This window comes from Kutzneria sp. NPDC051319, assembly GCF_040682195.1.
Classification (GTDB): domain Bacteria; phylum Actinomycetota; class Actinomycetes; order Mycobacteriales; family Pseudonocardiaceae; genus Kutzneria.
In genome coordinates this window covers 172,232-227,483 of sequence record NZ_JBFBAM010000005.1, presented here as the reverse complement: position 1 = coordinate 227,483, position 55,252 = coordinate 172,232, and the positions used below count along the sequence as shown (strand labels likewise).

At 68.0% G+C, this 55,252-nt stretch carries 57 protein-coding genes and 1 tRNA gene (2 of these 58 cut by a window edge); 25 read left to right on the top strand and 33 right to left on the bottom strand.

Translation table 11 applies throughout. The annotated features are described in order from the left end of the window. The 3 genes from AB0M73_RS07145 to AB0M73_RS07135 form a co-directional block, all read right to left on the bottom strand. A protein-coding gene (locus tag AB0M73_RS07145) for an RICIN domain-containing protein (RefSeq protein WP_363887939.1) crosses the window boundary here: on the bottom strand, window positions 1-35 show its 5' portion. It extends 505 nt beyond the left edge of the window; 35 of the gene's 540 nt are visible here — the first part of the coding sequence; it begins with the start codon at window positions 33-35; the stop codon falls past the left edge of the window. Between the two features lie 10 nt (window positions 36-45). Continuing rightward, entirely contained in the window at window positions 46-582 is a 537-nt protein-coding gene (locus tag AB0M73_RS07140) for a tetratricopeptide repeat protein (RefSeq protein WP_363888041.1), read from the bottom strand. 70 nt (window positions 583-652) lie between these two features. After that, on the bottom strand, window positions 653-1,741 hold the full coding sequence (locus tag AB0M73_RS07135) for a lactonase family protein (RefSeq protein WP_363887936.1): 1,089 nt from the start codon (window positions 1,739-1,741) through the stop codon (window positions 653-655). 277 nt (window positions 1,742-2,018) lie between these two features. Here AB0M73_RS07135 and rocD point away from each other — a divergent pair, with 277 nt between their 5' ends. After that, the gene (rocD, locus tag AB0M73_RS07130) at window positions 2,019-3,242 is read left to right on the top strand and encodes an ornithine--oxo-acid transaminase (protein ID WP_363887933.1); all 1,224 of its coding nucleotides are present in this window, start codon (window positions 2,019-2,021) and stop codon (window positions 3,240-3,242) included. 43 nt (window positions 3,243-3,285) lie between these two features. Then, on the top strand, window positions 3,286-4,113 hold the full coding sequence (locus tag AB0M73_RS07125; protein WP_363887930.1) for a GNAT family N-acetyltransferase: 828 nt from the start codon (window positions 3,286-3,288) through the stop codon (window positions 4,111-4,113). Here AB0M73_RS07125 and AB0M73_RS07120 read toward each other — a convergent pair. Next, on the bottom strand, window positions 4,110-4,829 hold the full coding sequence (locus AB0M73_RS07120) for an SDR family oxidoreductase (protein ID WP_363887927.1): 720 nt from the start codon (window positions 4,827-4,829) through the stop codon (window positions 4,110-4,112). The two genes, AB0M73_RS07125 and AB0M73_RS07120, sit on opposite strands and share 4 nt — an antisense overlap. A 63-nt stretch (window positions 4,830-4,892) precedes the next feature. On the opposite strand from AB0M73_RS07120, the gene AB0M73_RS07115 reads away from it, so the two are divergent. Both AB0M73_RS07115 and AB0M73_RS07110 read left to right on the top strand, forming a co-directional pair. Further along, window positions 4,893-5,219, top strand: coding sequence for a helix-turn-helix domain-containing protein (locus AB0M73_RS07115; RefSeq protein WP_363887924.1), 327 nt, complete (start codon window positions 4,893-4,895; stop codon window positions 5,217-5,219). Between the two features lie 139 nt (window positions 5,220-5,358). After that, a complete protein-coding gene (locus tag AB0M73_RS07110; RefSeq protein ID WP_363887920.1) occupies window positions 5,359-6,843 on the top strand; it encodes a glycoside hydrolase family 30 beta sandwich domain-containing protein in 1,485 nt (494 codons plus the stop codon). An 81-nt stretch (window positions 6,844-6,924) separates the two neighbouring features. On the opposite strand, the gene AB0M73_RS07105 is transcribed toward AB0M73_RS07110, so the two are convergent. From AB0M73_RS07105 to AB0M73_RS07095, 3 genes are all read right to left on the bottom strand, one after another. Further along, window positions 6,925-7,767, bottom strand: a complete 843-nt coding sequence (locus AB0M73_RS07105; RefSeq protein ID WP_363887918.1) for a glutamate ABC transporter substrate-binding protein — start codon at window positions 7,765-7,767, stop codon at window positions 6,925-6,927. A 118-nt stretch (window positions 7,768-7,885) separates the two neighbouring features. Then, window positions 7,886-9,505 carry an ATP-binding cassette domain-containing protein gene (locus tag AB0M73_RS07100; RefSeq protein WP_363887915.1) on the bottom strand — a complete coding sequence of 540 codons (1,620 nt, stop codon included), beginning with the start codon at window positions 9,503-9,505 and terminating at the stop codon, window positions 7,886-7,888. A gap of 42 nt (window positions 9,506-9,547) precedes the next feature. After that, a complete protein-coding gene (locus tag AB0M73_RS07095; protein WP_363887912.1) occupies window positions 9,548-10,504 on the bottom strand; it encodes a zinc-binding dehydrogenase in 957 nt (318 codons plus the stop codon). A 51-nt stretch (window positions 10,505-10,555) separates the two neighbouring features. Here AB0M73_RS07095 and AB0M73_RS07090 point away from each other — a divergent pair, with 51 nt between their 5' ends. Both AB0M73_RS07090 and AB0M73_RS07085 read left to right on the top strand, forming a co-directional pair. Further along, a complete protein-coding gene (locus AB0M73_RS07090) occupies window positions 10,556-11,227 on the top strand; it encodes a TetR/AcrR family transcriptional regulator (RefSeq protein ID WP_363887909.1) in 672 nt (223 codons plus the stop codon). Beyond that, window positions 11,224-11,754 (top strand): PaaI family thioesterase, encoded by a 531-nt coding sequence (locus AB0M73_RS07085; RefSeq protein WP_363887906.1) that lies wholly within the window; start codon window positions 11,224-11,226, stop codon window positions 11,752-11,754. Before AB0M73_RS07090 ends, AB0M73_RS07085 begins: the two co-directional genes overlap by 4 nt. On the opposite strand, the gene zapE is transcribed toward AB0M73_RS07085, so the two are convergent. Beyond that, a complete protein-coding gene (zapE, locus tag AB0M73_RS07080) occupies window positions 11,744-12,766 on the bottom strand; it encodes a cell division protein ZapE (RefSeq protein WP_363887904.1) in 1,023 nt (340 codons plus the stop codon). The genes AB0M73_RS07085 and zapE overlap by 11 nt on opposite strands. 39 nt (window positions 12,767-12,805) lie before the next feature. On the opposite strand from zapE, the gene AB0M73_RS07075 reads away from it, so the two are divergent. Next, window positions 12,806-13,546 (top strand): pyrimidine reductase family protein, encoded by a 741-nt coding sequence (locus tag AB0M73_RS07075; RefSeq protein ID WP_363888039.1) that lies wholly within the window; start codon window positions 12,806-12,808, stop codon window positions 13,544-13,546. Here AB0M73_RS07075 and AB0M73_RS07070 read toward each other — a convergent pair. Further along, window positions 13,537-13,860, bottom strand: a complete 324-nt coding sequence (locus tag AB0M73_RS07070) for a transcriptional regulator (protein WP_363887901.1) — start codon at window positions 13,858-13,860, stop codon at window positions 13,537-13,539. The genes AB0M73_RS07075 and AB0M73_RS07070 overlap by 10 nt on opposite strands. Next, the gene (locus AB0M73_RS07065) at window positions 13,857-14,339 is read right to left on the bottom strand and encodes a hypothetical protein (protein ID WP_363887899.1); all 483 of its coding nucleotides are present in this window, start codon (window positions 14,337-14,339) and stop codon (window positions 13,857-13,859) included. Before AB0M73_RS07065 ends, AB0M73_RS07070 begins: the two co-directional genes overlap by 4 nt. Before the next feature lie 309 nt (window positions 14,340-14,648). Between AB0M73_RS07065 and AB0M73_RS07060 the strand changes: the two genes are divergently transcribed. Continuing rightward, window positions 14,649-15,161, top strand: a complete 513-nt coding sequence (locus tag AB0M73_RS07060) for an RDD family protein (RefSeq protein ID WP_363888036.1) — start codon at window positions 14,649-14,651, stop codon at window positions 15,159-15,161. Window positions 15,162-15,170: 9 nt separating this feature from the next. Here AB0M73_RS07060 and AB0M73_RS07055 read toward each other — a convergent pair whose 3' ends face one another. The 3 genes from AB0M73_RS07055 to uvrB form a co-directional block, all read right to left on the bottom strand. Continuing rightward, complete coding sequence (locus AB0M73_RS07055) at window positions 15,171-15,560, bottom strand: type II toxin-antitoxin system VapC family toxin (protein WP_363887896.1); 390 nt, start codon at window positions 15,558-15,560, stop codon at window positions 15,171-15,173. Further along, entirely contained in the window at window positions 15,557-15,829 is a 273-nt protein-coding gene (locus AB0M73_RS07050) for a type II toxin-antitoxin system VapB family antitoxin (protein WP_363887893.1), read from the bottom strand. Before AB0M73_RS07050 ends, AB0M73_RS07055 begins: the two co-directional genes overlap by 4 nt. Window positions 15,830-16,106: 277 nt before the next feature. Beyond that, complete coding sequence (gene uvrB, locus AB0M73_RS07045) at window positions 16,107-18,260, bottom strand: excinuclease ABC subunit UvrB (protein ID WP_363887890.1); 2,154 nt, start codon at window positions 18,258-18,260, stop codon at window positions 16,107-16,109. Window positions 18,261-18,628: 368 nt separating this feature from the next. Between uvrB and AB0M73_RS07040 the strand changes: the two genes are divergently transcribed. The 3 genes from AB0M73_RS07040 (at window position 18,629) to AB0M73_RS07030 (ending at window position 20,583) form a co-directional block, all read left to right on the top strand. Then, window positions 18,629-19,291: a DUF4232 domain-containing protein gene (locus tag AB0M73_RS07040; RefSeq protein ID WP_363887888.1), complete on the top strand. Its 663-nt coding sequence runs from the start codon at window positions 18,629-18,631 to the stop codon at window positions 19,289-19,291. 84 nt (window positions 19,292-19,375) lie between these two features. Further along, on the top strand, window positions 19,376-19,927 hold the full coding sequence (locus AB0M73_RS07035) for a DUF402 domain-containing protein (protein WP_363887885.1): 552 nt from the start codon (window positions 19,376-19,378) through the stop codon (window positions 19,925-19,927). 137 nt (window positions 19,928-20,064) lie between these two features. Then, on the top strand, window positions 20,065-20,583 hold the full coding sequence (locus tag AB0M73_RS07030; RefSeq protein WP_043717253.1) for a hypothetical protein: 519 nt from the start codon (window positions 20,065-20,067) through the stop codon (window positions 20,581-20,583). Between the two features lie 93 nt (window positions 20,584-20,676). Here the strand turns inward: AB0M73_RS07030 and coaE are convergent, their stop codons facing one another. Together coaE and rpsA are read right to left on the bottom strand one after the other, a co-directional pair. Further along, on the bottom strand, window positions 20,677-21,861 hold the full coding sequence (gene coaE / locus AB0M73_RS07025) for a dephospho-CoA kinase (protein ID WP_363888034.1): 1,185 nt from the start codon (window positions 21,859-21,861) through the stop codon (window positions 20,677-20,679). A gap of 166 nt (window positions 21,862-22,027) precedes the next feature. Then, window positions 22,028-23,497: a 30S ribosomal protein S1 gene (rpsA, locus tag AB0M73_RS07020; protein ID WP_043717255.1), complete on the bottom strand. Its 1,470-nt coding sequence runs from the start codon at window positions 23,495-23,497 to the stop codon at window positions 22,028-22,030. 227 nt (window positions 23,498-23,724) lie between these two features. On the opposite strand from rpsA, the gene AB0M73_RS07015 reads away from it, so the two are divergent. From AB0M73_RS07015 to AB0M73_RS06995, 5 genes are all read left to right on the top strand, one after another. After that, entirely contained in the window at window positions 23,725-24,528 is an 804-nt protein-coding gene (locus AB0M73_RS07015; RefSeq protein ID WP_363888031.1) for a class I SAM-dependent methyltransferase, read from the top strand. After that, entirely contained in the window at window positions 24,462-25,451 is a 990-nt protein-coding gene (locus AB0M73_RS07010; RefSeq protein ID WP_363887882.1) for a GNAT family N-acetyltransferase, read from the top strand. The genes AB0M73_RS07015 and AB0M73_RS07010 overlap by 67 nt, the downstream gene beginning before the upstream one ends. Before the next feature lie 94 nt (window positions 25,452-25,545). Continuing rightward, window positions 25,546-26,208, top strand: a complete 663-nt coding sequence (locus AB0M73_RS07005; RefSeq protein WP_363887881.1) for a hypothetical protein — start codon at window positions 25,546-25,548, stop codon at window positions 26,206-26,208. Beyond that, the gene (locus tag AB0M73_RS07000) at window positions 26,205-28,133 is read left to right on the top strand and encodes a YhgE/Pip domain-containing protein (RefSeq protein ID WP_363887879.1); all 1,929 of its coding nucleotides are present in this window, start codon (window positions 26,205-26,207) and stop codon (window positions 28,131-28,133) included. The genes AB0M73_RS07005 and AB0M73_RS07000 overlap by 4 nt, the downstream gene beginning before the upstream one ends. Continuing rightward, entirely contained in the window at window positions 28,130-28,720 is a 591-nt protein-coding gene (locus AB0M73_RS06995; protein ID WP_363887878.1) for a TetR/AcrR family transcriptional regulator, read from the top strand. Before AB0M73_RS07000 ends, AB0M73_RS06995 begins: the two co-directional genes overlap by 4 nt. A 41-nt stretch (window positions 28,721-28,761) precedes the next feature. Here AB0M73_RS06995 and AB0M73_RS06990 read toward each other — a convergent pair whose 3' ends face one another. Next, a complete protein-coding gene (locus AB0M73_RS06990; protein ID WP_363887876.1) occupies window positions 28,762-29,373 on the bottom strand; it encodes a DJ-1/PfpI family protein in 612 nt (203 codons plus the stop codon). 61 nt (window positions 29,374-29,434) lie between these two features. Here AB0M73_RS06990 and AB0M73_RS06985 point away from each other — a divergent pair, with 61 nt between their 5' ends. Beyond that, entirely contained in the window at window positions 29,435-30,739 is a 1,305-nt protein-coding gene (locus tag AB0M73_RS06985; RefSeq protein WP_363887874.1) for a PLP-dependent aminotransferase family protein, read from the top strand. A 159-nt stretch (window positions 30,740-30,898) separates the two neighbouring features. Here AB0M73_RS06985 and polA read toward each other — a convergent pair whose 3' ends face one another. Beyond that, window positions 30,899-33,601 (bottom strand): DNA polymerase I, encoded by a 2,703-nt coding sequence (gene polA, locus AB0M73_RS06980; RefSeq protein WP_363887872.1) that lies wholly within the window; start codon window positions 33,599-33,601, stop codon window positions 30,899-30,901. Between the two features lie 45 nt (window positions 33,602-33,646). On the opposite strand from polA, the gene AB0M73_RS06975 reads away from it, so the two are divergent. Beyond that, window positions 33,647-34,078 carry a hotdog fold thioesterase gene (locus AB0M73_RS06975; protein WP_043729299.1) on the top strand — a complete coding sequence of 144 codons (432 nt, stop codon included), beginning with the start codon at window positions 33,647-33,649 and terminating at the stop codon, window positions 34,076-34,078. 111 nt (window positions 34,079-34,189) lie between these two features. Here AB0M73_RS06975 and AB0M73_RS06970 read toward each other — a convergent pair whose 3' ends face one another. The 5 genes from AB0M73_RS06970 to AB0M73_RS06950 form a co-directional block, all read right to left on the bottom strand. Beyond that, entirely contained in the window at window positions 34,190-34,894 is a 705-nt protein-coding gene (locus AB0M73_RS06970; protein ID WP_043729300.1) for an ABC transporter ATP-binding protein, read from the bottom strand. 53 nt (window positions 34,895-34,947) lie between these two features. Then, window positions 34,948-35,760: an ABC transporter ATP-binding protein gene (locus tag AB0M73_RS06965; protein WP_043717265.1), complete on the bottom strand. Its 813-nt coding sequence runs from the start codon at window positions 35,758-35,760 to the stop codon at window positions 34,948-34,950. Continuing rightward, window positions 35,757-37,469: a branched-chain amino acid ABC transporter permease gene (locus tag AB0M73_RS06960; protein ID WP_363887869.1), complete on the bottom strand. Its 1,713-nt coding sequence runs from the start codon at window positions 37,467-37,469 to the stop codon at window positions 35,757-35,759. Before AB0M73_RS06960 ends, AB0M73_RS06965 begins: the two co-directional genes overlap by 4 nt. Further along, window positions 37,466-38,383: a branched-chain amino acid ABC transporter permease gene (locus AB0M73_RS06955; protein ID WP_363887866.1), complete on the bottom strand. Its 918-nt coding sequence runs from the start codon at window positions 38,381-38,383 to the stop codon at window positions 37,466-37,468. Before AB0M73_RS06955 ends, AB0M73_RS06960 begins: the two co-directional genes overlap by 4 nt. A gap of 81 nt (window positions 38,384-38,464) precedes the next feature. After that, window positions 38,465-39,691 (bottom strand): branched-chain amino acid ABC transporter substrate-binding protein, encoded by a 1,227-nt coding sequence (locus tag AB0M73_RS06950; RefSeq protein WP_363887864.1) that lies wholly within the window; start codon window positions 39,689-39,691, stop codon window positions 38,465-38,467. Window positions 39,692-40,316: 625 nt separating this feature from the next. Here AB0M73_RS06950 and AB0M73_RS06945 point away from each other — a divergent pair. After that, the gene (locus AB0M73_RS06945) at window positions 40,317-41,750 is read left to right on the top strand and encodes a hypothetical protein (protein WP_363887862.1); all 1,434 of its coding nucleotides are present in this window, start codon (window positions 40,317-40,319) and stop codon (window positions 41,748-41,750) included. On the opposite strand, the gene AB0M73_RS06940 is transcribed toward AB0M73_RS06945, so the two are convergent. Then, window positions 41,743-42,354 (bottom strand): response regulator, encoded by a 612-nt coding sequence (locus AB0M73_RS06940; RefSeq protein ID WP_043717271.1) that lies wholly within the window; start codon window positions 42,352-42,354, stop codon window positions 41,743-41,745. The genes AB0M73_RS06945 and AB0M73_RS06940 overlap by 8 nt on opposite strands. Before the next feature lie 176 nt (window positions 42,355-42,530). Here AB0M73_RS06940 and AB0M73_RS06935 point away from each other — a divergent pair. Together AB0M73_RS06935 and AB0M73_RS06930 are read left to right on the top strand one after the other, a co-directional pair. Next, window positions 42,531-42,603, top strand: a tRNA-Leu gene (locus tag AB0M73_RS06935). Window positions 42,604-42,689: 86 nt separating this feature from the next. Further along, window positions 42,690-44,000, top strand: coding sequence for a site-specific integrase (locus tag AB0M73_RS06930; protein WP_363887860.1), 1,311 nt, complete (start codon window positions 42,690-42,692; stop codon window positions 43,998-44,000). Here the strand turns inward: AB0M73_RS06930 and AB0M73_RS06925 are convergent. Then, the gene (locus tag AB0M73_RS06925) at window positions 43,997-45,133 is read right to left on the bottom strand and encodes a hypothetical protein (RefSeq protein ID WP_363887857.1); all 1,137 of its coding nucleotides are present in this window, start codon (window positions 45,131-45,133) and stop codon (window positions 43,997-43,999) included. The two genes, AB0M73_RS06930 and AB0M73_RS06925, sit on opposite strands and share 4 nt — an antisense overlap. Before the next feature lie 139 nt (window positions 45,134-45,272). Between AB0M73_RS06925 and AB0M73_RS06920 the strand changes: the two genes are divergently transcribed. Further along, entirely contained in the window at window positions 45,273-45,704 is a 432-nt protein-coding gene (locus AB0M73_RS06920; RefSeq protein WP_363887854.1) for a hypothetical protein, read from the top strand. A gap of 268 nt (window positions 45,705-45,972) precedes the next feature. On the opposite strand, the gene AB0M73_RS06915 is transcribed toward AB0M73_RS06920, so the two are convergent. From AB0M73_RS06915 to AB0M73_RS06890, 6 genes are all read right to left on the bottom strand, one after another. After that, window positions 45,973-46,281, bottom strand: a complete 309-nt coding sequence (locus AB0M73_RS06915; protein ID WP_363887852.1) for a hypothetical protein — start codon at window positions 46,279-46,281, stop codon at window positions 45,973-45,975. A gap of 607 nt (window positions 46,282-46,888) precedes the next feature. Continuing rightward, a complete protein-coding gene (locus AB0M73_RS06910) occupies window positions 46,889-49,006 on the bottom strand; it encodes a cell division protein FtsK (RefSeq protein WP_363887850.1) in 2,118 nt (705 codons plus the stop codon). A gap of 2 nt (window positions 49,007-49,008) precedes the next feature. Beyond that, complete coding sequence (locus AB0M73_RS06905; RefSeq protein WP_363887849.1) at window positions 49,009-49,857, bottom strand: hypothetical protein; 849 nt, start codon at window positions 49,855-49,857, stop codon at window positions 49,009-49,011. Continuing rightward, window positions 49,854-50,186: a hypothetical protein gene (locus AB0M73_RS06900; protein WP_363887846.1), complete on the bottom strand. Its 333-nt coding sequence runs from the start codon at window positions 50,184-50,186 to the stop codon at window positions 49,854-49,856. Before AB0M73_RS06900 ends, AB0M73_RS06905 begins: the two co-directional genes overlap by 4 nt. Continuing rightward, on the bottom strand, window positions 50,183-50,524 hold the full coding sequence (locus AB0M73_RS06895; RefSeq protein ID WP_363887844.1) for a WhiB family transcriptional regulator: 342 nt from the start codon (window positions 50,522-50,524) through the stop codon (window positions 50,183-50,185). The genes AB0M73_RS06900 and AB0M73_RS06895 overlap by 4 nt, the downstream gene beginning before the upstream one ends. Continuing rightward, window positions 50,521-50,808, bottom strand: coding sequence for a helix-turn-helix domain-containing protein (locus AB0M73_RS06890; RefSeq protein ID WP_363887842.1), 288 nt, complete (start codon window positions 50,806-50,808; stop codon window positions 50,521-50,523). Before AB0M73_RS06890 ends, AB0M73_RS06895 begins: the two co-directional genes overlap by 4 nt. 149 nt (window positions 50,809-50,957) lie before the next feature. Between AB0M73_RS06890 and AB0M73_RS06885 the strand changes: the two genes are divergently transcribed. After that, complete coding sequence (locus AB0M73_RS06885; protein WP_363887839.1) at window positions 50,958-51,353, top strand: hypothetical protein; 396 nt, start codon at window positions 50,958-50,960, stop codon at window positions 51,351-51,353. 633 nt (window positions 51,354-51,986) lie between these two features. Continuing rightward, complete coding sequence (locus AB0M73_RS06880) at window positions 51,987-52,664, top strand: hypothetical protein (protein WP_363887838.1); 678 nt, start codon at window positions 51,987-51,989, stop codon at window positions 52,662-52,664. Here AB0M73_RS06880 and AB0M73_RS06875 read toward each other — a convergent pair. After that, window positions 52,632-53,204, bottom strand: coding sequence for an NUDIX hydrolase (locus AB0M73_RS06875; RefSeq protein WP_363887836.1), 573 nt, complete (start codon window positions 53,202-53,204; stop codon window positions 52,632-52,634). The two genes, AB0M73_RS06880 and AB0M73_RS06875, sit on opposite strands and share 33 nt — an antisense overlap. Window positions 53,205-53,398: 194 nt before the next feature. Between AB0M73_RS06875 and AB0M73_RS06870 the strand changes: the two genes are divergently transcribed. Beyond that, window positions 53,399-54,091 (top strand): hypothetical protein, encoded by a 693-nt coding sequence (locus AB0M73_RS06870; RefSeq protein ID WP_363887833.1) that lies wholly within the window; start codon window positions 53,399-53,401, stop codon window positions 54,089-54,091. Window positions 54,092-54,338: 247 nt separating this feature from the next. On the opposite strand, the gene AB0M73_RS06865 is transcribed toward AB0M73_RS06870, so the two are convergent. After that, a complete protein-coding gene (locus tag AB0M73_RS06865; RefSeq protein WP_363887831.1) occupies window positions 54,339-54,983 on the bottom strand; it encodes a hypothetical protein in 645 nt (214 codons plus the stop codon). Further along, window positions 54,965-55,252 carry the 3' portion of a hypothetical protein gene (locus AB0M73_RS06860; protein ID WP_363887830.1) on the bottom strand. 309 nt of this gene lie beyond the right edge of the window, so 288 of the gene's 597 nt are visible here — the last part of the coding sequence; its start codon lies off the right edge, out of view; its stop codon occupies window positions 54,965-54,967. Before AB0M73_RS06860 ends, AB0M73_RS06865 begins: the two co-directional genes overlap by 19 nt.

Sequence of the window (55,252 nt, the reverse complement as noted above, 5' to 3'; positions counted from 1 at the left end):
CGGCTTCTCAGCAGTGAAGCGAGTTTTGTTGGCATCGTGGTCCTTTCACTGTCCTTGATGCCAAGCGTGTCCGCGCCCGGTACCCGTCAGGTACCCCGCCGGTACCCCATGGGTTTTCCTCAACCGGGCGCGCAGGACTTCGGCGTCGGGGTGGTGCAGGTCGTCGAGAATGGGCAGGGCCTGCCGCCACGTGTGGTGCGCGGCCGGCTCGTCGTCGGCGGCCCGGTTGGTGTCGCCGAGGCGGGTCGACGTGTCGGCCCGGGGATGGCGGCTGCCCAACTTCTCAAACAGGACAAGGGCATTCCGGTAGCACGCGACGGCCTGCTCGTGCTGGCCGAGGTTGTGGTGGCCTCTGCTTCGCCGGGGCGATGGCCGGCCGCGTGGAACAAGGCGTAGGCGGCCTTGCCGTGCTTCAACGCCTCCAGGTTGGCGCCCTGTGCGTAGGCCACGATGCCGAGGTGTTGCAGCTGCGGGCCTGCCCGACCGGATCGCCGTGCCGCTCGTCGAAGTCGAGCGCCCGGTACAGGCCGGCCCGGACGTCCTGATAGCGGCCGAGCCGGATGTAGGCCCGGCCCAGTTCACGTGAGTCACATGCGCTCCTCACTTGCCATCAGGTGACAAGTGAGGAGCACATGTGACGTCAAGCGAGGGCTCAGAGCGGCAGGGTCATCACCGGCATCGGGGACTTCAGCGGGGTGCCGACGGCCTTGAGCAGGCCGGTGGCCTTGTCGACGCTGTAACTGGTGACCGTGGCCGAATCCTGGTTGGAGGAGAACAGGAACGAGCCGGTCGGGTCGAGCCCGATGTGCCGGGGGTTCTTGCCGACGGGGGTGTTGGCCAGCAGCTTCAACGACGCCCCGCCGTCGCCGACGGCGAACACCGCCGCGTTGTCGGCGCCGCGGTTGGACAGGTACACGAACCGGCCGTCGGCGGAGACGATGATCTCGCCGGGGTAGTTGCGCACACCGGAGGGCGGCGGCGCGGTCAGGGTCGTCTGGGGCTTGCCCGGGGTCAGCAGACCCGAGGAAGCGTCATACGTGGCGACGATGACCGAGTTGCCGAGTTCGTTGGCGATGTAGGCGAACCGGCCGTTGGGGTGGAAGACCAGGTGCCGAGGCCCCTGGCCGGCCGGCACCTTGGCCTGGTGCACCAGCTTGAGCTTGCCGGCGCTGGACACCGTGTACGCGTACACGGTGTCGGTGCCGAGGTCGACGGAATGCACGTAGGCGCCGGTGCAGTCGGGCAGCACCTGGTGCGCGTGCGGCCCCTCCTGCCGGTCGGGGTCGGGTCCGGAACCCTTGTGCTGCGCGACATCGGTGGCCGCGCCGAGGCTGCCGTCGGCCTTGACGGGCAGCACGACCACGCTGCCGGAGTCGTAGTTGGCGGCCAGCACGTGCTTGCCGTCCGGGGTGACGCACAGGTGCGTGGGGCCGTCGCCCTTGCTGGACTGGCTGTTGAGCACCTTGAGCGCGCCGTTCGACACGGACAGGGCGGTGACCTTGCCACCGGCCTGCTCGTCGACGGCGTAGAGGAAGCGCTGCGAGGGGGCGAGCGCGAGGAAGGACGGGTTGGACACGGACACCACGGACTTGGCGGTGAGCGCACCGCTGGCGGCGTCCCACGTGCCGACACCGATGCCCTTGCCGGCGCCGCTGCCGTCCGTGTACGTGCCGATGAACAGCGGCCGGGTGGTGGCCTGTGGGCCGAACACCGGGCCGGCCTCGGCCACGCCACCGCTCATCAGAACCGCTCCTCCGACCCCGGCCCCGAGCACCCCCAGGAACCGCCGACGATCCAAACCAGGCACCACACGCCCCTTTCGGCCGAACAACGGCGGCGTGCCGCAACTGTGGCCTAGACCATCGCGTCAGGCAAGGCGTGCAATCAAGGTTGCATATTGCGCAACACCACCTGCATGCAACGAATCGCCGTCAGAATCTCGAACAGCGCAACAAACAGGTGCCATACGCAACGTCGGCCGGATGAAATCACCGCCAGCGGCCATCTAGCCTTGGGACATGACCGCCACCATCGACACCCCCGCCACAGCCGCCGGTTACGTCGACCTCGACGAGCGGTGGAGCACGCACAACTACCACCCGCTGCCGGTCGTCATCGCCGAGGGCGACGGCGCCTGGGTGACCGATGTCGACGGCAACCGGTACCTGGACTTCCTGGCCGGCTACTCGGCGCTGAACTTCGGGCACCGCCACCCGGCCCTGGTCGCCGCCGCCGTCGAGCAGCTGGGCCGCGTCACGCTGACCAGCCGCGCCTTCCACCACGACCAGTTCGGCCTGTTCTGCCGCGAGCTGGCCGAGCTCACCGGCACCGACCTGGTGCTGCCCATGAACTCCGGGGCCGAGGCCGTCGAGTCGGCGATCAAGGTGGCCCGCAAGTGGGCCTACCAGGTCAAGGGCCTGCCGGCCGGCGCCGCGCAGATCGTCGTGGCCGGCTCCAACTTCCACGGCCGCACCACCACGATCGTGTCGTTCTCCACCGACGACACGGCCCGCGCCGACTTCGGCCCGTTCACGCCGGGCTTCACCGTCGTCAAGTACGGCGACCTGGGCGCGATGGCCGACGCGATCACCGAGCACACCGCGGCCGTGCTGATCGAGCCGATCCAGGGCGAGGCCGGCGTGGTCGTGCCGCCGGCCGGCTACCTCGCGGGCATCCGCAAGCTGTGCGACGACAACAACGTGCTGATGATCGCCGACGAGATCCAGTCCGGCCTGGCCCGCACCGGCGAGCTGCTGGCCCTGGACCACGACGGCGTCCGCGCCGACCTGTACACGCTGGGCAAGGCCCTCGGCGGCGGCATCATGCCGGTGTCGGCCGTGGTCGGCCGGCGTGAGGTGCTCGGCGTGCTCAAGCCGGGTGAGCACGGCTCGACCTTCGGCGGCAACCCGCTGGCCTGCGCGGTCGGCCGCGCCGTGGTCAAGCTGCTGGCCACCGGCGAGTTCCAGCAGCGCTCCCGCGAGCTCGGCGCGTACCTGCACGGGCGGCTGGCCGAGCTGGTCGGCCACGGCGTCGCCGAGGTCCGCGGCCGCGGCCTGTGGGCCGGCGTGGAGATCGCCCCCGGCGGCCCGGCCGGCCGCGCGGCGTCCGAAGCCCTGGCCAAGCGGGGTGTGCTGTGCAAGGAGACCCACGACACCACGCTGCGCGTCGCGCCGCCGCTGGTGATCACCCGCGAGGAGATCGACCGTGGAGTTCAGGCGATTGCCAACGTTATAGGTAGGTAAAATGCCGTACCGCATGTGACCCACGTCATGAGACGTTGATCGTATGGACACGGCGTCAATCGCGCGGCTGGGCATCGACGACCTGGCCGCGTGTCTCGATCTCGCCGCCGACCGGCGGTGGCCGCGCTCCCGGCGGAAGTGGTCGTTCCTGCTCACCGTCGGCGAGGGCTTCGGCCTGCGAGAACAACAGCGGGACCTGGCCGGCTCGGTGATCCTGAGCCGGTTCGGCCCGCGCCTGGCCTGGATCGGCATGGTGCTGGTGGCCAGCCGGTGCAGCGGCCGAGGGCTGGGCGGCATGCTCATGCGGCACGCCATGGACAACGCCGGGGCCGACACCATCGCCCTGCACTCCACCGCCGAGGGCCTGCCCCTGTACGAGAAACTCGGCTTCCGCCCGACCGGCCCCGTGCACACCCTCCGCGGCCGCTTCGCCGAGCACCACCACGGCCCCAACCGCACCCGCCCCTTCACCTACGCCGACCTCGACGCCGTGCTGGCCCTCGACGCCGCCGTCACCGGCGCCGACCGTCGCGACCTGCTGGCCGACTACCTCCGCTTCGCCGGCCACATGCGGGTGTTGGAGGCCGACGGCGTGATCACCGGCTACGCCGGCTCCTGGCGTGACGGCGACATCGTCGTGATCGGCCCCGTGCTGGCCGCCGACCTGTCCGATGCCACCGACCTCATCGCCGCCGTCGCGTCCACTGTGGACGGAGACGTCCGCCTCGACACCGAGCACCCCGCCCTGGCCGCCTGGGCCGCCGCCCACGGCATCGTGCCCTGGTTCGAGTGCACCTCCATGATCCACGGCGAGGATCTGCCCGGCGACCGGTCGCGGCTGTTCACCCCGGTCATGCAGGCCCTGGGCTAGCGGAAGCCGCCCGAGGCGTGCACCACCTCGCCGGTGATCCAGCGCGCGTCGTCAGAGGCCAGAAACACCGCCACCGGCGCGATGTCCTCCGGCCGTCCGACCCGCCCGAGCGGGATCCGCGCCGCCAGCCCCGGCGCGTCCAGCACGCCCAGCCCGCGCGCCCCTTCGGTGTCCGTCGCGCCGGGGGCGATCGCGTTGACCCGGATGCCCCGCGCCCCGAACTCCTTGGCCGCTATGCGGGTCAGCGTGGTCAACGCCGCCTTCGTCGACGTGTAGAGCGCACCACCGGGGCTGTTGGTGGAGACGCCGGCTGTGGTGACGTTGATGATGCTGCCCCCGGTTTCCGGCGCCTGCTTGAGGAATTCCTGGGTGGTCAGCAGCGGCCCGAGCACATTGGTGTCGTACTGACGGCGGAACTCCCGTTCGGTGACGTCCTCGACGGGCTGGAAGGAGAAGGCGGCGGCGTTGTTCACGAGCACATCCACCGGTCCGGCCTCGGCGAACAGCCGGCGCACGTCGGCCGCCTTCGACACATCGGCCCGGATCGCGACGGCCGCACCGCCGAGCGCCTCGACGACGTTGTCGGCGGCGGGCCGGTCGCGGCCGTAGTTGACGACGACCCGGGCGCCGGCGGCCGCCATGGCGGTGGCGATGCCACGCCCGATTCCCTTGCTGCCACCGGTGATCAGCACGGTCCGGCCGTGCAGCGAGATCATGGTGCCGACCGTACGAATCGCTCTTTCCGTTGGGAAGTACGCACTTCCGGGTAAGCTCCGACCATGAGAGCTGATTGTCCAGGGCGTCCGGTTCTGGACACGGTCACGAGCCGTTGGGGCGTGCCGATCCTGACCGCGCTGGCCGAGCGACCCCATCGGTTCGCCGAGCTGCGTGACCGGATGGCGGGCGTCAGCGAGAAGATGCTGGCCCAGACGCTGCGCGGGCTGGCCGGCACCGGGTTCGTGCTCCGCACGGAGGCGCCGACGGTGCCACCGCAGGTGACCTACAGCCTGACGCCGCTCGGCCGTGACCTCATGCCGCGGCTGGCCGAGCTGGTGACCTGGATCGGCCACCACGCCGTGGACAAAGACGCTGATCACACGCGGTGAGGACGGTTGCTCCGTCGCGGTTGTCTTCGAGTTAAACCTTGTGTCGGACGAAGTCCTTTGATTGGGTTTCACCTGCCCTGAACCGGTAACACCGCAAAACCGCCGCCGTTCATCAGCGTGAACAAAGGACCATCGCCTGATGCGAACCCGCCTTCTGTTGAGCCTCGCTGTCGCGGCCGCCGCGGCAGTGCTGCCGGTGACGAACGCAGCAACCGCGGCTCCCGCCGCCGCGACCGCCCCACCCGCCAACCCGACCACCGTGCACGAGTGGCTGACCACGCCCGGCGTGGAAACGCCGACGGACGCGTCGCTTCCGCTCAACGGCACCGTCACCAAGACGCCCGTGACCGTGCACGTGGACCCGAACGTGAGATACCAGTCGGTTTCCGGCTTCGGGGCGGCGATAACGGACTCCTCGGCCAATGTCCTGTACGGCCTGACGCCGGAGAACCGGACCGAGGTGATGCGCAACCTGTTCGATCCCAGGACGGGCGCGGGCATCAACTTCCTGCGCCAGCCCATCGGCGCCTCGGACTTCGCCGTCGGCCAGGACTACAGCTACGACGACCTGCCGGCCGGCCAGACCGACTACCAGATGCGGCACTTCACCATCGCCCACGACGAGACGCAGATCCTGCCGCTGCTGCGGCAGGCCCTGAAGCTCAACCCCCGCATCCAGATCGTGGCCAGCCCGTGGAGCATGCCGGGCTGGATGAAGACCTCCGGCTCGATGATCGACGGCAAGCTGATCGACGACCCGAGGATCTACCGGGCCTACGCGCTGTACCTCGTCAAGTTCATCCAGGCCTACCAGCGGGCCGGCGTGCCGGTGGACTACCTCACCGTGCAGAACGAGCCGCAGGCGTTGGAGCGCAAGAACTATCCCGGCACCGACCTGCCCTGGGAGCAGGAGGCCAAGGTCATCGAGGCGCTCGGGCCGGCCATCCACGCCGCCGGGCTGCACACCAAGATCCTGGCCTTCGACCACAACTGGTCCGAGCACCCCGGCGACATCTCCTCGCACCAGCGCGCGAGCGAGGACCCGGAGCCGAACTACCCGTACGACCTGCTGGCCACCGACGCCTACCGCTGGGTCGCCGGCACCGCCTACCACTGCTACTTCGGCGACCCGACCGCGCAGACCGGGCTCAGGGCTTCCTTCCCCGGCAAGGACATCTTCATGACCGAGTGCGAGGGCGGCGACTCCTCCACGATCATCGGCGTGATGCAGAACTGGGGCCGCAGCTCCATCGACTGGAACATCGCGCTGGACGAGAACCACGGCCCGCACCTCGGCGGTTGCGGCTCCTGCAACGGCACGATCACCGTCAACTCGGTGACCAAGGCCGTGACCTACAACGACCAGTACCGCGACATCGAGCACTTCTCGAAGTTCGTTCCCAACGGCGCCACCCACATCGCCAGCACCGTCGACACCAACTCCAGCAAGGGCGCGCCGCTGACCACGGTCGCCTTCACCAACCCGGACCACTCCACATCGTTGGTGGCCCTCAACACCGGCGCCACGACGCAGACCTTCACCGTCGTCTACGGCACCCACTCCTTCGACGCCACCCTCCCCGCCGGCGCCACCGTTACCTACCAGTGGGCCGCGACCCACTGAGCCACCCGTTGATGCAGGGAAGGACGCCTTACCCGCGTTGAACGAGGGTAAGGCGTCCTTCCCTGCATGGGGGGAGAGAGGTCAGCGCTCGGTGACCTGGGGCGGGGAGGGGATCTTGTAGCCGGTGCCGCCGAAGTTGTGCTGGAGCGAGGAGTTCCAGGCGCCGGTGCTGATCATCTTGCTGATCGCGTCGTCGATCTTGGAGACCGACGCGGTGTCACCCTTCTTCACGCCGATGCCGTAGCGCTCCTGGGTGAAGGTCTTGCCCACCACCTGGAGCAGCTCGGGGTTCTGAGAGGCGTAACCGGCCAGGATGAGGTCGTCGGTGGTCACGGCGTCGACGATGCGGGCCAGCAGCGCGGTGATGCACTCGGAGAAGTGCGCGTACTCGACCAACTTGGTCTGCTGCGCGAACTTGTCCTTCACCTCCTGCGCGGAGGTGGTGCCGGCGACCGAGCACAGGCGCTTGCCGTTGAGCGACTCGGGCCCGGTGATGGAGGTGTCGCCCAGCCGCACCAACAGGTCCTGCCCGGCCACGAAGTACGGGCCGGCGAAGGAGATCACCTTTTTACGCTTGTCGGTGATGGAGTAGGTCTCCACCACCATGTCGGCGGATCCGTTCTCCAGCACGGTCTCCCGGTCGGCGCTGACGGTGGAGCGCCAGGTGATGCCGGACGGGTCGACGCCGAGCTCCTTGGCCACGAACTGGGCCACGTCGATGTCGAAGCCGCTGTAGTCCCCGTTGAGGCCCTTGAGGCTGCTGCCCGGCTGGTCCTCGGCGATCGCGATGGTCAGGTGCCCGCCGGAGGCCTTGCCGATCACGGTGTCGCTGCTGCCGCCGCTGCCGCAGGCCGCCGCGACGAGCGCGGCGGCCAGCACGACAGACACACGACGAGCGGCCGCGACCCACACCTTGGAGCTCATGCGTCCACCAAACAGTCGTCGGTCGTCAGGGATCAGGCGAACTTAGGGGTTCGCACGGTAGACCGTCCAGACCAACGACGTGAACAATTGTGTCCTGACCGATTCTTGTGAACGAAAGTCACCTCGCGCGGACCACGCGGCCCTCGTCCCACACCGGTTCCGGTACTTCGTGAACTATCCCGTTGGAGCCGAACAGCAGGAAGCGGTCGAAGGACCGGGAGAACCAGCGGTCGTGGGTCACGGCCACGACCGTGCCGGTGAACTCCTCCAGCGCGTCCTGCAACGCCTCGGCCGAGGTGAGGTCAAGGTTGTCGGTGGGCTCGTCCAACAACAGCAAGGTCGCGCCGGACAGTTCGAGCAGCAGGATCTGGAACCTCGCCTGCTGCCCGCCGGACAACGTCTCGAAGCGCTGGTCACCACTGGCGGCCAGGCCGTAGCGGCTCAGCACGGACATCGCGGCGCCGCGATCGAGGCCCTTGCGGCCGTCTTCCCCGTGCCACAACACATCCACGAGCGTGCGGCCGATCCACTCCGGATGCTCATGTGTCTGCGCGAACAGTCCCGGCACGACCCGCGCGCCCAACCGGCACGAACCGGTGTGCGCGACCTCCCCGCCGCCGAGCAGCCGCAGGAAGTGGCTCTTGCCGGAACCGTTGGAGCCCAACACCGCCACCCGGTCGCCGAAGAACACCTCGACGTCGAACGGCTTCATCAGGCCGGTCAGCTCCAGCTGCTCGCACGTGATCGCGCGGATGCCGGTGCGGGAACCGCGCAGCCGCGGCTTGACCTCGTGCTCCTGCGGCAGCTCCGGCGGCCGCGGGCTCTCCTCGTACTTGCGCAGGCGGGTCTGCATCGCGCGGTACCTCGAAGCCATGTCCGGGCTGCTCGCCGCCTGGCGCTGCAACTCCTTCACAAGCTCGATCAGCCGCACGTGCTCTTCGTCCCAGCGCTTGTGCAGTTCGGCGACGCGGGCCCAGCGCGCGGCGCGGGCCTCGTGCCAGGTGGCGAATCCGCCGCCGTGCACCCAGGTCGTGCGGGCCTCCAGCGCGATGATGTGCGTGGCGGCGTTGGCCAGCAGCTCACGGTCGTGGCTGACCAGCAGCACGGCCTTGTTCGTCTCGCGGAGCCGCTCCTCCAGCCAGCGCTTTCCCGGCACGTCAAGGTAGTTGTCCGGCTCGTCGAGCATCAGGACCTGATCGTTGCCGCGCAGCAGGGCTTCCAGCACGAGCCGCTTCTGCTCGCCGCCGGACATCGTTCGCACGCCCCGAAAACGGGCCCGGTCGTACGGGATGCCCAGCGCGGCAACGGTGACGACGTCCCACAGCACCTCGAGGTCGTAGCCGCCGAGCTCGCCCCACGCGGCCAGCGCGTCGGCATAGCGCATCTGCGTCGGCTCGTCGTCGACCTCCATCAACAGGAGTTCGACCTCGTCGAGTTCCTTCGCGGCGGCCCGCAACGCGGGCACGGCGACGGCGAGCAGCAGGTCGCGGACCGTCGACTCGTCACGCACCGAGCCGATGAACTGCGGCATCACGCCGAGGCCGCCCTGCACGACGACACCGCCGCCGGCCGGCGTCAGCTCGCCGGACAGGATGCGCAGCAGCGTCGTCTTGCCGGCGCCGTTCTCGCCGACGATCGCGGCCACGTGCCCCTGCGACACCCGGAAGGTGACGTCGCTGAACAGCTGCCGGCCGTCGGAGAGCTGATAAGCGAGCCCACCGGCCTCTAGGAACCCCATAAGGGCCCATGGTGACCTAACGGGCTCTGCCCACCAAATCCGTTATTTGCTGGGGTCGAGGACCAGCTTGCCCACGGTCTTGCGCGAGCGGATGTCGATGTGCGCCTGCGCGGCGTCGCTCAGCGCGTAGTCGCCGCCGAGCAGCGGCTTGAGCTTGGCGGTGGCCACCAGCCCGAACAGCTCGTTCATCGCGTCCTTCATCATGCCGGGACGGCGGAAGCAGTCCTGCAGCCAGAAGCCGATCACCGACTTGGAGTGCGCCATCAGCTTGTTCGGGGCCACGGGCGAGCCGGTGGTGCGGGAGGCGGCGCCGTAGGCGACGAGGCGGCCGAAGGAGTCCAGCGCGCTCAGCGAGGCGTCGAAAACGCCGCCGCCGGTCATCTCCAGCACGATGTCGACGCGCTTGCCGCCGTTGGCCTCGATCAGGCGCTCGGTCAGGGTGTCGGTCGGCTCGGCTTCGATGGCCACGTCCGCGCCGAGGTCCACGGCCAAGCCCCTTTTGCCGTCCGAAGAGGCAGTGCCGATGACCCGGCCCGCGCCCCACAGCTTGGCCAGCTGCACGGCGAGCGTGCCGACGCCGCCGGCCGCGGAGACCACCACGACCGACTCGCCGACCTGCATGTGCGAGGAGGTGCGGAGCAGGTGCCAGGCAGTGGTGCCCTGCACGATCAGGGCAAGGGCGGCCGCGTCGGAGACGCCGTCGGGCACCTCGAAGGCCAGGTTCTCGTGGGTGAGGGCGTACTCGGCGTAGCCGCCGCCGGCGCTCAGGGCCACGACTCGGCGGCCGTCCTCGGTGCGGCCGACGATCTCGCCGCCGGGGATGAAGGGCAGCGACTGCTGCGAGAGGTAGGAGTTCTCGGCCTGGTGGGTGTCGGCGTAGTTGATGCCGGCCCGATCCACCTTGACCAGCAGCTGGCCGGCCGCCGGCACCGGCTTGGGCAGCTCCACCACCTTGAGCACCTCGGGCCCACCGAACTCACTGACCTGCACCGCACGCACCGTGTGACTCCTTCGTCGCCGTTCCGTACGCCGTACGGTACAGTGTACGGCATGGAGACGACAGCCCGGACGAGGGTGCCCCGCAACACACTGAGCGCGGAGCTCATCGTCGCCGCCGCGCTGAACCTGCTCGACCAGGTCGGCGTCGAGGCCTTCAGCCTGCGTGCGCTGGCCAAGGACCTGGGTGTCGCGCCGATGACGCTCTACACCTACTTCCGCGGCAAGGACGAGCTCCTCGACGCCGTGCGCGACCACGCGCTGGGCGCCGCCGCGCTGACCACCGCGTACGGCGGCTGGCAGCACCAGATCCGCACCATCTGCCGGCGGCTGCGCGGCCAGATCCTGGAGCACCCGTGCCTGACGGGGTTGCTCCAGCAGCGGCCGCTGGCCGGGCACGAGTCCGCCGAGTCGGCCGAGTCGCTGCTCAAGGCCCTGGTCGAGGGCGGGTTCAACGCCGAGAACGCGGCCCGCGCCTACACCACCCTGCTGGGCTTCGTCGTGGGCGTGACCACGCTCGAAGTGCGTCTGCTGGAGGAGAACCGGGATCCGGAGCGGCGCGAGAAGGTGCGGCAGATAATGACCGGCCTGCCGCCCGAGCGTTATCCCACGCTGGTCGAGCACGCCGGGGCGCTGCGCCAGACCGTCGGCGGGGACAGCCAGTTCGAGTTCGGACTGGACCTGGTGATCGCCGGCATGGAGCAGCGTCTGATACTTGCCGGGTGAACAAGGTCGAGCTACCCGAGGGTGCCGTGCTGCCGCCGCGGCATCCCGACGCGCCCGCGCCCGGCGAGGAACTGCCGGTGCACTACTCGCAGTGCTTCGCCTGCGGCGACATCGAAAGCGGCCTGCACATGCGGGCCCGTGCCGGCGAAGGGCTGACCGTCGACGGCCGCTTCCACGTCACCGAGCACCACCAGGGCGCCCCGGGCCTGGCCCACGGCGGCCTGCTGGCGTGCGCGTTCGACGAGGTGCTCGGCATGCTGGGCATGCTCACCCACATTCCGGCCGTGACCGGACGGCTGGAGACCGACTTCCGGCGACCGGTGCCGGTGGGCTCCGTGCTGCACATCCGGGCCCAGGTCGACGGCGTGGTCGGCCGCAAGATCTACACGAGCGCCGTTGGACGGCTCAACGCCGCGGACGGGCCGGTGGCGCTGACCGCGCAGGGCCTGTTCATCGAGGTCGGCCTGGAGCACTTCAGCAAGCACGGCCGCGGGTTGGAAGGCCGGGACTTCGAGGTCAACCCGTGACGTCGGCTTCGCGTGACAGCGCGATCAGCCTCGACACCGCCCGCAGGTACTTCTTGCGGTAGCCGCCGCGCAGCATCTCGTCGGTGAACAGCTCCGACAGCGGCCGGCCCGACACCGCGACCGGGACCGCGCGGTCGTACAGGCGGTCGGCGAAGGCCACCAGCCGTAGCGCCACGTCCTGGTCCGGTGCTGCGTGCACGTTGCCCAGATGCACGGCCGTCACGTCGGTGACCAGCCGTCCGTAGCGGGACGGGTGGAGCTTGGCGAGGTGCGCGCACAGCTCGTCGAAGTCGTCGAGCGTGGCGCCCGGGGTGTTTTCGGCGTTGCGGACCAACTGCTCGTCGGTCATCGGGTCCGGCGCGTCCGGCAGGCCGCGGTGGCGGTAGTCGGGGCCGTCCACCCGCACGACGTCGAACCGCTGGGACAGGCTGCGGATCTCGCGCAGGAAGTCGTCCGCCGCGAACCGGCCCTCCCCCAGCTTCTCCGGCAGCGTGTTCGACGTCGCCGCCACGAACGTGCCCGCCGCGGTGAGCTCCTGGAGCAGCCGCGTGACCAGCGTCGTGTCGCCCGGGTCGTCCAGCTCGAACTCGTCGATCGCCAGCAGGCGGTGCTCGGACAGGCGCTTCACCGCCTCCATGAAGCCCAGCGCGCCCACCAGGTGCGTGAGCTCGACGAAGGTGCCGTAGGCCTTCGGGCCCGGGACCTCGTGCCACACCGACGCCAACAGGTGCGTCTTGCCGACGCCGAAGCCGCCGTCCAGGTACAGACCTCTTTTGCCCGCGTCCTTGGCGCCGAACAGGTTCCGCACCCAGGACTTCGACCGGTTGTCGGCGGCGACCCTGGCCGCGAAGGCCCGGCCCTGACGGACCGCTTCCGCCTGTCTGGGCTCGTCCGCGTTCGGGAGGTAGCTGTCGAAGCTGACGTCGCCGAAGCGGGGCGGCGGGACCATGGCCGCGACGATCTCGTCCCCGCTGATCGTGGGACTCCGGTCGATCAGGCGCGGGGTGGTCATGTGCGAATCGTAGTGTCGTGCTGGGATGAGGCCGTGCGCATGCTCCTGCCCCAGGCCCGTGACATCGACGACACCGAGCTCGAACGACTCTACGACTACCCGGCCGAGCTGTCGCGGCCGTGGGTGCAGGTCAACTTCGTCTCCAGCCCCGACGGCGCCGTCACGGTCGGCGGCAAGTCGCACGGCCTGTCCGGGCCGGCCGACAAGAAGGTCTTCATGCTCGGGCGGACCCTGGCCGACGTCGTCCTCGTCGGGGCCGGCACAGCCGCCATCGAGGGCTACGGCGGCGTCAAGTCCGGCGAGGTGCGCTCCGCCGTCCGCGCCCGCCTCGGCCTGCGCCCCGTTCCGCCCATCGCCGTCGTCACCCGGCGGGCCACCATCGCCCCCGACTCGTCGTTGGTCACCGACACCGTGGTTCCCACCATCGTCCTCACCTGCGCCTCGGCGCCCGAGGATCGATTGACGGCACTGTCCGACGCCGGCGCCGACGTCGTCATCACCGGCGACGCCGACGTCGATCTCTCGGTGGCCATGGCCGAGCTCGACAAGCGGGACCTCCGCCGCGTCAGTTGCGAGGGCGGGCCGCACCTGTTCGGCGGTCTCATCGAGGCCGGCCTCGTGGACCAGCTCTGCCTGTCCATCTCCCCTTTGCTGGCCGGTGGCGACGCCAGCCGCATCGCCTTCGGCCCTCCCCCCGTGGCCCCGCGGGAGTTGGAGCTGGCTTCGGTGTTGACCGACGAGAACTTCCTCATGCTCCGCTACCGCGCCCGTCACGCCTGACTCTCGGTCGGGATCACGGATCCACCGGCGCGGGCGACAATTTCCTGCAGGGCCGACACGTGCCGGTCGAATGCGGTGCGGCCGTCGGGGGTGAGCCGGGCCGAGGTGCGCGGCCGCTTGCCGACGAAGGCCTTGCGGATCTCGACGTAGCCGGCGTCGGCCAGCGTGGTGAGCTGCTTGGACAAGGCTGAATCGGACAGGCCGACGTTGTCCCGCAGGACCGAGAAGTCCGCCCATGACGTCGCGGCCAGGAAGGCGACCAGCGACAGCCGGGTCGGTGCGTGAATGAGCTCGTCGAACCGGGGCGTGGTCACCGGCGACTCCGCCGCAGCAGCATGGTGGCCTCCAACCGCACCAGCATCGGGCCGCCGGTCGCGAACAGCGCCGCGGCGACCGCGACGGCGATCGTGCCCGGGTACGGCGCCCCGGCCGCCTTCAGGCTGAGGCCTGCTACCAGCGCCACGCCGAGCAGGACCGCGATGAAGCTCACCAGTCCGATCAGCGTCCGGCGGGCGGCCCCCGGGCCGGCCAGGCCGCGGTGCGGCGCGGCGGCGCGGGCCCGGCGGGACACCGGCGCGTCGAGGATGAACGTGCCGACCATGAACACGGCGAGCCCGATCCCGAGGACCACGCCGCCCCCGTGCTCGATGGCCGCCACGAGCTCGATCATCAGGGCCGCGTGCGCCCACCAGTACCAGGCCGGGAAGACCTTCCGCCGGATCACCTGCTCACGCCGGCGGTCGATCTCTTCCAGCGCCCTCGCAGCCTCCGTCGCCTCGATGTCCTCGTTCATCTTTCCCCCTTGGGAGTACTTTCCTATCAGGAAAGTACTCCGGGGCGGGCCGGCTGACAAGCACGCGTTTCGCCACATGGGCTTCCCCTATGGCGCCTGATGCCACATGGGAAGCGCATGTGGCATCAGGCGGGGGCGTTCGGCTTACCGGGGGCGGAGGTTGGGCCGTTCGCGGGCTGACCTCGCAACCGGTTCGTGCCGATACGATTCGGCTCGACGAGCCCGGTCCGGTCGGCGGCGTGATCTAATGATCTTGTTGTCGGCTGAAGCAGTTCGGTCGGGGGTGAGCAGTTGCCGCGTCACGTCCAGGTGCGGGCCGGGTCAAGGGCCCGGACCGAAGCTTGCCTCGTGGACTGCCTCGTCGCGCTGACCTGGCTGCTGCTGATCGGCGGCGTGGCCATCGGGCTGCGGGCCTTAGGCCTCGAGCCCGGGTGGAGCGCCTCCAGCGAGCTGTCCGCCGACCTGGTCACCGTCGCCATCGGCCTGCTGCCCGTCGGCATCTACCTCGTGCTCACCGAAACCAGCCGCCGCCAGGGCAGCCTCGGCAAGCGCCGCGTGGGCCTGCGCGTGGTCCGCAACGACGGATCCCGGGCCACCGCCTGGCAGCTGGCCCTGCGCACCGCCATCAAGCTCAGCCCCTGGTTCCTCGCCCACCTCGGCCTCAGCCGCCTGTGGATGCACCTCGGCACCCAACAGACCGCCTGCTTCTGCCTCGGCTGCGTCTACGTCATCGTTCCCGTCAGCATCGGCCTGGCCCTCGTGCACCCCCAGCGCCGCGCCCTGCACGACTGGCTCACCGGCACCCGCGTCGTCGGCACCTAGAACGGCCGGTCACTCCGCCAGCTTGAGATCCGTCTTCGGAAAGTCGTTGCCCACGTAGAGCAACGGCTCACCGGAATGCGCGGCCACGGCGTACGTCAGGCAGTCCCCCATGTTCAGCCCCGCGGGGTGACGTCCCTCGCCGAAGCGGCCGAATGCATCCAAGGCCAACTCGATGTGCTGATCAGTGAACGGAACCGTCTTGATGTCGTTGTACTGAAGGAATCGCGCCAACAACGTCTGCCCGCGCGCACCGAACCTGCCTACCAGCACCATGCCGGCCTCGACCACGGTCGGACCACCGATCTTGGGCGCCGGATCGTCGAGCAGGTGCTGCTCAAGTCGCTCATGGCCAGGCTCGCGATTGATGATCGCGACGATGGCCGAGGTGTCGATGATCATACGCCGTCCGGTCCGAAGCCGAGGATGTCTTCCTCTTCCGCCTTGGTCAACGGCTTGCCCAGCTGCTCAGGGGGAATCTGGGCCCAGATCTCCTCCTCGAGAAACCTCCGGAGCCGTGCCGCCCGCTGCTTCGCGACATCGGGTCTGGCCAGTCGATCGCGCTCGGCCCGGAGCGCGGCGCGGATCGCCCCCGTCTTGGTCTGCCCGGTCAGGGCCGCGACCTCGGCGGCAAGCCGCTCCGTCTCGGGGTCCTTGATGTTCAACGCCATGGTGTAAGGCTACCAAACATGGTGTACTCCACCCAGGGTCGCTTGGTCTTCGGCAGTGTGGCGACGATGTCCTCGTACGAGCGGTCCAGCAGCATGAACTCCCCCTTGGTGTCGGCGAAGGCCCCACTCGCGCCGTCCAGAGCCGGCCCGCCGATCACAGCACGCCCGCCACGATCCGTGCCACTGCACGGATCGTCTCCCCTTCCGAGAGCTGGACGAGCGCGACGGCAACCGCGGACGCGGCGGCCTATCCCGTGTTCGGACAAAGCCGAAAGGTCTACTTCAGACCGGCGGCGTCCATGCCGCGCAGCTCCTTCTTGAGGTCGGCGATCTCGTCGCGGATGCGGCCGGCGAGCTCGAACTGGAGGTCGCGGGCGGCGGCCATCATCTGGTCGGTGAGCTGCTGCACGAGGTCGGCCAGCGCGGCCCGGGGCATGTTCTTGACGTCACGGTCCACCAGCACGCCGGCAGAGGCGGCCCGGCCGCCGTCGGCGCCGGTGGCCCGCTTGCCGCGGGAGGCGTTGCGGCCGGAGCCGCCGACCTTGACGCCGTCGGTGTCCTCGGCCTCGGCGTAGACCTTGTCGAGGATGTCGGCGATCTTCTTGCGCAGCGGCTGCGGGTCGATGCCGTGCTCGGTGTTGTAGGCGATCTGCTTGTCCCGCCTACGGTTGGTCTCCTCGATGGCGTACTCCATCGAGGCGGTGATCCGGTCGGCGTACATGTGCACCTCGCCCGACACGTTGCGGGCGGCGCGGCCGATGGTCTGGATCAGCGAGGTGCCGGAGCGCAGGAAGCCTTCCTTGTCGGCGTCGAGGATGGCCACCAGCGACACCTCGGGCAGGTCGAGGCCCTCCCGCAGCAGGTTGATGCCGACCAGCACGTCGTAGTCGCCCAGCCGGAGCTGCCGCAGCAGCTCGACGCGGCGCAGGGTGTCCACCTCGGAGTGCAGGTACCGCACCCGGATGCCCAGCTCCAGCAGGTAGTCGGTGAGGTCCTCGGCCATCTTCTTGGTCAGGGTGGTGACCAGCACCCGCTCGTCCCGCTCGGCCCGGGCCCGGATCTCGTGCACCAGGTCGTCGATCTGGCCCTCGGTCGGCTTGATCACCACCTGCGGGTCGACCAGGCCGGTCGGGCGGATCACCTGCTCCACGAACTCGCCGCCGGCCTGGCCCATCTCGTACGGTCCGGGCGTCGCCGACAGGTACAGGGTCTGTCCGATCCGGTCCTGGAACTCCTCCCAGGTCAGCGGCCGGTTGTCCAGCGCGCTGGGCAGCCGGAAGCCGTGCTCGACCAGGTTGCGCTTGCGCGAGGCGTCGCCCTCGTACATGCCGCCGATCTGCGGCACGGTGTTGTGCGACTCGTCGATGACGAGCAGGAAGTCCTCGGGGAAGTAGTCGATCAGCGTGGCCGGCGCGGTGCCGGCGCCGCGGCCGTCGATGTGCCGGGAGTAGTTCTCGATGCCCGAGCAGAAGCCGACCTGGCGCATCATCTCGATGTCGTACGTGGTGCGCATACGCAGCCGCTGCGCCTCCAGCAGCTTGCCCTGCTTCTCCATCCGGGCCAGCGACTCGGCCAGCTCGGCCTCGATGGCGGTGATCGCCCGCTCCATGCGCTCCGGCCCGGCCACGTAGTGGGTCGCCGGGAAGATGCGCAGCTCGTCGACCTCGCGCACGATCTCACCGGTCAGCAGGTGCAGGTAGTAGAGCCGGTCGATCTCGTCGCCGAAGAACTCGACCCGCACGGCCAGTTCCTCGTAGGCCGGGATGATCTCCACGGTGTCGCCCCGCACCCGGAACGTGCCGCGGGCGAAGGCGATGTCGTTGCGCGTGTACTGCACGTCCACCAGCGCGCGCAGGAAGAGGTCGCGCTCCACCTCGCCGCCGACCTTCAGCTGCACCGAGCGGTCCAGGTAGGACTGGGGCGTGCCGAGGCCGTAGATGCACGACACCGAGGCGACCACGATGGTGTCCCGCCGGGTCAGCAGGCTCATCGTCGCGGAGTGGCGCAGCCGCTCCACGTCCTCGTTGATCGAGGAGTCCTTCTCGATGTAGGTGTCCGTCTGCGGGATGTAGGCCTCGGGCTGGTAGTAGTCGTAGTAGCTGACGAAGTACTCGACCGCGTTGTCGGGGAAGAACCCCTTCAGCTCGTTGGCCAGCTGCGCCGCCAGCGTCTTGTTCGGCGCCATCACCAGCGTCGGCCGCTGCAGCTTCTCCACCAGCCACGCCGTGGTGGCCGACTTGCCGGTGCCGGTGGCGCCCAGCAGCACCACGTCCGGCTCGCCGCGCGTCAGCCGCTGCTCCAGCTCCGCGATGGCCTGCGGCTGGTCGCCCGACGGCTGGTAGTCGGCGACCACCCGGAACCGGCCGTCCGCACGCGGGATGTCACTGACGGGTCGGAACTCCGAGGAAGCAAGCACAGGTGAATCAGCCACACCCACAGAGTAGGAGACCACCCTGACAGTTTCATGGCGCCGCCTTCGGCAGCGCGGCTCGGCCGCTCGAACCCGGTGCCTTCGCTTGCCGGATTTAGCCCGCCGCATCGGCCTGAGTGGCGGGGCACGTCGGGTGGCGGCGGGCGAAATCCGCCAACCACTCCAGGCACCGGCGCGGCCTCGCGAGTCTGGTTGCCACCCCGTCCCCGCCCCCAACGCGGCTTCTCAGGGCCGGGTTCATCGCCTGTAATCCACATCACACCGCCTCAACCAAATGGCCACACAAACATCCTCTCTACATCAGATCCACCATGGCGAGGCGATTTAGGTCCACCATTCCGCCGCGCCGCACAGTCGGGGAGAACACCATGCGTTCCACTATTGCTGTCGGAGTGGCCTGCGTCGCCGGCGCCTTCGTGCTGAGCGCCTGCGGCGGTGCCCAGATCTCCGCCACCGTCACCCCCATTACCAGCGGAAACACCACCACCAGCGCCACGGCGACGACCACGTCCTCGCAGCCGGCCAACGCGGCGTCGGACGAAGGAACGGGCACGCGGCAAACGAGCGACAACGGGGCGCAGCCAGTGGTGTCGAGCAATCCGTCGAACTGCAAGTCGAGTGAGCTGAAACTGTCGTTCGGGCACGACTCCGACCACGCGATGCAGAAGACGTACACCTCGATCCAGTTCACCAATACGGGCCAACGCACCTGCACGCTCCAGGGTTTCCCGGGCGTCTCGTTCGTGACCGGCGACAACGGCCAGCAGGTCGGCCAGGCGGCCAACCGCAGCGGCAACCAGGGCCCGGCGATCACGCTGCGTCCCGGCTTCAGCACCAACGCCGGCCTGATCATCGTCAACGCGGACCCGTTCCCGGCCGACCAGTGCAAGCCGGTCGACGTGCGTGGCCTGCGGGTCTACCCGCCGAACGAGACCGCCGCGATGTTCCTGCCCAGCTCCGACCGGGGCTGCGCCGGCTCGGTCGGCCCGCTGCTCACGGTGAGCAGTGTCGGCACTTCCATCACAAGCTGACCGAACGCAGGCGCCCGACAGCGGTCGGAATTTGACCCTGCCGGAGGATGGCAGTGACGGCCCCGCAGGTCAGACGATGTCGGCATGACCGTGCACGTGCCAACCCAGGTCCGCGGCGAGGCCCATGTCCATCCGCCGAAGGTCGAGCTGTTCGACCTGAAGGCGATGACCAACACGGATCCCAAGCGCCAGGTGCGGACGGTCGACGAGTACCGCCTCACCGAGCACGGCCTGTACATGTCGCGGGCCGTGGTGGGCCATCCCCAGCTCAGCCACTTCGAGTCGTGGCTGCTGCCCACGCACGGACTGCGCGTCACCAAGCAGAGCTGGCACGCGGGACACGAGCGGGACTACGACTTCTATGTCGACATCGTCCATGTGCAGCCCGACGAGCAGGTCTGGCGGACCGTGGACCTCTACCTCGACCTGCTGGTGCGCACCGGCCGTGAGGTCGAGGTGCTGGACACCGACGAGCTGATGACCGCGGTGCGGCTGGGCGTGCTCGGCGCCCACGACGCCCAGGTGGCCCTGGAGGGCACCTACCGGGCGGTGGCCGGGATCGCGGCCCACGGTTACGACATCCAGCGGTGGCTGGCCGCCGAGGGCGTCGATCTGACCTGGGGCATTAGCCGATGACCGAAATCGGGGTCAAGAGCCGTTCGACTGACGGGAACGTCCGCAACCCATTCGGTATCCAAACGGCCACAATGCGTGATGTAACGAATCGACCCGGACGGTCACCGGGCGAACACCTAGGGCTACCCTCGGGTCGCGTGGGAACGGTCATCACTCCGCAGCTGGTCGACACCGTCGACACCTTCACCGGGGTCCGCAGCTACTCGTCCGGTGGCACGCGACACCTGACGACATGCGTGGTGGAACGGTGGGGGCTCCGGATGGAATGCCCGACACCGGAGGACCCGTTCTCCGAGTGCGAGGTCACCTGGCTGCTGCCCGATCTGGGCCTGCGCCTGACCCATCTGCGGTCCCGCTCCCGTCACGGCCGGCCGACGCCGAGCACGCTGACCGCGGTCCGGGTGCAGCGCGACACGCGGTCGTGGCGCACCACCGACCTGCTGCTGGGGCTGGCCGTGCCCGGCGGCACCACCGCCCGCATCGTGCGCTCCGAGGAGTTCGCCGCCGCCGTCGCCGGCCGCGTGCTGCGCCCCGGCGACGCCGACCTGGCGCTGCGCACCGTGCACCGCACGCTCGAGGAGATCAGCCACTTCCGCCACGACCTCAACGCGTGGCTGAGCCACCTGGACATCTTCGACGTCTGGCCGCCCCTGTAAGGACTTCCTCGCCCGGTAGCGCGTCCCGGGCGACGTCGCAGTGGTCGTTCCCCGCCCGGCCACGCCTGCGGCTCCGTCCGGCGGGGACCAACGTCAGGGCTTCCAGCCCACCTTCTCCGCCCAGGCCTCGGCCCGGGCGTCGGCCTGGTCGAACCAGGGGTTCTTGGCGTCGCCGTAGGACGGGATGTCGGTGAAACGCGGGGCCGCCTCACGTTTCACCGCCTCGTACTCGGCGCGGGCGTCGTCGTCGGCTCGCAGCCAGGCCGGGAACAGCAGTGCGTAGCGCCAGCCCGGCGAGCCGACGGCCCGGATGTGCAGGTTGGCCCAGCGGCCCGGGTCCGCGCTGGCGTGGGTGCGTTTGCGCCAGTGCTCGGGGTCCGGGTCCGTCGCCTTGGGAGTGTCCCGGGTGAACTCCGGCAACACCGGAAAACCGGCCCCGGTCAGGGTTTCCGCCAGGGCGTCGGCGTCGCCGAGGCTCTCGACCGTCAGCTGGAGATCGATCACGTCCTTGGCCGCCAGGCCGGGCACCGCCGTCGACCCGACGTGGTCGACCCGCAGGGCCTTGTCCCCCGCCGCCAGCGTCACGCGGGCGATCAGCCGGCGGCCCTGCCGGGCCCACTCCGGGTCCGGCTCGACGATCTTCGGGCCGCCCCGGCCCGGGTAGGTCCGCTGGCGGACGTTCTGCTCGAACGGCAGCAGCCGGTCGTGCCACAGCTGGTCCACCGCCGCCCGGATGTCGTCCTCAGCGCCGCTGTTGTCCAGCCACACGTCGGCCGCCTCGCGGCGCTGCTGCTCCGAGGCTTGTGCGGCGATTCGCGCCCGTACATCCTTTTCGTCCATGCCACGACTGGTGGTCAGCCGGTGCATGCGCAGTTCCACCTCGGCGTCGACCACCACGACCAGGTGAAAAGCCGGGGCCATGCCGTTCTCGACGAGCAGCGGGATGTCCTGCACCACGATGCCGTCAGCTGGGGCTTTGCCGGTCAGCTCGACGGCCCGGTCCCGCACCCTCGGGTGCACGATCGAGTTGAGCCGGGCCCGGTTCTCGTCGTTGCCGAACACCTTGGCCGCCAGCGCCGGCCGGTTCAGGCTGCCGTCCTCGGCCAGCACGTCGGCCCCGAAGGCCGTGACGATCTCCCGGAGACCGTCCGTGCCCGGCTCGACGACCTCGCGGGCGATCTTGTCGGAGTCGACGACCGTCGCGCCGAGCTCGGCCAGTCGCCGGGCGACGGTGGACTTGCCGGCGCCGATGCCTCCGGTCAACCCGATCTGCAGCATGAGCACCATCCAACCACCCGCCTGATGCAGGGAAGGACGCCTTACCCTCGCTCAACGCGGGTAAGGCGTCCTTCCCTGCATGAAGACCCTGCATGAAGACCCTGCAATGAAGAAGCCCCCGCTCCGGGGAGCGGGGGCTCTTCTGGCCTAGCTACTCAGCGGTCGCTCACGCGCCGCCGGACAGCTTCTCGCGGAGAGCGGCGAGCTGCTCGTCGCTGGCGAGGGAGCCGCCACCCTGAGCCGGAGCCTCGGTGCTGCCGGAGGAGTAGTTGGTCTCCCCCTGCGCCTCGGCGTCGGCCTCGGCGGCCTTGACGATCTGCTTCATGTGGGCCTCGTAGCGGGTGTGGGCCTCGGCGTACTGCCGCTCCCACTCCTCGCGCTGCTTGTCGAAGCCTTCCTGCCAGTCCTGGGTCTCCGGGTCGAAGCCCTCGGGGTAGATGTAGTTCCCCTCGGAGTCGTACTCGGCGGCCATGCCGTACTGGGTCGGGTCGAACTCGGTCTCCGTGGTGAAGCCCTCGTTCGCCTGCTTCAGCGACAGCGAGATCCGGCGACGGTCGAGGTCGATGTCGATGACCTTGACCATGACGTCGTCGTTGACCTGGACGACCTGCTCCGGGATCTCCACGTGGCGCTCGGCCAGCTCGGAGATGTGGACCAGGCCCTCGATGCCCTCGTCGACCCGCACGAACGCGCCGAACGGAACCAGCTTCGTGACCTTGCCGGGCACGATCTGGCCGATGGCGTGGGTGCGGGCGAACTGGCGCCACGGGTCTTCCTGGGTGGCCTTCAGCGACAGGGAGACGCGCTCGCGCTCCATGTCGACGTCCAGCACCTCGACGGTGACCTCCTGGCCGACCTCGACGACCTCGGAGGGGTGGTCGATGTGCTTCCAGGACAGCTCGGAGACGTGCACGAGGCCGTCCACGCCGCCAAGGTCGACGAAGGCGCCGAAGTTGACGATCGAGGAGACGACGCCCTTGCGGACCTGGCCCTTCTGCAGCTGGTTGAGGAACTCGCTGCGGACCTCGGACTGCGTCTGCTCCAGCCACGCACGGCGGGACAGGACCACGTTGTTGCGGTTCTTGTCCAGCTCGATGATCTTGGCTTCGAGCTCGCGCCCGACGTAGGGCAGCAGGTCGCGGACCCGGCGCATCTCGACCAGGGACGCCGGCAGGAAGCCACGCAGGCCGATGTCGAGGATGAGACCACCCTTGACCACCTCGATGACCGTGCCCTTGACCGGCTCGTCCTTCTCCTTGAGGGCCTCGATGGTGCCCCAGGCGCGCTCGTACTGAGCCCGCTTCTTGGAGAGGATCAGGCGGCCTTCCTTGTCCTCCTTCTGAAGGACAAGCGCCTCGACCTCGTCGCCGACCTTGACGACCTCGTTGGGGTCGACGTCGTGCTTGATCGACAACTCGCGCGAGGGGATGACGCCCTCGGTCTTGTAGCCGATGTCGAGCAGGACCTCGTCCCGGTCGACCTTGACGATGGTGCCCTCAACGATGTCGCCGTCGTTGAAGTACTTGATCGTCAGGTCGATAGCGGCGAGGAAGTCCTCCTCCGTGCCGATATCGTTGACGGCGATCTGCTGCTTCGGGGGCGTCGAAGCCGGGACAATGGTGGTGTCGGTGGACATTAGGTGGGTTGCTCCGGTACGGATTGGGTTTAGGGGCCTGAAGTTGTCGTGCTGCGTGCGCCGCCAGAACTCCAGGCCATGGTCAAGAAGCTTTGAGTCCAAAGTTGTGGGCAGCACAGAACCTACTACGCGGCCCATATCGTACGCGCGCCCGTGACGGCCGGGCAAACCCGGTCCCCAGAAGGAGCAGTGTGAGCACGCAGGAACGCTACGCAGGAGCCGAGGACATGCTCGGCACGGCGGGCGCGGCCAAGCGCGAGGTCGGCGGCGCGGAGTCCCGGACGGCGAGTATCGCCTGGTGGGACGCCGACGCGGACGACTACCAGTCCGAGCACGGGGCCTTCCTCGGCGACTCCGACTTCCGGTGGTGCCCGGAGGGGCTGCTGGAGGCCGACACCGGCTACCTCGGGGACGTGACCGGACAAAAGGTGCTGGAGGTCGGCTGCGGGGCGGCGTCCTGCGGCCGCTGGTTGGCGGCGCACGGGGCCCACGCGGTCAGCTTCGACATCTCGGCGGGCATGCTGCGCCACGCGATGGCCGGCAACGAGGCCACGGGCCTGCGCCCGGCGCTGGTCCGGGCCAGCGCCGACCAGCTGCCCTTCGCCGACGAGAGCTTCGACGCCGCCTGCTCGGCGTTCGGCGGAGTGCCCTTCGTGGCCGACGCCGGCGCGGTGTTCCGGGAGGTGGCCCGGGTGCTGCGGCCGGGCGGCCCGTGGGTGTTCTCGGTGACCCACCCGATGCGCTGGATCTTCCCCGACGACCCGGGCCCGACGGGCCTGACCGTCGTCCAGTCCTACTTCGACCGCACCCCGTACCTGGAGGTCGACGGGGACGGCAACGCCACGTACGTGGAGCACCACCGCACGCTCGGCGACTACGTGCGCCAGTTGGCCGGGGCCGGGCTGGTGCTGGAGGACCTGGTGGAGCCGGAGTGGCCGGCCGGGCACGACCGCGAGTGGGGCCAGTGGAGCCCGCTGCGCGGCCGGCTGTTCCCGGGCACGGCGATCTTCCGCTGCCGACGGCCGGCGTGACCGTGACGGCCGCCCTGCTGGCCGCCCAGGAGGACCGGTTCGCACGGCTGGACCGGGTGCTGCCGCCCGCGCCGTCGCCCGATCCGGGCGAGGTGATCAACGCCGCACTGCCGGACGGCACGAGGGTGGCGGCGGTCGTCACGCACCGGACCACCACGCCGGGCATGCCGTCCTGGCTGTGGTCGGCGGCCGACACGTACGAGCTGCAGCCGCTGGTCGGCCACACCGGCGCGGCCGGCATGGACGCGGTGCTGCGGGCCTTCCGGCAGTGGCTGGACCGGGTCGGCGACCGCGGCCCGGACACGGCGGTGACGGCGGTCTGGCCCAGCCGGGACGTCGACTGCACCCGGGTGTTCCTGGACCACGGCCTCCACCCGCTCACGATCACCGGCGTGCGGGCGCCGACCACGGTCCGGGCGCCCTCGCTGACCGTGACCGTCCGGCCGGCCCTGGCCTCGGACGAGGAGGCCGTGGTGGAACTGGCCATGGCCGAGGTCCGGTACTCGGCGAAGGTCGGGGCGGCGATCCTGCGGGCCGAGTCGGAGCGGACGCGCCGGGCGGCCATGGCCGGCCGGCTGGGCATGACCGACGACGTGTGGGTGGCCGAGCGGGACGGCGTCGTCATCGGGCTGGCCGAGACGGCGGTCATCGCCAACACGCCCGGCACGAGGAGCGCTCGACAGCTGCCGACCGGCCTGTGGGGCTATGTGAACTGTCTTTCGGTGCTCCCGGGGGCAAGGGGCGCCGGAATCGGCCAGCAGCTGATGGCGGTCGTGCACAATCACTTCGCCGGCCACCGGACCGTCGGCTACTTCCTGCACTACAACCCGCCGAACCCGCTGTCGTCGGTGTTCTGGCCCCGTCAGGGCTACCGGCCACTGTGGACCCAGTGGGAGGTGCGCCCGGCGGGCGCGCTGCGGTAGTCGCCCCTAGGGTCGAGATCACGTCACCCTGGCTTGCGATTCGGCACCGGGTTGCCGCACTATTTGAACTGACCAGTCAGTTCAAGGAGGCTCGGTGGAGATCCACGTCCAGAGCGTCGGCATCGACGGGGCGCACGGCCCGCTGCTGCACCCGACCTCGCTGCGCGTGCGGACGGGCGAGCTCGCCCTCGTCGCCGGCGAGCCCGGCACCGGCCACACCGCCTTCGCCCTCGCGCTGGGCGGCCGGATGAAGCCGAGCGTCGGTCAGGTGCTGGTGGACGGCAAGCCCGATGACGCCGCGCTGCGCCGCCTGGTGGCGATCGTGGACGCGCCGGACGTGTCCTCCCCCGAGGAGGCGCTGACGCTGGGCGCCGTGATCGGCGAGGAGCTCGCCTTCGCGAGCCAGCCGGCCAACCGCAAGGCGGTCGCCGACTGGCTGCTCGCGCACGACGCCCGTGAGCACGCCAACGTCCGCTTCGAGTCGGTGCCGGCCGAGGTCCGCACCCGCCTGCTCGTCGAGGTCGCCACGCAGCGCCCCGGCACCGAGGCGCTCGTGCTCGTGCTGCCCGACCGGCACGGCGCCGGCCCCCACACGTGGTGGACCACCGCCACCAAGGCGGCCGAGAACGGCCTGGCCGTGGTGGTGCTGTGCAGCCTGACCTCCGCGCGGCTGCTGGACGTGACCGCGGCCCGCATCGGTGACCGCGAGCAGCCCGAGACGTTGGCATTCATGCAGGTTCAGGAGGAGGGTCAGTGAGCCCCATCCGGTTGGCGGCGACCGAGCTTCGCCGCATCACGGCGGGCAAGCTGCCCAAGATCGCCGTTCTCGCGCTGGTCATCGTGCCGCTGTTGTACGGCGCGATGTACCTGTACGCGAACTGGGACCCGTACAACAACCTCAAGTCGCTGCCGGTCGCGCTGGTCGTGGACGATCAAGGCGCGCAGGTGCAGGGCAAGGCGCTCAACGCCGGCAACGAGGTCGCGGACGAGCTGCTGACCAACCCGAAGTTCGAGTGGCACCGGGTCAGCGACTCCGAGGCCCAGGACGGTGTGCGGGACAACAAGTACACGTTCGCGCTGACGCTGCCGGCCGACTTCTCCAAGGCCCTCACCTCGCCCGTGGACAACAAGCCGCGGCAGGGCGTCATCCAGCTGACCACCAACGACTCCAACAACTATCTGGCCCGCACGATCGCGGACAAGGTCGTGGACGCGGTGCGCGCGGCGGTGGCCAAGAAGGTCGGCACGACCGCGGCGGACCAGCTGCTCACCGGCTACGCGACGATCCGCAGCAGCACCCTGCAAGCGGCCGACGGGGCGTCCAAGCTGGCCGACGGCGCGGCCAAGGCCAACGACGGCGCGCAGCAGCTGGCCTCCGGCAGCGTGGACCTGGCCGCCGGCGAGCACAAGCTGCTCGACGGCTCCAACCAGCTGGTGAACGGCCTCGACCTGCTCAAGAGCAACACCGCCAGCCTGCCGAGCAAGACCCAGCAGCTGGCCGATGGGGCCAAGCAGGTCGCCGACGGGAACGCCCAGGTGGCGGCCGGCGGCTCGGCCATCGCCTCGGCCGCGCAGACCGTCAACAGCAACCTCGACGGGGTGCGGTCGGACATCCAGGGCCGGCTCCAGGCCGCCGGGTTGAGCGCCGACCAGGTCAGCCAGGTGCTGGCGGTGCTGGACAACGCCCGCAAGCCCTTGAACGACGCCAACGGCCAGATCCAGACCGTGAACGGCAAGCTCCAGCAGCTCTCGTCCGGCTCGCGGCAGGTGGCCGACGGCGCTTCGCAGCTCGCGGCGGCGTCCCCGCAGCTGGCGTCCGGCATCGCGCAGGCCGACGGCGGCGCGACGCAGCTCCGTGACGGCCTGAAGACGGCCGCCGACGGCGCCGACAAGCTGTCCAGCGGCGCGGCGCAGTTGGCCTCCGGCACCAAGCAGCTGGCTGACGGCAGCGCGCAGCTGCGGGACGGCCTGAACGCGGGCGCCGGCAAGATCCCGGACCCCAACGACCCGTCGGCCACGGCCAACACCATCGGCGACCCGGTCACCGTGCAGACTGTCGGCCAGGCCACCGCCGACACGTACGGCGCCGGCCTCGCCCCGTTCTTCCTCGGCCTCGCCACGTGGATCGGCGCGTTCGTGCTGTTCCTGCTGCTGCGGCCGCTGTCCCGGCGGGCCCTGGCCGCGCGCCAGCGCCCCGGCATCGTCGCGCTCGGCGGCTGGCTGCCGGCCGCGCTGCTCAGCTTCCTCCAGGTGGTGCTGCTGTTCGCCGTCGTGACCACGCTGGTCGGCGTGCACCCGTCGGATCCCTTGGGCACCTTGGGTTTCCTCGTGCTCACCGGGTTCGCGTTCACCGCAATGCTGCACGGTCTGAACGCCCTGTTCGGGGCGGTCGGCAAGTTCCTCGGCCTGGTGCTGCTGGTGTTGCAGCTGACCACCGCCGGCGGCACGTTCCCGTGGCAGACGATTCCGGCGCCGCTGCAGCCGCTGCACATCGCGCTGCCGCTGGGCTATGTGGTGGATGGGCTGCGGCACCTGCTCTACGGCGGCGCGCTGTCCAGCCTCGGCACCGACCTAGCGGTGATCGGCGGCTATCTCGTGGTGGGGCTGGCGCTGTCGGTGTTGGCCGCGTACAAGCAGAGGGTGTGGACGCCGTCTCGCCTCAAGCCGGAACTCGTGCTGTGAAACCGCGGCCGGCCCGCACCTCGGCGACGAAGCAGAAGCTGTTCGACGCCGCGCTGCGCCTGGTCGGCGAACGGGGCGCTGCCGGCGTCACCGTCGACGAGATCGCCGCCGAGGCGGGCGTGGCCAAGGGCACCGTCTACTACAACTTCGGCAGCAAGGACGCCCTGGTCGACGCCCTGCTCCGGCACGGAGTCGAGCTGCTGGCCGCGCGTCTGCGGTCGGCCGAGGACGTCGACGACACCGGCGAGGCGTTGGAGACCCTCGTCGACGGGGCCCTGGGGTTCTTCGCCGAGTACCCGGCCTTCGCGCAGCTGCTGGTCAGCGAGATGTGGCGGACCCCCGGCCAGTGGCACGGGACGTTGAGCCTGCTGCGCGACGACATCGTGGCCATCGTGCGGCAGGTCGTGCAACGGCGGGCCGACGTCGGCGCTTTACCGCCGGACGTTCCCGTCGGCACCGCCTCCGCCGCCCTCTTCGGCACCCTCCTCGTCGTCGCCCTCGACTGGCAGGTCTTCCAGCCCCAGCGCACGCAGCACGAGGTCCGCGAGTCCGTGATCATGCTGGTACGTGGGGTGTCGGAACGCTGATCCCCCCGCGAGTCCCGCTCTCGGGCAGCCATGTGTCGAGTTCATGACTGCTGGAGAGCGGGACTCGCGGTGTGTCGGAGGGCGCGGTTGATGTACTCGTCCTGTTCGCCTACGGGGGCGACGTAGCGTAGGGCTTCGGCGGCGGCCTCGGGGCCTTCGAGGCGGGTGATGAGCCAGGTGGCCAGGTAGTGCGAGGCGAGGCAGCCGCCGGCGGTGGCGACGTTGCCGTTGGCGAAGAAGGGCCGGTTGAGCACGTCGACGCCGGCGGCGACCACCCAGGGCTTGGTGGTGTTGTCGGTGCAGGCCGGCACGCCGTCGAGCAGCCCGAGCTTGGCCAGCACGAGCGTGCCGGAACACTGGGCGGCCAGCAGTTGCCGTGAAGGATCCAAGCCTCGCAGCACAGACATGATCGCGGGATCCTCGACCACCTCCCGGGTCTTGGCGCCGCTGCCGACGATCACCGCGTCGGCGGCGCAGGCGTCCTGGAGCGTGGCCATGGACTCGACGAGGACGCCGTTCATGGAGCGGACGGTCGGCGTCGGGCTGGCGATGGAGATCCGCCAGTCGGGCCGGGGCACCCGGTTGAGAATGCCGAGCGCGATGAACGAATCGAGCTCGTTGTAGGCGTCGAAGGTCAGGATCGCGATGTGCATCACCGCAGGTTAGGGCCGGTCTTCATGACAGTCGAAGAATTGTCATGGATACAATCGGCCGGTGCGTGCGCCGAGGTACAAGCCCGTGGTGGACCGGCTGGCGGCGGAGCTGCGGGCGGGGCGGTGGCCGGTGGGGACGCGGCTGCCGACGCATCGGGGACTGGCCGCCCGTGAGGGAATCGCGCTGGTCACGGCCACACGCGTGTACGCCGAGCTGGAGGCCATGGGCCTGGTGACGGGCGAGCAGGGCCGGGGCACGTTCGTCCGCGACACGGCTTTGCTTGCCGGGCAAGGCATCGACCCGCAGCTCGTCGCCTCCGACGCCGTCGATCTCCAGTTCAACTACCCCGCGCTGCCCGGCCAGGCCGATCTGCTGCGGCACGGCCTGCGGGATCTCGCGGCCGGCGGCGAGTTGGAATCGTTGCTGCACTACCAACCCCACGCCGGCCGGTTGGAGGATCGGGCCGCGATCGCCCGGCACGTCTCGAAACGCGGGTTGCGGGTCGACGCCGGGAACGTGCTGATCGTCAGCGGCGCGCAGCACGGCCTTGCCGTGACGGCCATGGCCTCCTTGCGGCGTGGGGACGTCGTGGCAGTGGATCCGTTGACGTACACGGGTTTCAAGGTGCTGGCCCACACACTGGGCCTGGAGTTGGTGGCCACGAACGACCTCGACGAGCTATGCCGCCGGCGGCCGATCAAGGCCGTGTACACGATGCCGACGCTGCACAATCCCCTGGGCACGGTGCTGCCGCTCAAGGCCCGCAAGAAGTTGGTGGCGACCGCTCGGCGGCACGATCTCCTGATCATCGAGGACGCCGCCTACGCCTATCTCGTCGAGGACGCTCCCCCGCCGTTGGCCGCCCTCGCCCCGGAACGCACGGTCTACGTCTCCAGCCTGTCCAAGAGCGTGGCTACCGGCCTGCGGGTCGGTTTTGTGGTGGCAGAACAGGCTTCGCCGATCGAACAGGTCATCCGTGCCACCACCTGGAACACGCCGGCCCTCACCGTCGCGCTGGTCCGGCGCTGGCTGGAGGACGGCACCGTCGACCGGCTTGAGGCCCACAAGCGCACGGATGCCCATATGCGCCAAGCAATCGCGCGTGACGTCTTCGCCGGGCTGCCCGTCGTCGGCCACACGGCGTCGTACTTCCTGTGGCTGCCGCTGGCCGAGCCGGCCCGGGCCGACCGGGTCGCGGCTGCCCTGGCGCGGCGGCGGATCTCCGTCGCCACGGCCTCCCAGTTCGCGACAACTACCGTTGTGCCGCAAGCACTTCGACTGGCCCTCGGCTCGGTGCCAGTGCCCGACGTGCGCCGGACACTGGAGACGGTCCGGTCAGTGGTGGAAGCGGATTCTCACCGCTAACCACGCGAGGCCGCGCCGGCGCTTCGCCCGGTTGCTGGATTTTCGATCGCCGCCACCCCACGCAACCCACCACCAAGCCGATGCGGCGTTCGAAAATCCAGCAAGGGCGAGGCGCCGGTCACGAGCGGCCGAGCCCCGCGCGGAACGCGCGGCAAAGATTCAGTGGGCGGCTTCGTCCCATGAACGGCCGTAGCCTACGGAGACTTCGAGGGGGACGGCGAGCTGGTAGGCGCTGCCCATGTTCTCGCGGACCAGGGCCTCGACCTGCTCGTGCTCGCCCTCGGCCAGTTCCAGCACGAGTTCGTCGTGCACCTGGAGCAGCACCCGGCTGCGCAGATCGGCCTCCCTCAACGCCTTGTGCACGCCCAGCATGGCCACCTTGATGATGTCGGCGGCGCTGCCCTGGATGGGGGCGTTGAGGGCCATCCGCTCGGCCGCGTCGCGACGCTGGCGGTTGTCGCTGTTGAGGTCGGGCAGGTAGCGCCGACGGCCGAAAATGGTCTCGGTGTAGCCGTCGGCCCGGGCCTTGACCACAACGGCCTGGAGGTAGTCGCGCACGCCGCCGAAGCGGGCGAAGTAGGCGTCCATCTGCTCGCGGGCCTCGTCGGTGGAGCTCCGCAGCTGCGAGGCCAGGCCGTACGCCGACAAGCCGTAGGCCAGGCCGTAGGTCATGGCCTTGACGCGGCGCCGCAGCTCGCCGGTGACCTCGTCGATCGGCAGCGAGAAGGCCTGCGCGGCCACGTAGGTGTGCAGGTCCTCGCCGGTGTTGAAGGCCTCGATCAGGCCGGCGTCCTGCGACAGGTGCGCCATGATCCGCATCTCGATCTGGCTGTAGTCCGCGGTCATCAGCTCCGCGTAACCGCCCCCAACCACGAAGGACTGGCGGATCCGGCGGCCCTCCTCGGTGCGCACCGGGATGTTCTGCAGGTTGGGGTCGGTCGAGGACAGCCGGCCGGTGGCGGCGATCATCTGGTTGAACGTGGTGTGGATACGGCCGTCGTCGGCCACCGACTTGAGCAAGCCGTCCACAGTGGACTTGAGCCGGGTCGCGTCCCGGTGCTCCAGCAGGTGGGCCAGGAACGGGTGCTCGGTGGTCTCGAACAGCGTCTGCAGCGCCTCGGCGTCGGTGGTGTAGCCGGTCTTGGTGCGCTTGGTCTTCGGCATGTCGAGGTCCTCGAACAGCACGACCTGCAACTGCTTGGGCGAGCCGAGGTTGATCTCCTTGCCGATCACCGAGTACGCGTCCTGCGCGGCCTGCTTCACCCGGGCGGCGAAGTGCGCCTCCAGCTCGGTGAGATGCTCGACGTCGACGCAGATGCCGGCCTGCTCCAGCTCGCCGAGCACGCCCAGCAGCGGCAGCTCCAGCTCGTCCAGCAGCCGACGGCTGCCGATCGACTCCAGCGCCGTGTCCAGGGCGTCGGCCAGCTCGGCCACGGCCTTCGCCTTGACGATCTGGGTCTTGGCGGCGGCCTCCGCGTCGGCGGCCTCGTCGGCCAGCAGCGACAGCTGGCCGTCGTCGGTGCCTTCCTCGGCCCGCAGCTCACGCTTCAGGTAGCGCAGCACCAGGTCGTCCAGCTCGAACGAGCGCTGGCCCGGCCGCACCAGGTACGCCGCCAGCGCGGTGTCGCTGGTCCAGCCCTTCGGGGCCCAGCCGCGAGCCCGCAGCGCGTGCTCGGGGCCTTTGAAGTCGTGCCCGACCTTGGCCACCTTCTCGTCGGCCAGCCACGCCGCGAAGGCCTTCTCGTCCGACTCCGTCAGCGCGGTGGCGTCGAAGTAGCCGCCCTCGCCCGACGCGGCGGCCAGGGCGATGCCCTCGATGTCGCCGGTGCCGCTGCCCCAGGCGCCCTTGAAGGCCATGCCCACGCGCTCGCCGGTGCGGGCGTGCTCGTCCAGCCAGGCCGCCAGCTCACCGGACGGGATCGCGCCGCCGGACACCTCGAAGCCCTCGTCGGCCTCCGGCTCGGCGCTGCTCAGCGTGGCGAACAGGCGGTCACGCAGCACCCGGAACTCGAGGTCGTCGAACAGGCGGTGCACCTGGTCGCGGTCCCACGGCCGCACCGCCAGGTCCTCCGGACCGACCGGGATCTCGACGTCCTTGACCAGCTCGGTCAGGTCCCGGTTGCGCATGACGTTGGACAGGTTGGCCCGCAGCGCGTCGCCGGTCTTGCCCTTGATCTCGTCGACCCGGTCGATCAGGTCGCCCAGCGAGCCGAACTCGCGGATCCACTTGGCCGCGGTCTTCTCGCCGACGCCGGGAATGCCGGGCAGGTTGTCCGAGGGGTCGCCGCGCAGCGCCGCGAAGTCCGGGTACTGCACCGGGGTCAGGTTGTACTTCTCCTGCACGGCGTCGGGCGTGAACCGCGTCAGGTCCGAGACGCCCTTGCGCGGGTAGAGCACCGTGACCTGCTCGGTGACCAGCTGCAGCGCGTCGCGGTCGCCGGTGCAGATCAGCACCTCGAAGCCCAGCGCCGCGGCCTGCGTGGTGAGCGTGGCAATGATGTCGTCGGCCTCGAAGTTCTCCTTCTCCAGGACCGGGATGCCCAGCGCGCCGAGCACGTCCTGCACGATGCTGACCTGGCCGCGGAACTCGTCCGGGGTGGCCGAGCGGTTGGCCTTGTACTCGGTGTACCGCTCGGAGCGGAACGTCTTGCGCGAGACGTCGAAGGCCACCGCCAGGTGCGTGGGCTTCTCGTCGCGCAGCAGGTTGATCAGCATCGAGGTGAAGCCGTAGACCGCGTTGGTGGTCTGCCCGGTCGTCGTCTTGAAGTTCTCCGCGGGCAGCGCGAAGAACGCCCGATAGGCCAGCGAGTGGCCGTCGAGCAGCAGGAGACGGTTGTCGGTGCGGGTTGCGGCCTGGTTCACGGGGGCGAGTCTAGGGTGAGGGCCTGACAAGAGTTGGAGGTGCCGGTGACCGACACCGCGCAGACGCGCTCGGAGGAGCTCGCGGCCCTGCCCGAGCAGCTGCCGGCCAAGATGGGCATCGAGATCACCGAATGGGATCGCGATCGCCTGGTCGGCACCATGCCCGTGGCCGGCAACCGCCAGCCGTACGGGCTGCTGCACGGCGGCGCCAGCGCCGTCCTGGCCGAGACCCTGGGCTCCGTCGCCGCCGCCATGCACGCCGCCGACCACGGCCGCATCGCCATGGGCGTCGAGCTGTCGTGCACCCACCACCGGGGCGCCGTCGCCGGCCTGGTGACCGGCGTCGCCACGCCGCTGCACGTCGGCCGCACGATGTCCTCGTTCGACATCACCATCACCGACGAGGCCGGCAAGCGCGTCTGCACCGCCCGCCTCACCTGCGCCATCCGCGACACCACCGGCGCAAAGACCACCTGATCGAGCGACCCTCGCACCCCACTTCAGCCACGACTTGAAGTTAGGAAGGGACCATTCCTCCACTCGGAGTGGAGGAATGGTCCCTTCCTAACAGCAAAAGGGCCGCGGTGGTCAGCTTTCGCCGAGGTAGGCGTCGCGGACGCGCTGGTCGGCCAGGAGCTCGTGGCCGGTGCCCTCCAGCGTGGTGCGGCCGAGGTCGACCACGAAGGCGTAGTCGGACTGGGCCAGCGCGGCCAGCGCGTTCTGCTCGACCAGCAGCACCGTGGTGCCCAGGTCGCGCAGGTTGCGGATGGTGTCGAAGATGCGCTGCGTCATGATCGGCGACAGGCCCATCGACGGCTCGTCCAGCATCAGCAGCCGCGGCCGGGACATCATCGCCCGGCCGATGGCCAGCATCTGCTGCTCGCCGCCGGAGAACAGGCCGGCCTTGTTGCCCCGGCGCTCACCGAGCACCGGGAACAGCTCGTACACCCGCTCCATGTCCTCGGCGACGCCGTCGTCGGACCGGGTGTACGCGCCCAGCTGAAGGTTCTCCTCCACGGTCATCCGCGGGAACAACCGCCGCCCCTCCGGGCAGTGGGCCACGCCCATGCCCAGAATGGCGTGCGCCGGCTGCGTGTGGATCGGACGGCCCTCGAACAGGATCTCGCCGCGCTTGGGCCGCAACAGCCCGGAAATCGTGCGCAGCGTGGTGGTCTTGCCCGCGCCGTTGGCCCCGATGAGGCTGACGATCTGCCCGGCCTGCACCGAGAACGTGATGTCCCGGATGGCCTCGATCGCCCCGTACGCCACGGACAGGCCGCGGACCTCCAGCAGCGGACGGGTGGGGGTGGTGGCGGTCGCTCCCGGCGCCGCGCTCGCAAGCTCGCTCACGGCGTCTCTCCCTCCTGCACGGCCTGGAGTTCGGCCTCGACTTCCTCCGGCGGCTTGCCCAGGTACGCCTCGACGACCCGGGGGTCGCCGCGCACCACGTCCGGGGTGCCCTCGACCAGCAGCTCGCCCTGCACCAGCACGGAGACCTGGTCGCACAGCGTGAAGATGAACTTCGTGTCGTGCTCGATGACGACCACCGAGATGCCCAGGTCGCGGATCCGGAAGATCAGCTGGCGGGCGGCCTCGGTCTCCTGCGGGTTCATGCCGGCGGTCGGCTCGTCCAGCAGCAGCACCGCCGGGTCGGTGGCCAGCGCGCGGGCGATCTCCAGCCGCCGCTGGTCGCCGTAGGGCAGGTTGCGGGACAGCTCGTCCTCGACCTTGCCCAGCCCGACGAACGCCAGCAGCTCGCGGGCCCGGTCCCGGGCGGCGGCCTCGCCGCGACGGAACGACGGGCCGTGGAACAGCGACGCCAGCGGACCCTGCCTCATCCGCACGTGCCGGCCCAGCAACACGTTCTCCAGCACGGTCATGCTGGGGAACAGCCGGATGTTCTGGAACGTGCGGGCCACGCCGGCCGCGGTGACCTCGGCCGGGTCGCCGGGCAGCACGGCCCCCTTGAGCAGCACCTGGCCCGTGGTCGGCGTGTACAGGCCGGTCAGGCAGTTGAAGAACGTCGTCTTGCCGGCGCCGTTCGGCCCGATCAGGCCGACGATCTTGCCTTCGTCCAGGTTCAGGGACACGTTCTTCAACGCCGTGAGGCCGCCGAAGACCATCGACACGTCCCGCGCCTGCAACACAGGAGTGCTCATGCGCCGGCCTCCTTGGCTCCCGCGACGGCGACCGGCTCCTTGATGACCGTGTCGTCCAGTGACTCGCCGGTCACGTCCTGATCGGCCAGCTCCGCCCGGCGGTGCCGGTCGGCGATCAGACCCTGCGGCCGGAACCGCATGATCACGACCAGCGCCAGGCCGAAGAACAGCAGCCGGTAGTCGGAGAACTGCCGCAGCTCCTCGGGCAGCACGAACAGCAGCGCGGCTCCGAGCACCGCGCCGGGGATCGTGCCCATGCCACCGAGGATGACCGCCGCCAGCAGCGTCACCGACTGGTTGAACTGGAAGCTGTCGTACGAGGCGGTGGCCAGCTTGTGCGCGAACACCGCGCCGGCCAGACCGGCCAGCGTGGCGCCGGTCATGAAGGCCAGGATCTTCAGCTTCCCGGTCTTCACGCCCATCGCCCGGGCGACGTCCTCGTCCTCGCGGATGGCGATCCAGGCCCGGCCGATGCGACTGTTCTTCAGGTTGCCGAAGACGAACATCACCAGCGCGACCAGAACCACGATCAGGAAGTAGTACAGGACACCCGACGGCAGCTGGACGCCGCCGATCGTCAGCGAGTCGTTGAAGCCGGTCCCGAACAGGCTCAGATCCGGGATGTTGGGAATGGCGTTGGAGCCGCCGGTCAGCCCGCCGATGTTGTTCTGCGAGACGCGGACGAAGATCTCACCGAAGGCCAGCGTGACGATGGCCAGGTAGTCACCGCGCACACGCAGCGTCGGGGAGCCGACGATCGCGCCGAAGATACCGGCCACGATGCCGGCGACGATCGCCGCGAGCAGGAACGGCAGCCGGATGCCGAACTCGGCGGCGACGGCGCCGGACAGGTTCGCCGCCACGAAGGCGCCGATGCCCATGAAGGCGACGTACCCGAGGTCGAGCAGGCCGGCCAGGCCGACCACGATGTTCAGGCCGATGGCAGTCGCCGCGTACACACCGATGTTCGCGGTGATCGTCATCCAGTAGTCGTTGCCCAGCGAGGTGAACGGCACCGCCACGGCACAGGCCACCAGCACGAGGATGCTGAAGATCCGGTGGCGCTCGGACATGTCCGAGATCCACTTGGTCACGCCGACCGCCCACAGCACGCCGAGCAGAGCCCCGGCCGCGCTCAGGTAGGACAGGAACAGCGGGCCGATGTAGGGATCGGACACGCCGCTGTGGCCGCCCGCAGTGAGCGTCTCGGTGATCAGCAGCAGCAGCGCCACGAAGGCCACCAGCAGGATCAGCCACTCCGCCCAGAACGGCAGCTTGGGGTTGATCACCACCTTCGGCTCCGCCGGCAGCTGGAAAGCGCCGTACAGCAGCACCGCCGCGCCGATGACGGCGGCGATGCCACCGAACGCGGTCACGCCGTCAGCCACCGTGACGGCGCCGAAACCGCCGCCGTCGCCGATGATGAACAGCGTGTTGATCAGGGCGACGCCGAGCGTGCCCCAGCCGACGGCCTTGAGCACGCGGATCTTGTCGCGCAGCGGCACGAAGCAGAACACCAGGCCGGCCAGGCCCAGGATCTCCAGGTACAGCCGGAAGGAACTCAGGCCGAACGGGGCGTCGAAGAACTCCAGCGTCGCCTTGTCCGGGTACGGGCCGTCGTTGAGCACGAAGGTGGCCCACGGCAACAGCGCGCCGATGATGACCACGATCGAGCCGACGATGATGAGCGGTCGAGCCATCGCTTTCATGCCCGCACCCTTTCCGCCTCGCCGAACAGACCCTGCGGCCGGAACACGAGCACCGCGATGAGCAGGATGAAGATCCACACGTAGTCGTACGCGGTGCCACCGGGCAGGTAGATGTCCGCCAGGTTCTTGATCAGGCCGATGACGAAGGCGCCGATCACCGCGCCGCGGATGCTGCCGATGCCGCCGAGCACGGCCGCGGCGAAGGCGAACAGGCCGTTCTGGAAGCCGATGTACGGATCCACGTTGTGGATGTAGGTGCCGTACAGCACACCGCCCACGCCGGCCAGCACCGCGCCGATCGCGAAGGTCAGCACGATGACCCGGTCCGGGTTGATGCCCATCAGCCGTGCGGTGTCCGGGTCCTGCGCGGTGGCGCGCATCGCGCGGCCCATGCGGGAGCCGTTGACGTAGGTCTCGAGCACGATCGACAGCACCACCGACACGACCAGCATCAGCAGGCCGCTGGCCGGGATCGTGATCGACCCGATGTGCAGTGGGGCGGTGATGAAGGCGTTCGGGAACGGCACCGCCGAGCTGGCGCCCGGGAAGAAGATCCGGACCAGCTCCTGCAGGAACACCGACACGCCCAGCGCCGTGATCAACGGCGCCAGCCGGGGCGCGTTGCGCAGCGGCCGGTAGGCGAAGCGCTCCATCAGCAGCGCCACCACCACCGACACGATCGCGCCGCCGACGAGCATCGCCGGCAGCGCGACGTACCAGATCTGCTGCGCGGCCGGGGGCAGAACCCAGGAGTAGACGGCAAGGCCGCCGAAGGCGCCGGTCATGAAGATCTCGCCGTGCGCGAAGTTGATGAGCTGGATGATCCCGTAGACCATCGTGTAGCCGAGGGCCACCATGGCGATCAGGCCGCCGAAGATGAGCCCGTTGGCTATCTGTTGCAACAGGGTTCCCACTGCTACCTCCATAGACGGCGGGGGCGAGGCCCTTGTGAGGCACCCACCCCCGCCGATCCTGAACTCATGTCAGTAGAGCGGTCAGCCCTCGAAGGGACCCGTCTGCACGGCCTTCCAGTCCTTGCCGGACACCTGGTAGACCGTCAGCACCTTGTTCGTGCTGTCGCCGTACTGGTCGAACGCGACCTGGCCGGTGGCGCCGGAAGCGCTGTACGAGCCGATGTTGGTGATCAGCTTGTCGCGCTGGCTGTCGCTCCAGGTGCCGCTGTCGCCGAGGGTCTTGGCCAGGCTGGCGATGATCGCGTTGGCCGCGTCGTAGGAGAAGGCGCCGTACGCCGCGTACGGGTCCTTGTAACCCTTGGCCGAGTAGGCCTTCACGAAGTCCTTGGCGCTGTCCAGCTGGTCGGTGGGCGCGCCGACCGAGGTGGCGAGGTCACCCTCCTTGCCGCCGAGGTCGATGAACTTCGGGTCGTAGATGCCGTCGCCGCCCATCAGCGGGACGTTCAGACCCAGGCCTGCGGCCTGCTTGGACAGCGGGCCGGCCACCGGGTACTCGCCGCCGTAGTAGATGGCGTCGGGGCTGGCCGCCTTGACCTTGGTCAGCACGCCGGAGAAGTCGGTGTCCTTCTCGCCGACCTGCTCCTTGTCCACGATCTCCGCGCCGTCCTTGGTGGCCCGGTCGGTGAACGCGGCGGCGAGGCCCGCGCCGTAGGTCTTGCCGTCCTGGATGATCGCGATCTTCTTCTTGCCGGCCTTCTTCACCAGGTAGTCGGCCGCGTCGGGGCCCTGGTAGTTGTCCGTGGTGCAGACCCGGAAGTAGCTCGGGAACTGGCGCTTCGGGTTGGTCAGGTCCGCGCCCTTGGTCAGCGACGGGTTGGTGTTGGCCGGCGAGATCTGCGGGACCTTCTTGCCCGACAGGATCGGCTGCACCGTCTGCGCGACCGAGGAGTTCAGCGTGCCGACCACGCCGACCACGGTGGAGTCCGAGGACAGCTTGGTGGCCGCCTGGGCGCCGGTCTGCGGGGTCGCCTGGTCGTCTTCGGCGTCCAGGTTCAGCTTGTAGCCCTTGACCGTGCACTTCTCGTTGGCCTCGGCCACCGCCAGCTCGGCCGAGTGCTGGATGCCCAGACCCAGCGCGGCAAGGCTGCCGGTGAGCGGGGAGATCACGCCGACCGTCAGCGTGCCCTTGCTCGTGTCGCAGCTGGCGGAGCCGCCTCCGCCGCTCTCGGTCTTGTTCGTGCCGCAGGCTGCCAGCGCCAAAGCGCCGGCCATGACCACCACCGCGGCCTTCACCGTCCGGTTACGCACGTGACGTCCCTTCTCCGAGCTGCGCGGTCGTGTGATAGCACGAACCGTCCGACCCCGTCTGATTTGGGGGTTGCGCGGAAGTTAGGCGATGAAGCGCTCCACAGTCATCGCGGCGGACGTTTCCGTGACCAGACCGCAACGTTGCGAGAACCCTCCGTTGCCATACCGATGCACAACGCCACAACTGTTTACGTTAGCTCTTCTAGCGGAAATACCGATTTCAACTCGGCAACGGAGCTATCTCCGTGTCGATCGGCCCGCCTACCATGCCCGAATGGTCCCGCCGAAACGCCTGCTGGTACCGCTGGGAGCCATCCTTCTGCTGGTCAGCGCGGGTGTCGTGCTCCGCGAGGTTCAGCAGACCCAAAACACACCACCCTCCCCGAATTCGGAGATCAGGCGGGTGGACCGATTCACCAACCGTAACGTTCTCGTGCCACAACCAATCGGCGGACCGGCGACACCGGCCGACCTGCGGTTGACTTCGGAAGTCGGTGCGCTGCGCGCCGACTGGACCGATGCCGGAGCATCGGGGTACGAGGTGACCTGGCGCCACGGGGGCGTACTGGACCACACATTGCTGACCATACAGCCCGAAGTGAGACTGGACGGACTTCGGACAGGCGTGTCCTACTCGATCGAAGTGCGCGCCGTCGATGCTTACGGCAAGCGGTCCAACCCGGCGACGGCCACCGGGACGCCCGCCGCTGCTCCCGACAACTCGTGGAAAAAGCCGCTGACCGGGCTGTTCGACGACTTCTCCGACCTCAGCACGTTGACCAGTCGCTGGCACCTGTCCGGCTACCAGGGCTGCGTCGACGCAGGCAGCGGGGGTGGCGGGCTCGTGATCGGGCTCGAATGCGGCACCGATCAGGCGGTGTTGCGTGCCCGTTCGCGCATCGAGCTTGCGTCGAATGGCGAATTGGGCCGAATAGCCGTCGTGACCGACGCGGCCGGACCCGGCGGCCAACTCACCGTCGACCTCAGTCCCGGTCCCGTCGACCGCGTGGGGCCCTCATTTCCGCCCGGGACCGTGCAGATCGTCGTGGACGATCAGGGCGCCCGGGTGCTGGCCGCCGACGACGTTCCGCGAGTCGGCCAATCCCGCTCGGATCCCGTTCCGCCCCGCGGCGTCGGCGTGCCGCACCGATTCGAGATCGCGCTCCGGTCCGACGGTATTACGGTCTTACAGGACGGACGCGAGATCGGATTCGGCGGCATCGCCCTACCCGCGCGGTCCACCACTGTCCTGTTCGGATTCCAGGGCCCCGCCGGTCTCAAGTCTCGGGTGTTCGTCGGCGGCGCCGGCTTTTCCGGCTCCCCGACCTCCGTCGATCCGGTGAGCGAGGTTTCCCTCGTGCCCGCCACCCTCCGTGCGCTGGCTCCCGGCGAGGGCGCCCCGGGCATCGGCATCTCCCGCAAACCCTTGGTGGGCACCGTTTCCGCCCGCTACGTCGCCACCGTGCGGGCCGGCGACGGGCTGGACGTCGGTGGCCTGGCCGTGCAGCTCGGCGACACCACCTATCCCTTGGCGCAGGCCGTTCCCGGGCCCGTGCCCGCCGACTCCGTCACCACCGTCTACGCCGACCTGCCCCCGCCGCTGCTCGGTCTCGGCGGCCCCGACCAGCTCAGTCCGTACGTGCTTCGGTCCGCCCGGGGCGAGGCCACCATCGTCGAGAGCTACCTGGAGCTCCACCACAGCGGGCCCGTGCCGCCCGCCGCCCTCGCGCCGCTACAGCCCGCCCCCGCCGACGTCCAGCTGCCGCGCGTCGTCGTCACATCGAGCGAGGACGGTGGCCGGGTCGTCCTCAACATCACCCTGGACGGCCGCTACACCAAGGAGGTCGCCGGCATCGCCGGCTTCGAGGTGTGGCAGGACGGCAAGCTCGTCTGCGGGCAGCCCACCGACACCGGCGGGCCCGGTCTCGGCGGCCGCTACACCGTCATCTTCAGCGCCGGCAGCGTCGCCCGGGGACAGCACACCTTCGACGTCCGGCAGTACCCCGCCGACGCCGGCAAGCTCCCCACCTCGGTGCTCAAGGACGTCACCGTCACTTGATGCTGTCGACCACGGCCTCCGCCACCGCCTTCATCGTCGTGCGGCGGTCCATCGCCGTGCGCTGGATCCAGCGGAAGGCCTCCGGCTCCGTCAGGCCCTGCGCGCTCATCAGCAGGCCCTTCGCGCGCTCGATCACCTTGCGGGTCTCCAGGCGGTCCGTCAGGCTCGCGACCTCGTTCTCCAGCGCCTGCAGCTCCGAGAAGCGGCTCATCGCCAGCTCCACCGCCGGCACCAGATCCCGCTTCGCGAACGGCTTCACCAGATACGCCATCGCGCCCGCGTCCCTCGCCCGCTCCACCAGATCCCGCTGGCTGAACGCCGTCAGGATCACCACCGGCGCAATCCGCTCCTTGGCAATCACCGACGCCGCCTCGATGCCATCCATCTTCGGCATCTTCACGTCAAGAATCACCAGGTCAGGGCGCAGATCGCCGGCAAGCTTCACCGCCTCCTCGCCGTCACCCGCCTCCCCCACCACCTGGTAGCCCTCCTCGCGGAGCATCTCCACCAGATCGAGTCGGATCAGCGCCTCGTCCTCCGCGACGAGCACCCGACGCTGCGGGGCAGCAGCCTGCGTCTGGGCCTCGGCAGCCGGCTGGGTCACCGCGGTCCTCCTGTGCGATCGTGGAATCCACCCTGACGAGTGGACCGAAACCGCAGTTTACTCAGTGTGTGCCCCCTCCACCCGCCTCCACCGCGTGATCAGCCCTACACCCCCACACCCAGGGCCCCCTGCAAACCCCCTCCACCCCGGTCGCGTAGAGTCATCCCCCTGAACACGCCCCCGTAGCCCAACGGCAGAGGCAACGGATTCAAAACCCGTCCAGTGTGCGTTCGAATCGCACCGGGGGCACCCAGTCTGACCAGCAAGAACAACCAAATATGAGGATCACTAGTTGATCATTGGGTGCGGCCCCGGGTGCGAGTAACCTTGGGGCCATGAGTGCTGCGCGCACAACTGGCCGCCAGAGAGGCGGCATCGAGCAGCGCGGGGACACCCTCCGCGTCTCCGTCTACGCCGGTCTGGACCCCGTCACCGGCAAGCGTGTGTACCTCCGCGAAACCGTTCCAGGGACCGACAAAGCCGCCGAAAAGCGCGCCGAGAAGGCGCTTACCAGGCTGCTCGCCCAAGTCGATGCCCAACGCGTCCCGGAAACGTCCGTGAGTCTCAGCCACGCCATCGATGAATGGATGCGCGTGAACGAGATCGAAGCCACGACGCGGCACACCTACCAGGGTTACATCGACCGCACCATCAAGCCCGCCATCGGCTCAAGCCCGGTCAAGGACATCACGCCGCGCGTCCTGGAGAACTTCTACGCCGAGCTTCGCCAGTGCCGTATTCGCTGCAAGGGCAAGGCTTTCATCGTCCACAAGACCGAGCACGAACACGACTGCACGGCCGACGGCTGCAAGGCCCACCTCTGCCGGCCGATGGCAGCCGCCACCGTCCGCCAGATCCACACCATCATCAGCGGCACCATGAGCACGGCCGAACGCTGGCAGTGGATCACCTCAAATCCGGCCCGCACAGCCAAACAACCCCGCAAGAAGCCGCCCGAGCCTGACCCGCCGTCATCCAGCGAAGCCGCCCGCCTCGTCGAAGAAGCGTTCCGTGTAGACGACGACTGGGGCACCCTCGTCTGGCTCGTCATGACCACCGGCATCCGACGCGGCGAAGCCTGTGCCCTCCGCTTCTCCGACATCAAAGGCTTGGATGCCGACCTGGACAGCGAATCCGGTGACGTCGAAGGCATCCTGGAAGTCCGCCGCAACTACGTCAAGGTGGCAGGCGTCAGCGTGGAGAAGGCCACCAAGACTCACCAGATGCGCCGCATCGCGCTCGACAGCGAAACCATGACCCTGCTTCGCGAACACCGCGACCGCGTACGCGACCGTCTCAAGGCCGTCGACAAACAGTTCACGCCCAACCTGTTCGTCTTCACCGGAACCCGCAAGGACGAAGACCACTCCGCGCCCTACTCCCCCAACGCTGTCACCCAGCGATACAAGGACATGGGGACCAGGCTCGGCATCGACACCCACATTCACGCCTTGCGGCACTATTCGGCGACCGAGCTGTTGACGGCTGGCGTCGACCTGCGAACGGTCGCCGGTCGTCTCGGACACGGCGGCGGCGGAGCCACCACGCTCAAGGTCTACGCGGCCTGGGTCGCCGCCTCAGACCGCAAGGCAGCCGAGATCCTGGCCTCACGAATGCCTAAGCGACAGCGTAAGCCAGCGTCTTAGCCGACCAGCAACCCCAGCCTGTTCCGCTGCCGTACAGACCCGATTTGCAGCGACAGCATCGTCGCTCGCTGTGCGTGAACCGTCATTTCGTCGCGCGCTCCAGCCGCCCGAAGTACTTGAACCAGATCTACCCGCAGCGCCGTTTCAGCACGCGCAAAGGTGGGATCCAACCGCTCCAACGCGTCCACGAGCGTCGTGGAGGCATCGCGGTGCCCCAGTCGCGCCAACGCACTTCCGCGCCATCGTTCAAGGTGAATCGACGCGAAGACGAGATATGGCGTCTCGGCAGGATCGACGGCGGCCGGCATGGCACGGGCAGCCCGATCGAACGCGCGGAGGCTTTCCACCTCCCGCCGATCAGCCGCGCAGGCGTCCCCGTAGGCCGCGTTCAGCCACGACCGCAGCAAGGCCGGGCATTCGTCCGCCGCCCGCAGCGCGTGGGCCGCCAACTCGACCGCCGAATGGGTCTCCCCGATATCGATCAGCACGACCGCCTGGGCTGCCGTCGCGTACGACAGCAGCGCTGTAGAACCGGCCTCGCGAGCCGCCGCCTTCGCTTCGTCGTAATGACGCCAGGCATCAACCGTCAGCCCTTGATCCAAGGACTGCCACCCAGCCAGCGTGCGGGCATCGACGAGCACCCGAGCCAATGCCGACCGAACGCCAGCCTGCGACGAGTAGCGCAGCATCTCGTCCATGTGCTCGATCTGATGGCGAAGCTCCCCCAGAAGGGCAGGTGCTCCGACCTTGCGGTCCATCACCCGCGTCAGGTCCAATTTCTGTTGAAAGAGGTCGACGGCCTGCGCGTCGACTCCACGCGCGCCGGCAAGCCGTGCGCGGAGTTCAATCTCGTCCGCCGCCGAAGACTCGTCGGTCGCTGGAGAGGCCATCAGGGCATCTATTGGCACACCGAGCATTCCCTCCAGCAGCCGACGCGTGGCCGGTCGAACTGGCCCCAGCAGCCTTCCATCGGCACGACGCCCGGCCATTAGACGCTGGAGATGCCGCGTGCTGATCGGGACGACGTCCGAGCGGTCGCGGGCGTAGCGCTCCGCCTCTTCGCAGAACTCGTCCGGCGTCAGCCGACGATCCCTGATCATCTGTTCGAGAACGGTTCGAGCGGACTCACCCACGTCCCACCTCCATCCACTGATGTCAGCGCCGACCCGGCCAGGCCGTCAAAGGTCGCTACACGACATTACCAGGTCGTTTACTTGATCCAGCGGTCACGAAAAGCTGACTTCTGCTGTCACACGTGGAAGGAGGCGCCCCATGGATCCCGCGTTGGCCGTTCTCACTCTTGTGGGCTCGGCTGGCTTGCTTGCGCTGCTGCTCCTCGCCGTGGTCCTCACGAGTCGGGAGATTCAACGCCGCCGGCACGTCGACCGTATCGACGCCGAGCTTGGCGCTCGCAGCCGCTTCCCGCAGCCACCGATAGTGGAGACGGACGCGCTGATGCTCGGAATGCTCATCCAGGTCGAAGGCGAACGTGCATACCTGGATCGGCATCTGGTCTTTGAAGACGCAGAGACGAAGCAACTGTTCGGACGTGCTGCCTACCTGTCCGTAGACGGGTTCTGGTGTTCGTGGGTCCCCCAATGCGCCTGCCGGAACCGATGCCTCGACTGCCGGGCCACGCTGCGTGCGACGGCGGCCAGCCGCCGCGCGCGACGTGAATCCCATGCAGTGTCAGGCGGTCGGTGAGTTGCCGCACCGTCTCTCCCTGGTCCGACGCTTGGCCGCATTACGTCATCGGTTCACGGCCGAGTCCACGTCCGCTGTCCGGCCAGCCGTGGTGCGTGCTCTCGACCCCGTGAACACGGCCACGCGCCGACAGTTGGTTGCCGCACTGGACAGTTGCAGTGCGCCGGTACCCGCCGACGTCCGACAACTCCTACTGCCGGATGCCGTCGCACCCGCGCAGCGCTTCCTTGAGGGCGAGATCCTCCGCATTGCACGTCAAGCTGCGCCGTCAGCGTTCCGGATGGTCTGCCCGCTCGCGGATCACCTGATCCTGCACGTACACAAAGAGTCTCAGGTGCCTCTGCTCTCGGCCCTGTTGCCGAGAGAAACATCCCTTGGCCTGCTTGGTATTGCCGGGCTGCGCACGCACCTCTACCGGCGGCACGTCGACCTGTTCCTGTTGGGCACCACTGCTCGGGTCTCGCTGGCGACCGTGTCGTATGTCGCGTGGCGAGCCGCGCACGCTGACCATGATCCAGCGTTGTTGAACCGGCAGCAGCTGCCCCCCCTTGACCGATGCCGAACGCGACGTGACCACGGACGGACGGACACTTGCATCCGCCGTCGCAAGCTCGCTGCTCCGGCGGACCGGCCTCTTTCTGTCCGTCCCCTCCGTCGTCGCCGAGTCGAATGACCTGTGCCAAGTGGACTGGTCGGAGGGCGCGTCAACGACATCAATCGCTGCCGCACTCACGAACCCGCTGTGTGGTCTCCCGGGCGTCCCGTCACGGATCGCCTGGCTGAGCGACCAGCATCTGACGATCGCTGTGTCCAATGGCGCAGCTTCGGTAGCACTGTCCGGTCCGGACCTACGAGGTGCTTCTGTGACGGGTAAGGCGGGATAGCGCTGGACCTGTCCCACCCGTCACAGACCTATCTGCGCTGGTCAACGCACCACCAACCCGTCACAGCAGCTGTGACGGGTCTATCGGCATGTGACGCGTTCGCCGCTAGCGGCGAACGCGTGTCTTGGTACGTCCAACGAGAGAAGCGTGGTGCGACAACAGGTGCACCAGGGCGTCCTGCCTGGACTTACACGGGCCGCCTGCAACTTCCGTGACAGGTTCGGTGACAACTTCGGCAGCATCCCCACTCGTCACGGAACCTGTCACGAAATATCGCCTACCTCGACCGGCATCCAACTCTCACGGCCCGGCTTCCTCGTGACCAGCAGCCACGACAGCCGCGCGGATGTCTGCGGTGAAGTAACCGCGCACCTGCCGAACCGAGCCGTCAGCGTTGGGGATCCGCTCCCGACGCGACCGGCATCCAAGGTCACTCATCTGCCTGCCGAAGCTGGTCGGCTCGACGCCCAGCGCCTCGACCAACTCAGCGGTCGGCACGAACGCGCGTCCATCCTCCTCATCAAGATCGCCGCCGAGATAGTCCACAACGGACGCCAGCGGCTCAGCCAACTCCGTCGGCTCAGACTCATCGACGTTGCTCGCGCCGACCGCCTTTGCCACGGCTGCATGATCGAGCATCGGTGTCGATTCCGCACCGATCGCATGACCACTCAAGGTTCCCGCCGCTTCGCGGAGTGCTCGGCCGCGCCGACAGATCTCCTTCCAGTCCTTGTTCGGCATGTAGTACGTCCGCACCGTCATCGCGAGGGCATCGGCGCCGGCCTCAGTCTCTCCATCCGGCCGCAGGATCCCAACTCCCTTGTGCGAAGCCAAAAGCTTCGACGAGTCATAGCCACGGGTGTTCATCTGCTCGCCAAGGATGATGTTCGAGTCCCGCCAATCCATCACCCGCAACGCGAACCGCGAGCCCAGCACCGCCCGCAGCGAGGTCGGCAACGAGGTTCCGTCTGGTCGCTGCGTGGCCAGGACGACGACGATCCCCGCCGCTGGCCCCTTCTTCGCCAGCCAGGTCAGGAGATCGCCGAGGTACTTCCCCAGCGGTTCGCGCTTGCCTTCGACGTCGACCTGGGTCCGGCACTCCAGCGGAATGTGCGCCTCGTCGACGATCACGGCCGTGATCGGCATGTCCAGGGCAGGCGTCCGCGAGATCTGCGGAGTGATCTTCGACTCGGGACACGTCTCGTCGTCGAGCAGCCGCATTCGCGCGTACCTCCCCTGCGTCTCCGACACCAGCTCTTCAAGCCATGCCTTGAAGGCGAACAGGTTCTCCTCTTCGTCGCCGGAGAAGAACCGGTGCGCGCACGGCTGGCACGCGTCCCAGTCCTTCCCGCCCTTGAAGTCAGCCACATACAGCCGCGTGAAGGGGTCCAAGATCAAGCCCGCGGCTGCCAACCGCTCCGCAAAAGTCTTGCCCTGCCTAGGAATTGCGCCGATCAACAGCGACGTCCACACCAGCGGGAGGTAGACCCTCCGACCACGCGCATCCTGCCCGAACGGAACCGGACGCCACGCGTCCCAGTGCTCGACCCGTAGCAGCGGCGTGGCTACCGACGGAGCGGCGTACGGGTCTTCGTCTGCCACCCACAGCGCCACTCGGCCGGCATGTCCGCCGTTGCCGCGCACTCGCTCCACGATGAGCTGCACTTCGTCGACCGCCAGCGCCGACGCAAGGGCCTCCCTGTTTTTGATCACGTCTGCTGCCTTGCGAGTAGCCGGCAGGTCGACAGTGATTGCCCACCCGTCGCCTTGCCGTGACGCTCGCTCGACGAGCCGAAGCGTTTCGTCCTTGCCAATCAGCTTCGCGTCACGAAACGCGTCCACCAGCACCTGCGGATCCATCGTCCACGTCATCGACCGTGGCCCCGACAGCACGGGCTTGCGCCCCGGGCTCCCTTCCTTCCTCCGTCCGAGGACCGCCAGCGCGACCGCAGCGACCGTCCCGCCGATCCACAGCACGACCGAGCCATAGAGAAGATGAGTCACCAGCACGACGACAGCCGTTGCCGCAGCCACTGCCGCCGTGACCTTCCACCGAAACAACGTCAACGCACGGATTTCGGTGAACTTGTCCGCCAGCTTCTCCGACTGCTCCGCAGCGTCGCGGTAGTCCTGAACGGTGACCCACTTCCGCCATAGCCGTGCAGCGGCGACGACTCCACGAACGACCGCGCCCGTGAACCTCGTCGGTGAACGCAGCGCCCATACGGCACCGTCCTTGGCCGCGTGTCGCGCTGCCTGCCAACTCTTGAGCGCCGTTGGCACGCGCGGTGAACGCCGCCACCAGGACGGGATGGTTCCATGTTCGGTCGGCTGACGCGGATCCCGCGCCGCGTCGTCGACCAACTCAGCCTCTAGAACGGGATCGGCACGAACGATCTCACCGTCGCGAGAAACCATTGCTATGCCACCACTTCTGGCGTCGCACTGTTCGCATCGTCCGCAATGGATTGCTCCACTTCGGACCTAAGCTCAGCAGCCAGCCGTGGTGACAGACCTCGCGCGCAGTCGGTCACCGACCGCACCCATGCCGGAGTGATCACCACACCGGGCGACCACGCGGTCCGCGCTTCGGCAAGGTAGTCACCGAACAGCTTCCGCTCACTCCGCCGCGCTGGACGCTTGCGCTCCGGCTCATGAACGGGTCCAGAACGCTTCACCGATGCCGCGTTCGTGAACGCGTTTGCCACAGATTCGGTCAACTTGTCCCGCAGATCCGTGACCGCCTCTACTGTCACGAACACCACCAGCGGCGGCACCGAATGCAGGACCACGCCCGCAATCGAGCCTGCCGCGTAGGACGCCCAGGTGTTCATCACGTAGGTAGCCGCCACAGTCAGCCACTTCGCCCGCCGAACCCACGGACCGGTGCGCACCCGGTATCGAGCGGTCACCTGCTCCGCTCGCAGGATCGCCAGCAACACCAGCGAGACCATCGGGTCTAGCAGCCAGGCCGACAGCCACGGCAGCGACCACGCCGCCGCGCCAGCAGCGGCGAAGGCTTGGACGTTGGTCATCGTGAACGCGAGACCGAGCACGATGCCGGCCCAGCACAGGCGATCCACCTGCGAGCGCACCTGTTCGACATGGAGGGCCACAACGTCCGGGTGCGTCAGGTAGGCCCGCTGTTGCGCCGCTTTGGCTGCCTCTTCAACAAGGCTTGCGGCCACTTCGCCGGAGGGGCCGGGTGGCCGCCCGGAGGCGGCCACCGTTCCCCTCTCTTCTCGTCGGGACGTAACACGGCTGGTCATCGCTGACCACCTCGACGCCGCACCGGGGCATCGATGGCGCTGACCGTGAGCGCCTTGGTCAACACGTAAGCAGCGAACAGGTCCGGGACGGCCAAGACGCCAACCAACAGCGTCGTGTTGTCAGGGTGCGTGACCACGAGCCACTGCACACCCAGCATCACCGCTCCGCCGAGCAGTACCCGCCCAGCCAGCGAGACCAGCCGTACGCCGGTCCGTGCAGCCTCGGCAGCTGCCTTAGCCCGCCGGCGACCCGCCCGCCACATCAGCGCCAGAGCCAGGAGGACGCCGAAGCCAGCGAGCAACGGCAGCATCGGGACGTTCACCGTCATGTCTGCTGCCCTCCCTGCCGCCGTCGAGCCAGCCACACGCGGTACACGGCTCGCCGGTCGTCCTCGGACAGAGCACCCCAGACGCCTACCGTGTGCTCGCCTGCGGTCCGCAGCTCAAGTTCAAGGCACTCGCGCTGCACGGGGCAGCCGGCGCACAGCCGTGCGGCCAACTCCCGATCCGTCAGGGCCTCGTTCATCCACTCCGGCTCGTCATCGGTCGCGACGAGCCACATGCACGCGCCGTCCGTCGTGACGATCTCCATCAGGACGTCATCCGGCACTTCGGCGTACCGATCGAGGTCAGCCGCGATCAGCTCGTAGTAGTTCTCCTCGCTCATCGCGACGTACCCCCGGTCAGCCGCTCGATCTCGCGAACCGTCCGGCGCTCAGCCGCCATCTCTGCGATGTCGACAACACCACCCGACTGCGCGGCCTGCTCGGCCAACTCGTCGACCGCCCGCGCCGGCACGACGTAGCGCGTCCGGAGCCGAACAGCCGGAAACGCGTCATCCTGAATCGCGCGGTAGATGGTCGCCGCGTTCACCCGAAGCACCTGCGCGGCCTCTTGGACCGTGTAGAAGACAGGCCGACTGTTCGGCACTGCTCCACTTGGCGTACTCATTACATGCCTCCAGAAGACTGACATTTGCGCTCAATTCGCCGACATCAGCTCTGATTACTAGTCAAATACCGCTGATGTCAGCGCTATCACCGATCGATCCGCAAAACGCGCGCTAACGTCAGCGGTGAAGGCGGAGCACGGAGGCGTACGTGGACGAGGACTGGGCGGCGGTCGCGGGGGCAATCAACGCCCGCGCTGCGGATCTCGCCTTGAAGCAGAAGGACCTTTCCGACCGGTCCGGCGTGTCGCTCGCCATCGTCCGCGAGATACAGCAGGGAAAGATTGAGCGACGGCGCAATCCTCGAACTCTCGAAGCGCTGTCGATCGCCCTGGAATGGCACCCGCAGCACTTGAGCGCCGTGCTCCGCGGTGACACTCCGCCGGACGCAGATGCGGCCCCAACTCCGACCGACGATCCCGTCGTCGCAATGCTGGGCAGCATTGTCCGCGAGTTGCGCGGCCTCCGCGCCCAGGTCGGCACCTTGAGCAGCAAGCTCGACTCTGCGATCTCTGATGAGAACGAGAAGTCGAAGCGGCGCCGGTAGCGGCGCCACACCCCCGATTCCTGTTTTCGTCATGACAACAGGAAACGGTCATCAACGCCACAAAAACAGTTGTCGGCGGTTAACCGCCCCGAGTTAATAGGAGTTAGGTAAGCAGGTCAGAGCACATATTTCTGGGGGCAGAGATGGTGCGACAGACACAGGGCCGGCCGCCCGCGATCAGGTTGCAGGCGGTCCGGCGGCAGCTGGGACGCAGCCAGGACCAGGTGGTCCGGCTCATGATCATGCGTGCGTCACTGCTGAACGTCTCCGTAGCCTCGGAGCCATCGCTCAAGGTCATGCTCTCCCGCTGGGAGAACGGCCACGACCAGGTCACCGAGCCCGTACCGCCGTCTGTTCCGGGAGATCTACGGCCGCACCAACGAGGAACTCGGCTTCCCGTCGGAGCTGCTCAACGAGGGCACAGAGGAGCTGCGCGACCGGCTGATCGTCGCCCGCAGCATCGACAGAGCGACGCTTGACCTGTTCCAAAGCCAGGTCAACGGCCTCCGAGAATCGGATCTAAGATTCGGCTCAATTGCCGTTCTCGACCAGCTCAACAGCCTCATCAAACAGATGGAAGAGATTCGGTCTTTCAGCGTAAGTTCAAAGCACCGCCGACGCCTGGCGGCCATCATGACCGACGCGCGCACTTTGGCAGGCTGGACAGCCCTCGATAGCGGCTCGCAACTTCAAGCTTGGCGATACCACGAAGACGCGAAGGTATCTTCACGCGAAGCAGAGGCACCCCACCTGCTCGCTCACGCGGCAGCACAACAGGCCGTCATCTTGTTGGACCTCGGGGACGCCACTGGAGCCGTCGAACTACTCGAATTCGCGCGGTCGGTGGCCAACAACCGGGTCCCAGACCTCCTGCGCTCATGGCTCGCCGCCGCACACGCCGAAGGTCTCGCATCCGCCGGCCGCCGCGACGATGCTCTACGCGCATTCGACCAGGCCGATGAAGACCTACCCGCCAACCCCGTAGACCCCGAAATGCCATTTTTGTTGCTAGACAGCGGCCATCTCGCCCGCTGGCGCGGCGGTGCACTCACCAAACTCGGCGAACAGGACGCCATAGAGCAACTTGAGTCCGCCGTGCGCGCCCTGGAAACAGCCCGCGCAGCCGTTCGTGGCCGAACGGCCATGTACGTTGATCTAGCCTTCGCCTACTCAGCCGCTGGCGATCGAGAGGCAGCCATTGCCTACGCTCAGCAAGCCCGCAGACTCGCCTCACAGATCGGCTCCGACCGCCAGCGGCGACGCTTGGAGAATCTGACCCTACCTGGAGCCACCGGCTCCACTATTGCGTGACGCCAAGTAGTACAGCAGCGGGATTATCGCCCCAGACCCCAGAACCTCACCGTTCCGCACCAGATCGAGCACACGGTCAACCGAAATCCACTCAATCCGCGCCGCCTCCTCAGCGTCCGTCGGCTCCCCCACCTTCTCCGCCTGACGCCACATGAACACATCAACCGGCGAGTCAATCATCCCCGGCAACGGCTGAAACTTGACGATGTGCTCCGGCTCGCCGATCGGCCGATATCCGGTCTCTTCCTCCGCCTCACGCGCCGCCGTCTGCGCCGCCTCTTCACCGTCCTCAACCAATCCACCGATCAGCTCGTAACCCCATTGATCGACCGCGAAGCGGTAACGCCAGAGCGTTAGGACCTCTTCGTTCTCGTTGACAAGAAGAGCGATAGCGACATGATCAAGCTTCACCACGTGATGTTCAAATCGGCTTCCGTCAGGCGGTTCAACATCAACAAGGTTTACCTTGATCCATCGATTATCGTATACGGCCCGCTCACCGTAGACTTTCCACCTGAGCGCCTCTGGATGCTCTGTCACTTCAAGATATTACCGCGTGCAGCGTCATCAGGACCAGCCGAGCGACGCTGCGATCGACAACAACCGGCAAGACCCAGCGCACCTGATCACCTAGATGGACGTAGCCCGCCCTGGCAGCGAGTCACAACCCTGATCTACAATACACTGTTACCTACGCACCTACGCCCGGCTGACACCGCACGAAAGGCCACAAGATGGCGGACGAGATCTCCTCACAATTACTGGAGGCCGCAATCTTGGTATGCGGAAGAGCGCTTCACTACAAGTCGCGAATGCGTACTATAATGCTAGCCGCCGGCGTGCCGCAATCGATGTATGACAGGTACGACTCTGCCGACGCATACAAATTCACCATTGCCCGTCACGTGCTCGACGAGCTCACGACACGCGGAGTCGAAGGACAGAAGGTAATAAGAAGGCTCATATCGGATCTTGCAAATCTGACAAAGCCCGAGGAGAAAGCACCCGATCAGGCTGCCGGACGAGCCGCGATTGCCGAGCTGCGGAGACTTGCTACCGAACAACGCGTCATTGTCGATACGCAAGAGTTTGCTCGTCGCGAACGAGCTCAGCGACAGCAGATCAGACAAAAGGTGGTTGATACTCGAACCGCTAACCTCGCTAAGATCCGAGAAAGTTTGAATAAGCTTGCAAACTCTAACGAAAATCCACAATCTCGCGGTTACGAACTTGAAGGCATTCTCGTCAAACTCTTCTCATTGTATGAGATTTCTTACCGCCCGTCATATCGAACCGCAAGGGAGCAACTCGATGGTGCGTTTGAATACAAAGGACTCACCTATCTAGTCGAAGAAAGGACTCACCTATCTAGTCGAAGCTCGTTGGCGTTCAAGGCCGCCCGATTTCGGCGATCTAGCCGACTTTAAAGCAAAGGTTGACGGCAAGATTGAAAGTACCCGTGGACTCTTTTTATCAATGATTGGCTTCGACGAGGATATACTGGACCATTTTCTCAACATCGCCCGAGGGACGCGCAATAACGTGATTCTAATGGAGGGGCGTGAACTGTTCGTTGTAGTCGAAGGAGTTGCATCCCTTCCCGATATCCTCGACCATAAGATCTTGAAAGCAGGCCAAGAAGGACAGATGTGGTCTCCAGTCGGGCAGTAAATATCAGATCAATCCTTCAATGACCGTCCGAAGCCGGTCGTTGTCCTCGGGACCGCGCCACTGAACCCAGGTAACATTTGGCGCAACCATAGCCCCCTGCGCTGCCATCTTCCTCAAGTTAGTTGGCGGTGTATTTAGAACTACTAGCGCCAATGCGGGACCAAAGCGAGAAGAAAACTTCTTGAGCCTAGTCTGAAGATTGCTCAAATAACTCTCAATCTTAAGTCGTGTTCCAAATTTGACATCAATAAGCAAGGTTGCGCTTTCTGTGCGCACAACACCGTCGAATTCGTGATCACGTTCAGTGAAGTTTGCAACGAGTTGAACTTTTTTACTCTCTAGAACTCGGGCAATCGCAGTGAATACCGACCGCTCGTACCGCTGGTTAAACCACCCCCCCGGCGCGCTACCTTTTGTCGGTAGATCTGCATCGCTAATAGAGATCGCCCTGATAGGAAGTGTGACGCGCTCTTTCTCGTCAGCTCCTGGTATGTCGACCAAAACAACGACACGACGGGCATCGCCCTCGCCGTAGACATCGACAACTTCTCCGGAGAGCATGTCAAGCCCCCAGGGCACCATCACCGTTGCCCCAATTGAAACCTGCAATCCCGAATTCATATCGCCCCTTACCATGGCCTTGAACAACCGAGAAGGATGGCAAGATAGTCAGCCAAGACTTTATCCATTAGTGTCGCCAAGCCGTTAACATCCGCAATCCAACGCTTTACGGTGGCAAGCTGCTGAAGCTTACAACCCTCAACCTTGAGAGCAGAAAGCGTACCTTCATCTGCATGTGCGATCGCATTTCGGGCACGATTCATTAGTGTCAGGCTTCTATTCCACCGAGAAGCTCGACTGTCTGCAACTTCCAATGCAGACCAAAGAGTAATACCAAATCGCGCAAAATCGTTGCC

What these genes read in the sequence shown, in the direction of transcription:
- AB0M73_RS07015 (WP_363888031.1), top strand. Translation starts at nt 23,725, where the DNA reads ATGCTCGGCACGGCGGGCGCGGCCAAGCGCGAGGTCGGCGGCGCGGAG.
- AB0M73_RS07135 (WP_363887936.1), bottom strand. Translation starts at nt 1,741, where the DNA reads ATGAGCGGTGGCGTGGCCGAGGCCGGCCCGGTGTTCGGCCCACAGGCC.
- AB0M73_RS06920 (WP_363887854.1), top strand. Translation starts at nt 45,273, where the DNA reads ATGGATCCCGCGTTGGCCGTTCTCACTCTTGTGGGCTCGGCTGGCTTG.
- AB0M73_RS07100 (WP_363887915.1), bottom strand. Translation starts at nt 9,505, where the DNA reads ATGGGGTTCCTAGAGGCCGGTGGGCTCGCTTATCAGCTCTCCGACGGC.
- AB0M73_RS07125 (WP_363887930.1), top strand. Translation starts at nt 3,286, where the DNA reads ATGGACACGGCGTCAATCGCGCGGCTGGGCATCGACGACCTGGCCGCG.
- AB0M73_RS07110 (WP_363887920.1), top strand. Translation starts at nt 5,359, where the DNA reads ATGCGAACCCGCCTTCTGTTGAGCCTCGCTGTCGCGGCCGCCGCGGCA.
- AB0M73_RS07035 (WP_363887885.1), top strand. Translation starts at nt 19,376, where the DNA reads ATGACCGTGCACGTGCCAACCCAGGTCCGCGGCGAGGCCCATGTCCAT.
- AB0M73_RS06895 (WP_363887844.1), bottom strand. Translation starts at nt 50,524, where the DNA reads ATGAGCGAGGAGAACTACTACGAGCTGATCGCGGCTGACCTCGATCGG.
- AB0M73_RS07055 (WP_363887896.1), bottom strand. Translation starts at nt 15,560, where the DNA reads ATGATCATCGACACCTCGGCCATCGTCGCGATCATCAATCGCGAGCCT.
- AB0M73_RS07040 (WP_363887888.1), top strand. Translation starts at nt 18,629, where the DNA reads ATGCGTTCCACTATTGCTGTCGGAGTGGCCTGCGTCGCCGGCGCCTTC.
- AB0M73_RS06880 (WP_363887838.1), top strand. Translation starts at nt 51,987, where the DNA reads ATGACCGACGCGCGCACTTTGGCAGGCTGGACAGCCCTCGATAGCGGC.
- rpsA (WP_043717255.1), bottom strand. Translation starts at nt 23,497, where the DNA reads ATGTCCACCGACACCACCATTGTCCCGGCTTCGACGCCCCCGAAGCAG.
- AB0M73_RS07075 (WP_363888039.1), top strand. Translation starts at nt 12,806, where the DNA reads ATGCTCCTGCCCCAGGCCCGTGACATCGACGACACCGAGCTCGAACGA.
- AB0M73_RS07115 (WP_363887924.1), top strand. Translation starts at nt 4,893, where the DNA reads ATGAGAGCTGATTGTCCAGGGCGTCCGGTTCTGGACACGGTCACGAGC.
- AB0M73_RS07105 (WP_363887918.1), bottom strand. Translation starts at nt 7,767, where the DNA reads ATGAGCTCCAAGGTGTGGGTCGCGGCCGCTCGTCGTGTGTCTGTCGTG.
- AB0M73_RS06890 (WP_363887842.1), bottom strand. Translation starts at nt 50,808, where the DNA reads ATGAGTACGCCAAGTGGAGCAGTGCCGAACAGTCGGCCTGTCTTCTAC.
- AB0M73_RS06965 (WP_043717265.1), bottom strand. Translation starts at nt 35,760, where the DNA reads ATGAGCACTCCTGTGTTGCAGGCGCGGGACGTGTCGATGGTCTTCGGC.
- rocD (WP_363887933.1), top strand. Translation starts at nt 2,019, where the DNA reads ATGACCGCCACCATCGACACCCCCGCCACAGCCGCCGGTTACGTCGAC.
- AB0M73_RS06990 (WP_363887876.1), bottom strand. Translation starts at nt 29,373, where the DNA reads ATGCACATCGCGATCCTGACCTTCGACGCCTACAACGAGCTCGATTCG.
- zapE (WP_363887904.1), bottom strand. Translation starts at nt 12,766, where the DNA reads ATGACCACCCCGCGCCTGATCGACCGGAGTCCCACGATCAGCGGGGAC.
- AB0M73_RS06930 (WP_363887860.1), top strand. Translation starts at nt 42,690, where the DNA reads ATGAGTGCTGCGCGCACAACTGGCCGCCAGAGAGGCGGCATCGAGCAG.
- AB0M73_RS06910 (WP_363887850.1), bottom strand. Translation starts at nt 49,006, where the DNA reads ATGGTTTCTCGCGACGGTGAGATCGTTCGTGCCGATCCCGTTCTAGAG.
- AB0M73_RS06905 (WP_363887849.1), bottom strand. Translation starts at nt 49,857, where the DNA reads ATGACCAGCCGTGTTACGTCCCGACGAGAAGAGAGGGGAACGGTGGCC.
- coaE (WP_363888034.1), bottom strand. Translation starts at nt 21,861, where the DNA reads ATGCTGCAGATCGGGTTGACCGGAGGCATCGGCGCCGGCAAGTCCACC.
- AB0M73_RS06900 (WP_363887846.1), bottom strand. Translation starts at nt 50,186, where the DNA reads ATGACGGTGAACGTCCCGATGCTGCCGTTGCTCGCTGGCTTCGGCGTC.
- AB0M73_RS07065 (WP_363887899.1), bottom strand. Translation starts at nt 14,339, where the DNA reads ATGAACGAGGACATCGAGGCGACGGAGGCTGCGAGGGCGCTGGAAGAG.
- AB0M73_RS07120 (WP_363887927.1), bottom strand. Translation starts at nt 4,829, where the DNA reads ATGATCTCGCTGCACGGCCGGACCGTGCTGATCACCGGTGGCAGCAAG.
- AB0M73_RS07050 (WP_363887893.1), bottom strand. Translation starts at nt 15,829, where the DNA reads ATGGCGTTGAACATCAAGGACCCCGAGACGGAGCGGCTTGCCGCCGAG.
- AB0M73_RS06960 (WP_363887869.1), bottom strand. Translation starts at nt 37,469, where the DNA reads ATGAAAGCGATGGCTCGACCGCTCATCATCGTCGGCTCGATCGTGGTC.
- AB0M73_RS07090 (WP_363887909.1), top strand. Translation starts at nt 10,556, where the DNA reads ATGGAGACGACAGCCCGGACGAGGGTGCCCCGCAACACACTGAGCGCG.
- AB0M73_RS06870 (WP_363887833.1), top strand. Translation starts at nt 53,399, where the DNA reads ATGGCGGACGAGATCTCCTCACAATTACTGGAGGCCGCAATCTTGGTA.